The following is a 55089-nucleotide window of genomic DNA, read 5'->3' as shown; positions in this document are numbered from 1 at the left end:
GGAGCGGCGCTGGCAGCGCGTGCAGGCCTTCGCGGGCGCCGCGTCCCTGGAGCTGCGGCAGCGGCCCGGCGGGGTCAGCGACACCCCGGGCGGCCAGTGGCTGCGGGTGTGGCGCGCGGAGGCCGAGAAGGACGCGGGCGGCGCGGCCGTGCACGCGGAGTTCCTGGTGCAGCAGGCCTGGCGCACGTCGACGCCCGGGACGGATGAGTTCCGCATCATCCTGGAGGAGGCCAAGGCGGCCTGCGGCCAGGCGGCGCTGCTCTCCCCCGGCGACCCCGTTCCATACGTCATCGAGCTGTCGATCGCCCGCGGACTCGGCTACGAGCGCGCGGAGTTCGAGCAGCTGTGGCTGAAGATCCTGGACCGCGCGCCCGCGCACATGGGGGCGCATCTGGCGGCGCTGCACTACTGGTGCGAGAAGTGGCACGGCTCCCGCGCGGAGGCCTATTCCTTCGCCGAGGCCGCGGCGGCCCGCGCGCCCCGGGGCTCGCTGCTCTCCGCGCTCCCCCTCTTCGCGGTGTACGAGCACCTCCCCGAGGTCAACATGGTGCGGGGGTTCTACCAGAGCGAGGTCGTGACCAAGGCCGTCGAGGGCGCCCACTTCGCGGTCCACTCGGCCCGCCCCGACGACCCGATGCTGGCCCACGTCCGGCATCTGCTGGTGTTCTTCCTGGTCCGCGGCGAGCGCTGGGGCGAGGCGATGCACCAGCTGGTGCACGTCGACGGCCACGTGGGGGCGCTGCCCTGGACGCTGTCCGGGGACCCCGCGGCGGACTACGCGGTGTACCGCGCGCTCGCGGTGGGGGGCTACGAGGCCAACGGCGGCAGCCCGGCCACGCTGCCCCACTAGGCCTGGCCCCCGGGCAGCCGAGGAATTCCCGGCCGTCCCCAGGCGTTGACCAGCAAGCCGACACCTGCTCCAGGAGGACCCGATGATCTTCGGCCGCACCCCCGTGCTCCCGACTCCCGAGGAGGCCCTGAAGGGCCGCGAGACCCCCGAGTTCGAGGTCCCCTCCCGTCACACCGTCCTCGGCACCGCCCTCCAGGGCCCGTATCCCGAGGGCCTTGAGGTGGCGGACTTCGGGCTGGGCTGCTTCTGGGGCGCGGAGCGCAAGTTCTGGCGGACGCCGGGCGTCTGGACGACCCTGGTGGGCTACCAGGGCGGGTACACGAAGAACCCGTCCTATGACGAGGTCTGCTCCGGCCTGACCGGCCACACCGAGGTGGTCCGCGTCGTCTTCGACCCCTCCAAGGTCACGTACGCCGAGCTGCTGAAGGTCTTCTGGGAGTCGCACAACCCGACGCAGGGTTTCCGCCAGGGCAATGACGTGGGCACGCAGTACCGCTCGGCGGTCTACACCCACTCCCCCGTCCAGGAGGAGACGGCCGTCGCGTCCCGCGAGGCCTATCAGCAGGTCCTCACGGCCGCCGGTCTCGGTGAGATCACCACGACGGTGCTTCCCGCCGAGGACCGTGCCTTCTGGCCCGCCGAGCCGTACCACCAGCAGTACCTGGACAAGAACCCCGACGGGTACTGCGGCATCGGCGGCACCGGCGTCGAGCTGAGCAGCCCCTCCGAGACGAACTGGGGCCGTGCCTGCCCCACGGGCATCGCCCCGGCGCCGGAAGCCGCGCAGTAGCCCATGCCCTTCGCCCACGCCGCCGACGGCACCGCGCTCGCGTACGAGGTGCGCGGATCCGGTGAGCCGCTGCTCCTGCTGAGCGGGCAGTCCAACAGCCGGCGGTGGTGGGACCCCGTCGTGGCGGACTTCGCCGCCGCGTTCACCGTGGTGACGCCGGACTGGCGCGGCACCGGCGAGAGCGGCCGGCCGGACACCGACTCGTACAGCACGCGCGGGTTCGCCGACGACGTGGCGGCGGTGCTCGCGGACGCCGGGATCGAGCGGGCGCACGTGTACGGCACGTCGATGGGCGGCCGGGTCGCGCAGTGGCTCGCCGCCGACCGGCCGCACCTCGTGGACCGGCTCGTCCTGGGGTGTACGTCACCGGGGGCCCCGCACGGCGTGGAGCGGGGGCCCGAGGTGCGGCGGGCGCTCGCGCAGCCGGACCAGGAGGCGGCGGCGCGCGCCCTGCGGGAGCTGATGTACACACCCGCGTGGCTGGCCGCCCGGGAGGCGGAGGGGCGCACGGAGTTCGCCACCCTCGGCGACCCGTCGATGCCCGCCCACGCCCGGCGGCGTCATCTGCGGGCCAGCGCACGGCACGACGCGTGGGACGCGCTGCCGCAGATCAAGGCGCCGACGCTCGTGGTGCACGGCAGCGACGACGCCTTCAACCCCGCGGCCAACGCCCCGCTGCTCGCGGAGCGCGTCGCCGACGCCCGGCTGAGCTGGATCCCGGGCGCCCGGCACGCGTACTTCGAGGAGTTCGCGGACGTGGCCACGCCCTTGGTCCTCGCGTTCCTGCGCGGCCGGTGACGCGAGGGGCGGCCCGGGTACGAGCCGCCCCCCCCGGGGTCACGCGTCCCCGGATCCGTACGGCTTGGTGATGATCTCCAGCTTGTGGCCGTCGGGGTCGTCCCAGTAGACCCCGCGGCCGCCGTCGTTCGTGTTGATCTCGTTCTTCCGCGTGTGGTACGGGTCCGCCCAGTAGGTCAGGCCCCGCTCCTTGATGCGGCCGAAGATCTCGTCGAACTCCGCCTCCGAGACCAGGAACGCGTAGTGCTGCGGCACGACCGGGCCGCCGTCGCCCTCGTAGTAGTCGAGCGTGACGCCGTTGGGGATCTCCACGGGGATGAACGGGCCGTACTGGGGGCCGACTTCGAGCCCCAGGATGTCGGCGAGGAACTGCGCGGACGCCGTCTTGTCCTCGGCTTGGACGATGGTGTGGTTCAGCTCGATGCTCATCGTGCGGACCTCCTCCGGTGCCCGGCCGGGCCGCCTCGGCCCCGGCTCTCACGTCTGTCGTGCTGACACCCGGAACGCTACGGCCGGACCGCCGTCACCGGCATCCGTCACCGGCCCCGCCGTCGCTGCGCCATGCGTCCTAGTCCTCCGGAACCAGAGGGCCCTCGCCGTGAGAAGCCGGCCGCAAGCGGCACCATCCAGTCCGTCCGGCGTTTGAGGACGAGGCGCGAAGCGCCGACAAGGCGGTCCAAGGGCACGACCCAGTCAGATCGTGGCCGCGTCGATCACGAAGCGGTAGCGGACATCGCTCCTGAGGATCCGCTCGTAGGCCTCGTTGATCTGGTCGGCGCCGATCAGCTCGATCTCCGCGCCCAGGCCGTGCGCGGCGCAGAAGTCCAGCATCTCCTGGGTCTCGGCGATGCCGCCGATGGCCGAGCCCGCGAGGGTCTTGCGCTGGAGCATGAGCGAGAAGACGTTGAGGGACACGGGCTCCTCGGGGGCGCCCACGTTCACCAGGGCGCCGTCGGTCTTCAGCAGGCCCAGGTACTTGTCGAAGGGCAGCGGCGCCGACACCGTGGAGACGATCAGGTCGAAGGTGCCCGCGAGCTGCTCGAACGTGGCGTCGTCGCCGGTCGCGTAGTAGTGCTCGGCGCCGAGCCGGAGCCCGTCGTCCTTCTTGCGCAGGGTCTGCGAGAGGACGGTGACCTCGGCGCCCATGGCGTGCGCGATCTTCACGGCCATGTGGCCGAGGCCGCCGAGCCCGACGATCGCGACCTTCTTGCCGGGGCCCGCGTTCCAGTGCGCGAGCGGGGAGTACGTGGTGATGCCCGCGCACAGCAGCGGCGCGGCCACGTCCAGGGAGAGGCCGTCGGGGATGCGCAGCGTGAAGGCCTCGTCGACGACGATCTGCCGGGCGTAGCCGCCGTAGGTGGGCTCGCCGTTCCTGTCGAGCGCGTTGTACGTCTGGATGTTGCCCTGCGCGCAGTACTGCTCCAGGCCCGCGCGGCAGGAGTCGCACTCGCGGCAGGAGTCGACCATGCAGCCGACGCCGACCCGGTCGCCCACCGCGAACTTGGTGACGCCGGGGCCGACCTCCGCGACGACGCCCGCGATCTCGTGGCCCGGGACCATCGGGAAGATGCCCTCGCCCCAGCCGTCACGGGCCTGGTGAATGTCGGAGTGACAGATTCCGGCGTACTTGATGTCGATCAGTACGTCGTGCTCGCCGACGGGGCGGCGCGGGACGGTGGTGCGCTCCAGGGGCGCGGAGGCCGCGGGGGCGGCGAAGGCGGGGACGTCACGGGTCCCGGGGGTCCCGGTGGTGGTCTGGGGGGCTGTCTGTGCGGTCATGCTGTCGAGCCTGGCAGCGGCGGACGCGGTCACCCAGACCTCCGCTGAGCCTACGCACGGTGTGCGTACCACTGCTGGTATCAGGCTCGGGAGCGTACGCACAGCCGAGCCCCGGAATACTGGAAGGCATGGACGTGAACGCCGCCGCCCCCGAGGGCCTCGACCGCCGGGCCGAGCTGAGCGAGTTCCTGCGCACCCGCAGGGCCCGGCTCCAGCCGCAGGACGTCGGTCTGCCGAGCTACGGCAGGCACCGGCGGGTCCCGGGCCTGCGCCGCGAGGAGCTGGCCCAGCTCGCGGGCGTCTCGGTGGCGTACTACACGCGCCTGGAGCAGGGCAACGGACGCAACGTCTCGGCGGAGGTCCTCGACTCCGTCGCACGCGCCCTGCGGCTGAGCAGCGCGGAGCACGCGCACCTCACGCACCTCGCGAAGCCCACGGCGCACAGGAAGAGGCGGGCCGCGCCGACGCAGACGCTGCGGCCCGCGGTGCAGCAGCTGCTCGACGCGATGGAGACCGTCCCCGCGTACGTCGGCGGGCGCCGCTCCGACATCCTCGGCTGGAACCGCATGGCGACCGCCGTGTTCGGCGACTGGGGCGCGCTGCCGCGCGAGCGGCGGAACTGGGCCCGGCTCGTCTTCCTCGACGCGGACATGCGGGAACTGTTCGCGGACACATGGGACCAGAAGGCCTCCGACATGGTCAGCTTCCTGCGGATGGACGCGGGCTGCTATCCGAACGACCCGCAGCTCTCGGCGCTCGTCGGGGAGCTGTCCGTGAAGAGCGACACGTTCCGGCGGCTGTGGGCGGCGCACGACGTGCGGGAGAAGGGGCACGGGGTCAAGCAGCTGCGGCATCCGCTGGTCGGGGAGCTGACCCTGTCGTACGAGACGATGCGGCTCGCCGACGACGCGGAGCAGTCCCTGGTCACGTACCACGCCGAGCCCGGCTCCCCCTCCGCCGAGGCGCTCCGCCTCCTCGCCAGCTGGAGCGCGCAGTCCCCGGCGGGGGTGCGCTGACGCGGCCGCCGCCGGGGCCCGGGCCCGGGCCCGTCAGGGCTGGTACGGCGGGGCCGCGCCCCAGTTCCAGACGGGGACCGGCTGGTCGGCGGGGCGGGTCGCGTCGGGTCCCGAGAAGTAGACGGCCAGGCGCGTGCCCCACTCCAGATACGCCACGAACGCCGAGCGGAACTCCGCGTCGGCCGGCAGGCCCGCCTCGTCCGCCGCGTCCTGCATGAGGTTCACCCAGCGGCGCCGCTGCGGCTCGGTGATGCCCTTGCCGAAGTGCTTGGCGACCATGTGGGCGTGCGCGCCCGAGCCGTCGGGCCCGCCGTGGGCGCGGGAGTACGCCGACGGGCCGCCGAAGACCTCGGCGAGCCACTGCGCGACGTGTGCCGCGTGCTCGGGCGCGAGGCCCGCGAAGACCGGGGCGAGGAGGTCGTCCGCGAGGACCTTCTCGTAGAAGATCTCGGTGAGCCGGCCGAAGCTCTCCGCGCCGCCCGCCCACGCGTACAGCGTCGGCGTGGAGGCGCCGGAGCCGCGCACCGAGGTCGGCGTGTAGTGCCGCATCTCCTCGATGTTCTCGACGTACGGGCGGATGTACGCGAAGAAGTCCTCGAAGTGCTCCGACGACCTGAAGCCTTCCAGGTGGTCCTTCGTGGAGGTCCAGGTGATGCGCAGGATGAAGTGCTCGAAATCCTCCTCGCAGCGCGCGAGTTCGTAGTCGACGCACTGCGGCGCCGCGGCCAGCGGCACGGCTGCGTGCGTGTACGCGGACAGGAATTCGGCGGCGCGCTCGGCGGGCACGCGGTAGCGGATGTATTCGACGGTGTGGGCGGGGCTCGCGCTCATGGCGTGTCGGCTTCCTCTTCCGGGACGTCAAGGGCGGCGGCCGCGCCCCAGTCCCAGAGGGCCTGGAGCACCGGACCCAGCTCCCTGCCGTGCGGGGTGAGTCGATAGGTGACGGTGGGCGGCCAGCCGGGCGTGCGGGTACGCCGGACCACTCCGGCCTCGGTGAGCTGTGCCAGCCGCTCCGCAAGTACTTTGTCGGACAACTCGGGGAGCGCGGCGGCGAGTTCGCTGTACGCGTACACGTCACCCGCGAGCAGCTCGCGCACCACCAGGGTGGTCCAGCGGCCCCGCAGCGCCGCGAGCGTGACCTCGACGGGGCAGCCGGGGCTCGGTGCCGTGACCCGGGCACGCGGGTCGTCCGGAAGTCCTGGCCGGCCCCCGCGGACGCCCTGACCTGCCTGACTTACCGTTCGGTGAGCCACGAGGGCGCCTCCTACCGTTGCGTACATGACGAAGCCGAGCACCCCCATCCTGCCCCCGGGCCCTCTGCCGACGCGCGCCGAGGACGTGCCCGCCGCGTTCGCCGCGCGCTTCAACAGCGGCGACCCGGACGCGGTCCGCGCCCTGTACGAGCCGAGGGCCGCGTTCGTACCGGAGTCCGGCGTGCCGGTGCGCGGGGACGCCGCGATCGCCGCGCAGAACGCCCCGTTCCTGGCCCTCGGGCTGCCCCTCTCCGTCCGCACCCGGCAGGTGCACATCGCTGGTGACGGCGATATCGCGCTGCTCGTCGTGGACTGGGAGATCGGCGGCGAGGTGCGCGCGACGGCCACGGACGTAGCACGACGCGGCGCCGACGGATACTGGCGATATGTGATCGACAGTCCGTTCGGCGCCGCGCCTCAAGCGACTAGCGAGGAGTAACTAATTCACGTACTCGACGGCCGGGTTCACTTCCCGTAGTACGCGTTGTAGATCGACAGCGTCGACTTGTTGCCCTTCTTGTCGCTGACCTTGGCGTGGAAGGAGATGCCCTTGCCCGCGGCCGGGTTCTTCACCGAGATCTTGCCGTTCTTGACCTCGACGGGCTTCCAGTTGCTGCCGTAGTCGTAGCTGACCCAGACCGTCAGGGACTTGAGGTTGGCCCCGGCGGCCGCGCCCTGCACCGTCACCGGCACGGACTGCTTCTTGTCCGCGGGCGCCCGGCTGTCGAGGCCGACGGCCGCGTTGAAGCGCACGGTGGACACGGGCAGCTTGGTGACGGCCGTGGTCTTCTTCGAGCGGAACGTGAAGCTCGCGTCGATCCGCGTGGAGGCCGCGGCCACGGCCACGCTGCGCTTGACGGACGTCGACAGCTGGTACTGCGCCTCGCCCGCGGGCACCTTGAAGGCCTCACCGGTCAGCGGGTCGGTGTTCTCACCGAGCTGCGTGCCGTTGTGCTTCAGGGTGGTCTTCACCGAGGTGTAGCGGGAGCTGCCCGCGTGCGTCTGGCCGTCGGCGAACAGCGGCAGGGTGCCCGCGATCTCGTTGCCCTTGCGCGTGACACCGAACTCGCCGCCGACGCGCGGCCCGAAGACGGCCGTGTTGAACTTCTTCTCGTACGTCTTGCCCGCCGTGAAGGTCTGCGGCGCGCCGAGCGAGTAGCCGGCGTCGATGATCGGCCAGCCGTCGTCACCCACGCCCCCGTGCTGCTCGAAGTCCAGGCTCCACTTGACCTTGTCGGCCGTGGACACGTACAGGGTGCGCGTGCTCGGCGCCTTCTGCGGCACGCCGATCGCGACGCTCAGGTCGCTGCCGGGCAGGTAGCCGTACGCCGAGACCGCGGCCTTCTTGCCGCTCGACGAGGCGCCGAGGCCGACCTTCAGGGTCGCGAGGTCGGACTCCTTGTAGTGCTTGGAGTAGCCGGTGGCGAACTTCTTGACCTTGCCGCCCGACACGGCGGCGTACTCGGTCTTCTCGCCCTTGGTCCAGCGCGCGTCCCAGCTCTGGTGCAGCGAGTTGTCGGTGACGGACGGGCCGAGGTGCGCGGTGCGGAAGCCCGCGTACGAGTCGAGGATCCAGCCCGCGCCGTAGTCGACGGCGGTGTTCCTGATGTTGTACAGCGGCAGCGCGATCTCGGACTTCGCGTCGGCCGCGGGCACCGTGACGTCGACGGGCTTCGCCTTGCCGGCGTCCACCGTCACCGTGGTGTTCTTGGTGACGTCCAGCTTCGGCTGGACGACCCAGTCGATGCCCTTGGCGGCGTCCTGCGGGTCGACGAAGACGCTGCTGTCCAGGACGTAGGTGCCCTTGGGCACGCGCACCTTGGCGGTGCCCGACGGGTCGTGGACGGGGAAGTCCTGCTCCACGCCGAGCCCGGCGGTGCCGTACAGGGACGAGCTGTAGGCCGTGGCGGCCTGGCCGTCGCGGCCGACGTGCTTCACCGTCACGTCGTACGACTCGACCTCGCGGTTCACCGCGGCGGCCGTGCGCACGGAATGGCCGCCGCCGCTCGCGGTCACGTACGCGGAGTACGAGCCGTCGAGGGTGCCGCCCAGCTTGGTGTCGCTGGTCAGGTCGACCGACGCGGTGCCGCCCGCGGGGACGGTGACCTTCTTGGCGCCGAGCTTGAAGAACCCGGTGGGCGCCGGGTTGCCCTTGGGGTCGGCCGTCTTCAGGGACAGGTCGAGGGTGACCGCGCCGCTGCCGAGGTTCCGGTACGTGACCTTCTTGGCGACGGGCTTGTCGTCGGTGTGCGGCCACGCCTGGGTGCCGAAGCTCACCGACACCGGGTCGGCGATCACGGACTGCTTGATGGCGTTGTCCACGGCGATCCGGCCCGAGCCCTGCTGGAACGGCGTGTACTTGCCGGGCTTGGTGGACGCGGTGAGCGCGCCCTTCAGCTCGGCGTACTTCCAGCTCGGGTGCTGCTGCTTGAGCAGCGCGGCGGCGCCCGCGGCGTGCGGCGTCGCCATGGAGGTGCCGGAGATCGTCAGATAGCCCTCCGGCTTCTGCCCGACCTCCTTCTCGATCTCGCTGCCCGGGGCCGCGGCCGCCGTGATGTCCACACCCGGGGCGGTGACGTCGGGCTTGATGGCGCCGTCGCCGACGCGCGGGCCCTGGCTGGAGAACTCCGCCAGCTTGTCCTTGTCGTCGACCGCGCCGACCGTCAGGGCCGCGTCCGCGCTGCCCGGCGAGCCGACCGACGCGGGCGCCCCGTCGTTGCCCGCCGCGATCGCGAAGAGGATGCCCTTGTCCTCGGAGACCTTGTTGACCGCGGCCTCCAGCGGGTCCACGCCGGGCGTGTCGCCGCCGCCGAGGCTGAGGTTCACCACGTCGGCGCCCTCGGCGGCCGCCCACTCGATGCCCGCGATGATCCCGGAGTCGTCGCCGGAGCCCTCGTCGCCGAGGACCTTGCCGTTGAGGACCTTCGCGCCCGGGGCGACGCCCTTGTAGGCGCTGTTCTTCGTGCCGGTGCCGGCGGCGATGGACGCGACGTGCGTGCCGTGGCCGACGCGGTCCTTGCTGTCGGGCGACGGAGTGAAGTTCTTCTCCCCGACGACCTGTTCCTTGAGGTCGGGGTGGGTGGCGTCCACACCGGTGTCCAGGACGGCGATCTTCACACCCTTGCCGTCGTACCCGGCCTGCCAGGCCTTGGGGGCGCCGATCTGCTTGACGCTCTTGTCCAGGCTCGCCCGGCGGGTGCCGTCGAGCCAGACGCGGCTGATGCCGGACGCGGTGGTGCGGGCCGCGCCGCGCTCCGCGGTGAGCGCTTCCCAGAGCTTCGCGGCGTCGCGCTTCGGGGTCTGCACGGCGTCGGCGTTGAGCGTCTTCAGGGAGTGGCGGAGCTTGGTGCCGCCCGCGTCCCTGACGTCGGCCTTGGCCCCGGTGGCCGCGCCCTTGTAGGCGACGATGACCTTCAGGCCCTGCTTCTGGGACGCGCGGCTGCTCTTCTTGCTCAGCTCGGTGACGTCGAAGAGCCGCTGGTCGAGCTTGCCGTCGGCTATCAGCCGCTGGGCGTCGGCCGGTACGACCAGGGTGTGCCCGTCGGCGCGGCTGGTCCGCACGGGTATGTGCGCACGCCCCTCGGCGGGGTCGAACCCGGTGACGCGCCCCTTGGCGTCGACCGTCACGCGGTCCCCGGTGAGGAGCGTGATGTGGTGCTCGACCGGCGCCTTGACGCCGTAGTGCTCAGGTGCGGCGGAGCCGGGGTCCGCCTGGGCCGGGCTGGTCATGCCCGCGGCCAGGGCCACGGCCGCCGCCGCCGCGATGGTGGCCGCGGCCGCGCGGCGCGCGGTGACCGGTCGTCTCGCTTTCTTCACTTGTCTGAGCAAGTTTCCCCCTCGAAGGTGAAAGCTCTGAGTCACGCAGTATGTCGAGGAGGACGATATCCGTTCAACTATGAGACAGAAATGAATAGTTGAGGTTGTTGGCCGGTTCAACATGGTTCCGCAACGCGACGGACATGGAACGGGCGCACGCCCCGGGCACGGCACGGCCCCGCGCCCCGGACACGGGTCGGGCCCGCGCCCCGGGCACGGGTCGGGCCCGCGCCCCGCATACGCCGACGGGCCCGCACCCCGGGTGGGGTGCGGGCCCGTGCGGACGGACCGGAGCCGGTGGCCGGAGGGCTCGCGTCAGAGCGCGGAGCCCGCCTTCCACTGCGCCCAGCTCATGTTCCAGCCGTTGAGGCCGTTGTCCGGGGCGACCGTCTTGTCGCCGGTGTTGCGGACGTCCACGACGTCACCGGTGATCGAGTTCTCGAAGAACCAGGAGCCCGGCGTCGACTTGTCACCCGCGCCCTTGGCGTCCCGCAGGCCGATGCAGCCGTGGCTGGTGTTCGCGTTGCCGAAGATCGACGAGGAGCCCCAGTAGTTGCCGTGGATGAACGTGCCGGAGCTGGAGAGGCGCATGGCGTGCGGCACGTCCTTGATGTCGTACTCGCCCTTGCCGTCGCTGTCCGTGAAGCCCACGGTCGCGCCGTTCATCCGGGTCTCCTTGAACTTCTCGGAGATCACCATCTTGCCGTTGTACGTCTTGTTGTCCGGCGACCCCGCCGAGATCGGGATGGTCTTGACGACCTTCCCGTCCCGCATGATCTTCATCTGCTTGGTCTTGGCGTCCACGACGGACACCTGATTGCGCCCGATCTTGAACTGGACCGTCTTCTGCTGCACGCCGTACACCCCGTCGGCGCCCTCGACGCCGTCCAGGGCCAGCTTCAGCGTGACGGTGGTGTTGCCCTTCCAGTACTCCTGGGGGCGGAAGTCCAGGCGCTGGTTGCCGAACCAGTGGCCGACGATCTCCTGGCCGGAGGTGGAGGTCACCTTGACCCCGCTCTGCACGGCCTTCTTGTCGGTGATCGGCTTGTCGAAGTTGATCGACACCGGCATGCCGACGCCGACCGTGGAGCCGTCCTCGGGCGTGAAGCTGCCGATGAAGCTGTTGGCCTTCGAGACGGTCGTGAAGGAGGAGTTCTCGTGCGCCTTGCGGCCCTCGGAGTCCGCGGCGGTCACGTTGATCTTGTAGGTGGTGGCGCGCTCCAGCTGGCCGCTGGGCTTCCAGGTCTTCTTGTCCGCGGATATCTCACCGGCGACCGCGGCGCCGCCCTCGGCCTTCATCACCACCTTCGTGAGCGTGCCCTCGCTCACGGTGACCTTGGCGTCCTTGTTGATGCTCGCGTTGTCGGAGCCGTTCTTCGGCGCGATCGCGATCTTGGCGGCCGAGGTCTTCTCCGCGGCCGCCTCGTCGACCTGGCCCTGCGACTCCTTGCCGCCCGAGCCCTTCTTGTCACCGTCGTCACCGCTACAGGCGGAGAGCACGAGCACCCCGCCGACCAGGGCGGACACGGCCACCAGACCCCTGCGCCGCTTACTGTCCGTCATTACACGCATCTCCATCGTTGCCGAATCCCCACAAGACCCGGGGGTCCCGTAATCCCGCTTCAGGCCTAACGCAGTTCCCGGTCTGCCGCGTTCCATTTCCACCCGAGATGTGGGGAAGACCACGTCGGGCGGGACGGCCGGGACGGCCGCGTGGTCATGACACGGGAGAGCCCCGGGCGGCGGTCGCCGACCGGGGCTCTCCCTCGCTTCCGGTGCCGACCGGAGCGCGGTGCCGCGGGTGAGCCCTAGGGCTCCTCGCCGTCCTCACCGTCATCATGCTCGTCCGGGTCCCAGTCGGGCGAATCGGGGTCGTAGTCGATCACTTCACTGCTCCAGGACGCCTGGGTCAGCTCGATTCCGGGCAGCCCCTTGACCAGGTCGAAGGGGTCCACGAGGTAGGCGAGGGCCTCCGCGTCGTCCTCCTTGACGGTGGCTTCGGCGTGCGTGCGCTCGTCGTCGGGCAGGTGGGGGTCGTCCACGATGCGCTTCAGGGCGGTGGCGGTCAGTTCACCCGAGCCGTCCACCTCGACGAGCAATTCGGCACGCAGCCGTACAAACCGTGATGTTTCATTCACCTTCATGGGAGGGAGGGTACGGCCCATTCCGGGCGCGGCTTCCGCACGACCCGCGCCTTTCATTAGCATCGCCCCAGACGGCCAATTCGCCAGCTCCACAAGGGGGATCCGTTTCCCGTGACCGCACTACGCCCGCTGCTGACCGCGGCCGCCGCGGCGGCCCTGCTCAGCGCCCTGTGCTTCGTCCCGTCCGCGAAGGCGGCCCCGGCGCCCGAGGCGCCACGCCGCACCGCCACCGCGACGGCCACCGAGGACCGGCTCGCGGACACCGGCGGCGTCGACACCACGCCGTACGTGGTGGGCGGCACGGCGTTCCTGGGGCTCGGGGCGGGGTTCGTGGCGTATTCGGTACGCCGGGAGAGCGCGACGGACTGACGGCCCGAAGGGGCGCTGGGACCTGCGGCCACGGCTGGGCCCGGCGACCGCCTCCACGGTGGCCCCGGGACTACGGCCCCGCGGGCAGCCGCCTCACGCGGCGACCGCCCAGGCGTGGGGCCCGGCCGACCCCAGCTCGAACCAGAGCAGCTTGCCGTCGCGACCGAAGGGGTCGTCGTCCACGGGGTGGCCGCCCCACGCGTGCGCGTACCGGCAGACGAGGTAGAGCCCCCGCCCTTCCTCCCCCTCCGCGTCCGGGAGGACGGTCCTCCCCCACCCGAAGGGGGCCGGGACCCGGGGGTCGGTGTCCCACACGGTCACCCGGACGCCGCTGCCCACAAGACCCCGCACCCGAAGCGCCGCGGGGCCCGGACTGTGCCGGTACGCATTGGTGACCAACTCCGACGTCAGCAGCTCGGCGGTGTCGTTGAGGTGGGTGAGGCGGTGAGCGGTGAGGACGGTGCGGAGGGTGGCCCGGGCGATGCGGGGGGATCGGGGGTCGTGGGGGAGGTGGAGGGCGTAGGTCCACGTGGGGGTGGAGGTTGGTGGGGTCGGTGGGGTCGGCGGGGATACGGTGGCCATGAACGCCTCCTGGAGGTAAGGGAGTTGGTGATGGCCACCATAGGGCGCCACTATGTGATACTTCTCAATAACTGAGGCTGCTCGTTCGCATTACCCTCGTGTGGGTGACCCGAGGGTGCCGCTCAGAACGGAGTACGGAGCCGTGCCACCCCATACCGACCCCACGCTGCGCCAGCAGCGCCTAGGAACCGAGCTGCGCAAGCTCCGCGAGCAGGCCGGGCTCACCACGACCGCCGCGGCGGCCCAGCTGGGACTCAGGCAAGGGCAGATCAGCGGCATCGAGTCGGGCCGCTACGCCGTCAGCGCCGACCGGGTCCGCGCCTTCGCCCGCAGTTACCAGTGTGCCGACCATGCCCTCACCGACGCTCTGGCGGCCATGACCGGAGGCCGTCGGCGGGGCTGGTGGGACGAGTACCGCGAACAGCTGCCCGCCGGGCTGATCGACCTCGCCGAACTCGAACACCACGCGAGAGCGTTGCGCGTGGCGCTGGTCATCCACGTACCCGCTCTGCTCCAGACCACGGACCACGCACGCGCGCTGTTCAGCCAAGCGGTCCCGCCTCTGCGGCAGTACGAAATCGAGCACCGCGTGACACACCGCATCAAGAGGCAGGGCATCCTGCACCACGACAGCCCGCCGCCGTACAGCGCAGTCATCCATGAGGCCGCGCTGCGCATGGGCTACGGCGGCTCCGCCGTCGTCAGGCGCCAGCTCCAGCACATTCTGGACGTGAGCGAACTCAAGCACGTCACCGTGCGCGTCATCCCCTTCGGCAAGGGATGCTTTCCGGGGACAGGGCAGCCCGTCGATTACGTCATGGGGCCGGTTCCACAGCTCGACACAGTGCAGCTGGACACGCATCATGGCTGCGAATTTCTGGATGCGGCCGCACAGTTGGGCAAGTACCGATCGGTGATCGACCAGATGGAGGCCATCGCCCTCGGGCCCGCCGCATCGCGCGACCTGATCCACCACATCGCACAGCACGCCTGAGAGGCGGCCATGCCCAATCTCCAGTGGCAGAAATCCACGTTCAGCCCGGACGCCTCGAACTGCGTCTACGTCGCCGCGACAGCGACCCGCACCATCCACCTCCGCGAAAGCGACACCCCCGACACCATCCTCACCACCGGCCCCGCCCAGCTCGACGCCCTGATAACCCAGCTGAAGCGACAGTCACCGGCAGGAGACGACTCATGAACCCACTGAACTGGCAGAAGTCGACCTACAGCGCCGAGGGCGCCAACTGCCTCTACGTCGCCGCGACAGCGAACGGCACCATCCACCTCCGCGAAAGCGACACCCCGAAGGCCATCCTCACCACCGGCCCCCGCCAGCTCGGCGCGCTCATGACCCAGCTGAAGCGACGGGCACCGGCGAGGACTTCCTGACGGCGGGCGACGGCCCGGCTCCGGGCGGACCGGAGCCGGTGTCGAAGCCGTGATCAGGCCAGCGGCCCCGTGACCGCCTCTGCGGCGCCCACCAGCTCACCACCGCGTACGAACGTCTCCGCCGCCGCCAGGTCCGGCGCGAGGAAGCGGTCGGGGCCCGGCCCCTGAACACCCGCCTTGCGCACGGCCTCGATGACGGCGCGGCTCGCGGGCGCGGGGGTGAGGCCCTCGCGCAGCTCGATGGCGCGCGTGGCCGCGTACAGCTCGACGGCGAGGATCCGGGAGAGGTCGTCGACGGCCGTACGCAGCTTGCGCGCGGCCGACCAGCCCATGGAGACGTGGTCCTCCTGCATGGCGGAGGACGGGATGGAGTCGGCGGAGGCCGGGACGGCGAGCCGCTTCATCTCGCTGACCAGGGCCGCCTGCGTGTACTGGGCGATCATCAGGCCGGAGTCGACGCCGGCGTCGTCGGCGAGGAACGGCGGCAGGCCGTGCGAGCGGTTCTTGTCAAGGAGCCGGTCGGTGCGGCGCTCGGCGATGGAGCCGAGGTCGGCGGCGGCGACGGCGAGGAAGTCCAGGACGTAGGCGACGGGAGCGCCGTGGAAGTTGCCGTTCGACTCCACGCGCCCGTCGGGCAGGACGACCGGGTTGTCGACGGCGGCGGCCAGCTCGCGCTCGGCGACCGTGCGGGCGTGCGCGAGGGTGTCCCGGCCCGCGCCCGCGACCTGCGGGGCGCACCGCACCGAGTACGCGTCCTGGACGCGCGGCGCGTCGTCCTGGTGGTGCCCGGTCAGGCCCGAACCGGCGAGGACCGCCAGCATGTTGGCGGCGGCGGCCGCCTGCCCGGGGTGCGGGCGGATGGCGTGCAGCTCGGGCGCGAGGACCTTGTCCGTGCCGAGCAGGGCCTCCAGGGAGAGCGCGGCGGTGATGTCGGCTGACTTGTACAGGACGTCCAGGTCGGCCAGGGCCATCACCAGCATGCCGAGCATGCCGTCGGTGCCGTTGAGCAGCGCGAGGCCCTCCTTCTCGCGCAGCTCGACCGGGGTGATGCCGTGCTCGGCGAGCAGCTCGGCGGCGGGCCGCACCGTCCCGTCGGGGCCCTCCGCGTCGCCCTCGCCCATCAGGGTCAGGGCGCAGTGGCTGAGCGGGGCGAGGTCGCCGGAGCAGCCGAGGGAGCCGTACTCGTGGACGACCGGTGTGATGCCCGCGTTCAGGACGTCGGCCATGGTCTGCGCGACCTGCGGGCGCACTCCGGTGTGGCCGGAGCAGACCGTCTTCAGGCGCAGGAACATCAACGCGCGGACCACCTCGCGCTCGACGCGGGGGCCCATGCCCGCGGCGTGCGAGCGGACGATGTTCCGCTGGAGCTGCGCGCGCAGGTCGTGACCGATGTGCCGACTGGCGAGGGCGCCGAAGCCGGTCGAGACGCCGTAGACCGGCTCCGGTTTGGCGGCTAGGGCGTCGACGATCTCGCGGGCCGCGGTGAGGGCGACGACGGCGTCGTCACCCAGCTCGACTCGGGCGTTCCGGCGGGCGACGGCCACGACGTCCGCGGCGGTGGTGCCGGACGTCCCTACGACCACAGTCTGCATATCCATATTCAGGAGCGTACGCATTGAAACTCGCGCTGTCACTGGTGAACTCGGGACGGCTGCGCCGGGCTCGCCCCGCGCGGGGCTACCGCCCCCGGAAGCGCCGCCGCTCCCCCCGCGCGGGAGCCGCCGCCTCGTCCGCCAGGCGGACCACCGGGTCGTCCGCCCCCTCGCGCCCCGCGATCACCGGCTTCACCGCCCGCGCCCCCTTGGCCCGGTACTGCGCCGCGTCCGCGAGCCGGAACAGGCGGCGGGCCGACCGCACGGGCCCGATCGGGTCCCCGGTCGACGCGACCCCGCAGGCGACCCCCTCGCCCAGCTCCAACTCGTACGCCCGCAGGCACAGCTCGTCGGCGACCCGCACCACCTCGTCCGAGGAGGGGCCGACCGAGAGGAGGCAGAACTCGTCGCCGCCGAGCCGTGCCGCGAGGGCGCCGGGCAGCATCGCCCCGCACAGCGAGAGCAGCGAGCCGAACCGCTCCAGGAGCCGGTCGCCGACCGCGTGCCCGAAGCGGTCGTTGACCTGCTTCAGCCCGTTCACGTCGCAGACGACGAGGCTGACGACGACGCCCTCGGCGCGGTGCCGCTCCACGGCCTCGTCGAGGCGTACGTCGACCGCGCGCCGGTTGGCGAGGCCGGTGAGGGAGTCCGTGAAGGCCAGGCGGCGGGCCTCTTCGAGGCGCTCGGTCTGGGCGATCCCGGCGGCGACCACGGCCGCGAGGACGGTGGCGAAGTCCGCCTCGGCCCGGTCGAAGACCGGCGCGCCCACCGGCCGCGCCACGTACAGCTCGCCCCAGGCCCGCCCGCGGAGCACGATCGGGGCCACCACGCAGCAGCCGCGCCCGCGCCTGCGCAGCGCGGCGACCCGCTGGTGGCAGTAGCCCGCGCGCTCGCCGCCGCCGGGCCCCTGGGCCGTCTCCACCCAGGCGTGCGGCTCGCCGCCGCCCGCCCAGCGCTCGTGCAGGAACTCGGTGATCTCCGGGAACTCATGGACGGGATAGGCCTCGTCCTCGGGGAACTCCACCTCCCCCGCGGTCAGCTCGCCGACGTTCGCGAGGACGCGCAGGCGCCCGCGCTCGCGCTCCCACACGGACAGCGCGGCGAAGCTCCCGTCGAGGGCCCGCCGCGCGCCCTGGGCGGCTGCCCGCCAGGACCCGCGCGGGGTGTGCGCGGCGGCCATCCCCTGCGCGAGCGCCACGACAGCGCGCAACCGAACGTCGCTTCCCATCACTCCAGGTTACGGACATTCCACGCAAAGGGAGACGCGAGGCCGGACCGCCCCCGCCCGTGAGGCCGCAGCGCCCCGTGAGCGAGGCGGGGGCGCCCCGCGCGCGGCCCTACTCCCCGGGCCACTCCGGCTTCCGCTTCTCGTTGAACGCCGCCACGCCCTCCGCCCGGTCCCCCGAGAACGCCACCGCCCGCCAGGCCCCGTCCTCCACCTCCAGGCCCGTGCGCAGGTCGAGCCCGTGGCCGAGGCGCAGGGCGCGCTTGGCGGCGCGCAGGCCCACGGGCGAGTTCGCGGCCATGCGGGCGGCGAGCGCGAGGGCCTCGTCGCGGTCCTCGCCCGCGCCCGCGACCAGGTCGACGAGCCCGAGTTCCCTGGCCTCCGCCGCCTCCACCCGGCGCGCCGAGAAGATCAGCTCGGCGGCCCGCGCCGCGCCCACGCGCCGGGGCAGCAGCTGGGTGCCGCCACCGCCGGGGATCACGCCCACGGACACCTCGGGCAGGCCGACCACGGCCGTCGGGTCGGCGACGATGACGTCACAGGACAGCGCCAGCTCGAAGCCGCCGCCCAGGGCGTAGCCGTGCACGGCCGCGATGGTGGGCATCGGCAGGTCGAGCACCCCGGTGTACGCGGCCCGCGAGAGGGGCCGCTGGCGCAGCAGCTCCGCGTCGGTGAGGGAGTTGCGCTCCTTCAGGTCGGCGCCCACGCAGAACGCGCGCTCGTGCGTGGAGGTGAGGACCACCACGCGCACGTCCCGGTCCGCGCCGAGCGCCTCGCAGGCCTCGCTGATGGAGCGGGCCATGGCGCTCGACACGGCGTTCATCGCCTTGGGCCGGTCAAGCGCGAGCTCCGCCACGTGGCCGTGCCGGCGTACTCCTACGAACTCCCCGAACCGCTGCTCGCCCATGACCCCTCCAACTCCCGGTTAACGACCGTTACCCCGCGATCATGTCAGCAGGACCGCGCCTTGGGTACCCGTCGCCGGGCGGGCGTCAGCCCCTGCGGGTGAGCAGCCAGGGCTCGACGATGCCGAGGCCGCGGACCGGCCGCTGCCACATCGGCTGGAGCGCGAAGCGGTACGCGGGCGGCTCCTCGCCGTCCTTCTCGGCGCGCTCGGCGAGCGCGGCGGCCTCCGTCTCGGACGCGGGGGCCTCCCCGGTGCGGGTCAGCTCCTCGGCGAGCGCCCCGTCGACGAGCACGGCGTCCCGTGGCGCTATCGAGGTGAGGCGGCTCGCGAGGTTCACCGTGGTGCCGAACACGTCCCCCATGCGGGTCGTCACCGTGCCGAAGGCGATGCCGACGCGCAGCTCGGGCATGGTCTCGTCGTTCGCCATCGTCTCGATGAGCCGCAGCGCGATCTCGGCCGCGATCCCGGCGTCGTCGGCGGCGAAGAGGACCTCGTCGCCGAGGGTCTTGATGAGCCGTCCGCCGTGCGCGGCGACCAGGTCGGCGGCCGTCGTCTCGAACGCCTCGACCAGCTCGCCGAGTTCCTCCTCCTCCATGCGCCGCGTCAGGCGCGTGAAACCGACGAGGTCGGCGAAGCCGACGGCGAGCCGCCGGTCGACCATCTCCTCGTCGTCGGCCGCCTGCACGACCCGGCCCGTGGCCGCGGCGAGCTGACGCCGCCACACATAGATGAGGAACTCCTCCAGCTCGGGCAGCAGCAGCTCGACGAGCGGATACGTGACTTCCGTACGTGTCATGCCCGGCTCGGGCGGCTCGGTGAGGCCCTCCAGGAACGAGTCGATCTGCCACTCCGCGAGCCGCGCGGTGGTCTGCCCGGTGGACCGCGCCACCTGCACCGCCATCGCCTCGCTCAGCAGGCCCGCCTCGACGAGGCCCGCGAGGCGGCGAAGGGCGAGCACGTCGGCCTCGGTGAGGGCCTTGGCCTGGCCGATGTCGGGGAAGCCCATGGCCCGCCAGAAGCGGGACGCCAGCTCCATGGAGACGCCCGCGCTGCGGGCCGCCTGGAAGGGGGTGTAGCGCCGGTCGGCCCCGAGGATGAGCTGCTCCAGGCGGAGCGCCAGGGGGTCCTTGTCCTCGTCCGGGTCGTCCGGCCTGCCCGGGTTCGCCGTGCGGTCGAGGGCCGCCGCCAGGTCCGGCTCCGCCGGCCGGTAGGAGTCGTCCGGCTTGTCGTCCTGGGCGCCCGCCGCGCGGGGGTCACCGTCGGGGGCTGGGTGTGCGCCCTGGCCGGAGCCGGTGTCGTCGACGGTCACGCCTGCTGCCCTTCCGATCTGCCACGGTCAGATATCGACCGGCGCCAACTTTACGGCAGGTGTGCCCCAGCTCACTCCCGACTCGGCCCGCCTCCCGCGTGGGGCACCCCGCGAGGGCCCTCAGCCGGTGCCGCGCAGGTGGACGACGTCCCCCGCGCTCACGGGCTCCCGCACCCCCTCGGCCGTGGCGAGGACAAGGCGCCCGTCCCCGTCCACCGCCACCGCCTCACCGGAGACCGCGCGCCCCCCGGGCAGCTCCGCCCGCACCTCGCGTCCGAGGGTCGCGCACCCGGCCGCGTACGTCTCCTGGAGCCCGCACGCGGCCGGGTCGCCCCCGGCCCCGCGCCACTCGCCGTACCAGCGCTCCAGGCTGCGCAGCACCGCGCGCAGGAGCGGGTCGCGGTCGGTGCTCGCCGCGCCCGCGAGGGCGAGGGAGCCCGCGTGCGGCACGGGCAGCTCCGCAGCGCGCAGGCTGACGTTGAGGCCGATGCCGATGACGACGCCCCCGGCGCCCGCTCGCTCGGCGAGGATGCCGCCGGCCTTGCGCTCCTCCCCTTCGACGGTGACGAGCAGGTCGTTGGGCCACTTCAGGGCGGTGTCGACCCCGGCCGCCCGGGAGAGCCCGGTGGCGACGGCGACGCCGGTGAGCAGGGGCAGCCAGCCCCACCGCTCGACGGGCACCCCCTCCGGCTTGAGCAGGACGGAGAAGAACAGGCCCGAGCGCGCGGGCGCGGTCCAGCGCCGGTCGAGCCGGCCGCGCGCGGCGCTCTGCGCCTCGGCGACGAGCACGGCGCCCTCGGGCAGCTCGTCGGCGCGGGCGGCCAGGTCGCTGTTGGTGGAGCCGGTGGACTGCACCACGTCGAGCGAGCGGTAGAGCCCGCCCTCGCGGACGAGCGCGCGGCGCAGCGCGGCCGCGTCGAGGGGCGGGCGGTCCAGGTCGCTCCAGCGGTTCCCGGTGTTGTCTGGGTCATTCGACGGCGTCATGCAAGCCACCCTAGGTGTGGTAAACGCCGCACTGCACAGGCGTATCCGCGCCGATACGCTACGAGTCAGTAGCCAGCGTCGTAAGCCCCTCACCGTCCCCTTTGAGCAGGCAGGGAGCCGCGTCCCGATGTCCGAGCCGCACGAGCCCAAGCAGCCCTCCGCGCAGCCCCAGGAGCACCGTCAGACCCCGGCGCCCGCCGGGGGCGATCCCGGCGCCGACATCCACACGACCGCGGGGAAGCTGGCCGACCTGCGGCGCCGCATCGAGGAGGCGAACCACGCCGGTTCGGCCCGCGCGGTCGAGAAGCAGCACGCCAAGGGGAAGTTGACGGCGCGCGAGCGCATCGAGCTGCTGCTCGACGAGGGCTCGTTCGTGGAGCTGGACGAGTTCGCCCGGCACCGCTCCACCGACTTCGGCATGGAGCACAACCGCCCGTACGGGGACGGGGTGGTGACCGGCTACGGCACGGTCGACGGCCGCCCGGTCGCCGTCTTCTCGCAGGACTTCACGGTCCTCGGCGGCTCGCTCGGCGAGGTCTTCGGCCAGAAGATCATGAAGGTGATGGACTTCGCCCTGAAGACGGGCTGTCCGGTGATCGGGATCAACGACTCGGGCGGCGCCCGCATCCAGGAGGGCGTCATGGCCCTCGGGATGTACGGCGAGATCTTCCGCCGCAACACCCACGCGTCCGGCGTGATCCCGCAGATCAGCCTCGTCGTCGGCCCGTGCGCGGGCGGCGCGGTGTACTCCCCGGCGATCACCGACTTCACGGTGATGGTCGACCAGACCTCGCACATGTTCATCACGGGCCCGGACGTCATCAAGACCGTCACCGGCGAGGACGTCGGCTTCGAGGAGCTGGGCGGCGCCCGCACGCACAACGCGACCTCCGGCGTCGCGCACCACATGGCGGGCGACGAGAAGGACGCCATCGAGTACGTCAAGTCGCTGCTGTCGTACCTGCCGTCGAACAACCTCAGCGAACCCCCGGTCTTCGCCGAGGAGGCCGACCTGGAGGCGACCGACGAGGACCGCGAGCTGGACGTGCTCGTGCCCGACAGCGCCAACCAGCCGTACGACATGCACACGGTCGTCGAGCACGTCCTGGACGACGCGGACTTCTTCGAGACGCAGCCGCTGTTCGCGCCGAACATCCTCACCGGCTTCGGCCGCGTCGAGGGCCACCCGGTGGGCATCGTCGCCAACCAGCCGATGCAGTTCGCGGGCTGCCTCGACATCGACGCGAGCGAGAAGGCCGCGCGCTTCGTGCGCACCTGCGACGCCTTCAACGTGCCCGTGCTCACCTTCGTGGACGTCCCGGGCTTCCTGCCGGGCGTCGGCCAGGAGCACGAGGGCATCATCCGCCGCGGCGCCAAGCTGATCTACGCCTACGCGGAAGCCACGGTCCCGCTGATCACCGTGATCACGCGCAAGGCCTTCGGCGGCGCGTACGACGTGATGGGCTCCAAGCACCTGGGCGCGGACCTCAACCTGGCCTGGCCGACCGCGCAGATCGCGGTCATGGGCGCGCAGGGCGCGGTGAACATCCTGCACCGCCGCACGATCGCGGCGGCCGGGGACGAGGCGGCCCAGGAGGAGACCAGGGCACGGCTCATCCAGGAGTACGAGGACACGCTCCTGAACCCGTACACGGCCGCCGAGCGCGGTTACGTCGACGCGGTGATCATGCCGTCCGAGACCCGCTCGCACCTCGTGCGCGGCCTGCGTCAGCTGCGGACGAAGCGGGAATCCCTGCCTCCGAAGAAGCACGGCAACATCCCGCTGTAGCCGAGCCGCACACGTCCGTGACCCGACCCCCGAGGAGTCCCTTCGTGATCAAGGTCGTACGGGGCAACCCGACCCCCGAGGAGCTGGCCGCCGCCCTGGCGGTGGTCCAGGCGCGCGCCGCGGCGGCCGCGCACGCGCCGTCCGGCGCGCCCCGCACCCCGGACGCCTGGGCGGACCCGGCCCGCGTGGCCCGCGAGCGCCTGCCGCAGCCGGGCCCCGCGTCCTGGGGCCGCACGTACTGGCCCGTGTGACGCCCGCGGTGGGGGCGGCGGCCCCGCCCCCACCGCGGCGGTTCAGCGTCCGAGCACGGACCCGAACCGCTTGTTCTGGTACGTCAGGCCGAACGCCTTCTCACTGATCGCGTACGCCCCCGCGGTGCCGGCCCCGTCCTTCGTGCCGCGCAGGACCCAGGCGGAGCCGTCGTTCCACCGGGCGCCGGGGAACACGTCCTCGCCGGAGGCGGCGACGAGGACCTCGGCCCTGCCGTCGCCGTTCGTGTCCCGCGCCTGGACCGCGGAGCCGAAGCGGTCGTCGTCCTCGGCCACGCCCGGCACGCCCGGCGTGTCCTGGCCGAGGCTCTGCGCGCCCGCGCCCGTGAGGCCGGTGGCGGAGCCCTTGAGCACGTACACGGCGCCGGTGGCGTTCCTGCCGTCCAGGTCCTCGGCCGGGGCGCCCACCACGACGTCCGCGTAGCCGTCGCCGTCGACGTCGCCGACCGAGGCGCTCGTACCGAAGTCGTCGCCGTCCTCGCCCTCGTCCGGCACGCCGGGGCTGTCCTGGTCGAGCACGGTCGTGCCGCCGCTGCCGGGGCCGCGCCTGCCTCCGTAGGAGACGGCGACCGCGCCGCCGTTGGGGGCGAGCATGTCGGTGATCACGAGGTCCTCGTACCCGTCCTTGTCGACGTCTCCGGAGCCCTCGATGCCGACGACGGTCTCGGGCAGGGCGGTGGACGGCCTGGTGAACGTCACGCCGGTGCGGCCGCCCCGCCAGTAGAAGATCCGGCCGCGGATCTCGTCGGCCTCCATGTTCTCGGTCCCGGAGGCGACCAGGTCGTCGTCGCCGTCGCCGTCGTAGTCCCCCGCCTCCACCCGCTCGACGACGGGGAAGGTGTCGCCGCCGTGGAGGCTCAGGCGCTGCTGCTTCGGCGCCCGGGTCCGGGTGAAGCCGTCGCCGGACAGGCTGACCGCGCCCCAGTAGGAGCGCGTGGCGAGCTGCTGCTTGCCGTCGCCGTCGAAGTCGCCGACGGCCACGGACGCGCCGTAGTGCACATCGGTGCCGGGCTGCGGCGAGCCGAGGCTCAGACCGCCGTGCACGAGCCCGCCCCTGCCGCCCCACAGCACGGTCATGAGGCCGCGCTGCTCGTTCTCGCCCGACACCCCGACGACCAGGTCCGCGTACCCGTCGCCGTCCATGTCCCCGGTGTCGTACGCGGCGCCGAACCGGTCCCGCTCCTCCGGCACCCCCGGCACCTTCGCCGAGGCCTGGCTCACCAGCTGCTTGCGCCCGCCCGCGACCCCGTCCGCCGACCCGTACAGGACGGCGACGTGCCCGGCCTTCTTGACGCCGTTCACGGTCGCGTCGGGGGTGGCGAGGACCACGTCGCCGTAGCCGTCGCCGTCGAAGTCGGCGGCAGCCTTCGCGGCCGGTGCGGGCGCGGCGGCGGCCGTGCCCGCGAGCGGAACCACCAGGCCCCCGGTGGCCACGGCGGCCGTGGCCACCGCCAACAGGACCTTTGTGCGCGTAGCGCGCATATCAGAACGCTCCAATCCCAGAGAACCGACGCGTGGTTGACACCTGGACACCCTCCCGGGGTTGTACGGGTGAACGAAGGACCCGCGGAACTTAGGTACGCGTACTCAGGCGCGCCCCCGCCCCCGGCGCGCACCATCGGAGCCATGCTGTGGTCCGACCCGGAGAACGACCCGCCCAAGGACATGCGGGACATGCAGGCCAAGATGCGCCGCGCGGGCGTGCTCCTGGCGGTGGCCATGCTCCTCGCGATGCTGATCCTGGGGATCATCTGAGGCGGCGGGGCCCGGCTACGCTGGCCGCATGAGTGATCAGCCCACCCGCCGACTCGTCCTCGCCTCCCAGTCCCCCGCCCGTCTGGGCCTGCTGCGCCAGGCGGGGCTCGCCCCCGAGGTGATCGTCAGCGGCGTCGACGAGGACGCGGTCACCGCCCCCACCCCGGCCGAGCTGGCCCTGGCCCTGGCCCGGGCGAAGGCGTCGGTGGTCGCCGCGCGCCCGGACGTCAAGGGCGCCCTGGTCATCGGCTGCGACTCGGTCCTGGAGCTGGACGGCCGGGCCCTCGGCAAGCCCGCCGACGCCGAGGAGGCCACCGCCCGCTGGAAGTCCATGCGCGGCCGCGCGGGCGTCCTCCAGACCGGGCACTGCGTGTACGACACGGCATCGGGCCTGCACGTCGCCGCCACGGCCTCGACGGTGGTCCGCTTCGGCGAGCCGTCGGACGAGGAGATCGCGGCGTACGTGGCGAGCGGTGAACCCCTGCACGTGGCGGGCGCGTTCACGCTCGACGGCCGCTCCGCCCCGTTCATCGACGGCATCGAGGGCGACCACGGCAACGTCATCGGCCTCTCCCTGCCGCTCCTGCGCCGCCTCCTGGGCGAACTGGGCGTCGGCATCACCCAGTTGTGGGCCCGCTAGCGCGAGGCCTCACAAGGCGCCTCAGACGGCCTGGGGAGCCCCGTCGCCGGGCGGCGGGGCCTCCGCCTCGGCGCCCTGGTGCTCGTAGCGTTCGTAGGCCATCAGCGTCAGCACGATGAGGCCGAGCACCAGCATCATGAACGCGAACGCGAGCCAGCCCACCAGGCCGACCGCGAACGCGCCGAGCACCGCGTGCAGCACGGCCGCGCTGATCAGCACGGCGCGGCCGAAGCCGCCCGGCGCGCGGTCGCGCACGGCGACGCGCGCGAGCAGGAAGCCGCACAGCGCGAGGTGGAGCCCGAAGACGCCGCCCGCGATCCACGCCGAGACGCTCATGGCGTGCGGGTCGAGCCCGGCGAGGGACATGCCCTGCTCGTCGACGACGAGGCCCAGGAACCAGTTGAGGAACGCGATCCCGGCCGCCTCCGCACCCAGCACGACCGCGCCCGCCCACGCCACTGCTCTGCGCGCCACGGCGTACCACCCACTCTCCACCGACCGGTGTTACCGCTAGTACGTACGAGACATCGGGCACGCTACTAACGAGTAAACCGAGGGACAAGAGCCGAGGCGGAAGCAAAGATTCATTGGGCCATTCGTAGGGACTCCACAAAGAAAGCTCCCGCGCCGCAGCGCGCTCTCACAGAGACCTTGACCACACCGGAGGGCTACGCTGCCCGGAAGGGACCCTGCGTACCACGGTGCGACAAGGGATTTCGGGGGTCGAGCGCGCCTCGGATCACGCTCCGTGTGGGCAAGCTCACCAATGGGGACGGGTCGAAAGGCCGTGTCGGCAGTCCCTAAACTCGGCTTGTTTCAAGGAGGGAGCCATCGTGCGCAAGGTGCTCATCGCCAACCGTGGCGAAATCGCTGTCCGGGTCGCCCGGGCGTGCCGGGATGCGGGGATCGCGAGCGTCGCCGTCTACGCGGACCCCGACCGGGACGCGCTGCATGTGCGGGCCGCAGACGAGGCGTTCGCCCTCGGCGGTGACACTCCGGCGACCAGTTATCTCGACATGGCGAAGGTGCTCGCCGCCGCCAAGGACTCCGGGGCGGACGCCGTCCACCCCGGCTACGGCTTCCTCTCCGAGAACGCCGAGTTCGCCCAGGCCGTCCTGGACGCCGGCCTCATCTGGATCGGCCCGCCGCCGCAGGCGATCCGGGACCTGGGTGACAAGGTCGCCGCCCGGCACATCGCGCAGCGCGCGGGCGCCCCGCTGGTCGCGGGCACCCCGGACCCGGTCTCGGGCGCCGAGGAAGTCGTCGCGTTCGCCGAGGAGCACGGCCTGCCCATCGCCATCAAGGCGGCGTTCGGCGGCGGCGGCCGCGGCCTGAAGGTCGCCCGCACCCTCGAAGAGGTGCCGGAGCTGTACGACTCCGCGGTGCGCGAGGCCGTCGCCGCCTTCGGCCGCGGCGAGTGCTTCGTGGAGCGGTACCTGGACAAGCCGCGGCACGTCGAGACCCAGTGCCTCGCCGACAAGTTCGGCAACGTGGTGGTGGTCTCGACCCGTGACTGCTCGTTGCAGCGCCGCCACCAGAAGCTGGTGGAGGAGGCCCCGGCCCCCTTCCTCTCGGACGCCCAGCTGGAGGAGCTGTACAGCTCCTCGAAGGCGATCCTGAAGGAGGCCGGCTACGTCGGCGCGGGCACCGTGGAGTTCCTGGTCGGCGCCGACGGCACGATCTCCTTCCTGGAGGTCAACACGCGCCTCCAGGTGGAGCACCCGGTCACCGAGGAGGTCGCGGGGATCGACCTGGTCCGCGAGATGTTCCGCATCGCCGACGGCGAGGAACTCGGCTACGGCGACCCCGAACTGCGCGGCCATTCCTTCGAGTTCCGCATCAACGGCGAGGACCCCGGGCGCAACTTCCTGCCCGCGCCCGGCACCGTCACCAAGTTCGCGGGCCCGTCCGGCCCCGGCGTCCGCCTCGACGCGGGTGTCGAGTCCGGCTCGGTCATCGGCCCGGCCTGGGACTCGCTGCTCGCCAAGCTGATCGTCACCGGGCGCACCCGCAAGGAGGCCCTGGAGCGGGCCGCGCGCGCCCTCGCCGAGTTCGAGGTCGAGGGCATGGCCACCGCCATCCCGTTCCACCGCAAGGTGGTCACCGACCCGGCGTTCGCGCCCGAACTGACGGGCTCCGACGCGCCGTTCACGGTCTTCACCCGGTGGATCGAGACCGAGTTCGTCAACGACATCCCGCCGTTCGCCCCGGTGGGCGGCGACGCCGATGAGGAGGACGGCGACCGCGAGACGATCGTCGTCGAGGTCGGCGGCAAGCGCCTTGAGGTCTCCCTGCCGGCCGGCATGGGCATGTCCCTCGCGCGCACGGGCCTCTCGGCGGGCGCCAAGCCGAAGCGCCGCGCGGCGAAGAAGTCCGGGCCCGCGGCCTCCGGCGACACCCTGGCGTCCCCGATGCAGGGCACCATCGTCAAGGTCGCGGTCGAGGAGGGCCAGGAGGTCAAGGAGGGTGACCTCATCGTGGTCCTGGAGGCCATGAAGATGGAGCAGCCCCTGAACGCCCACCGCTCCGGCACCGTCAAGGGCCTTCAGGCCGAGGTGGGCGCGAGCCTCACCTCGGGCGCGGCCATCTGCGAGATCAAGGACTGACCTTCCCGGCGCGGGCCTTTCGGGCCCGCGCCACCGCCTGGCGCCCACCCGCCCCTTCCCGGGCCGGTGGGCGTTAGGCTTTCCGCCCGTCCGGCGACCGAGGAGGCCGTATGCGCGCCGATGCCCAGCGCAACCACCAGCGCCTCCTGAAAGAGGCCCGCTCCGCCTTCGCGGAGCACGGCACGGACACCTCCCTCGAAGACGTGGCCCGCCGCGCGGGCGTGGGCATCGGCACGCTGTACCGGCACTTCCCGAACCGCCACGCCGTCATGAGCGCCGTGTTCGAGGACGCGGTGAGCGACCTGCTGCGCCGCTCGCGGGAACTCCTGGGCGCCCCGCAGCCCTGCGCGGCCCTGGTGGAGTGGCTGCGGGCGCTGGTGACGCACGCGAGCGAGTACCGGGGGCTCGCCCGGGCGTTGATGTCGGTGATGTCGGTGTCGCGGGACGACAGCACCCCGCTGGGGCGGTGCAGCCGCCCCATGCGGGAGGCGGGCGCGGCCCTCCTCGCCCGTGCGCAGGCGGCGGGCGCGGTACGCGCGGGCGTGTCCATCGAGGACCTGCTCCAGCTGACGAACGCGATCGCCCTGGCCGCCGAGGAGTCCCCCGACGACCCGGAGCTTGCCGACCGCCTGCTCACCCTGACCCTGCGCGGCCTCAAGGCCCACCCTGCGGACCCGTCCGGCGGCTGAGGACGAGACGCGCAGCGCCCCGCCCCCGGGCCTACCGCCGGCGCAGGTCGGCCACCCGCGCCGACCTCTCCCCGGGCTGCTGGTCGCCCAGGACCGCCGCGCTGCGCAGCTGCGGCCCCTGGCCCCCGTGCCCCCGCCGCTGGCCGGGCAGCGGCACGTCCCTGCGGGGCTGGCGGCCCGTGGGGACGGAGTCAACTCCGGGGGCCTGACCGGGGCCCGCCGCTCCGCCCGCCACGGCGATCTGCACGCCCTGGTCCGCCAGGGCCTGGAGTTCCGTGGCCGCGCGGTCGTCGTGGGCGGGCGGTTCGTCGGTGACGAGCCGGGTGATGACGTCCGTCGGCACGGTCTGGAACATCGTGTCGGTGCCGAGTTTGGTGTGATCGGCGAGGACCACGACCTCGGCCGCCGCCTGGACGAGCGCGCGGTCCACGCTCGCGGACAGCATGTTCGATGTGGACAGGCCGCGCTCGGCGGTCAGGCCACTGCCGGACAGGAAGGCGCGCGAGACCCTCAGGCCCTGGAGCGACTGCTCCGCACCACTGCCCACGAGGGCGTAGTTGGAGCCGCGCAGGGTGCCGCCGGTCATGACGACTTCCACTCTGTTGGCGTGGGCCAGGGCCTGGGCCACGAGCAGGGAGTTGGTGACCACGGTCAGGCCGGGTACCCGCGCGAGCCGGCGGGCCAGCTCCTGCGTGGTCGTACCCGCCCCGACGACGACGGCCTCGCCCTCTTCGACGAGACCCGCCGCGAGATCGGCGATGGCCGTCTTCTCGGCGGACGCGAGATGCGATTTCTGCGGAAAGCCGGACTCCCGCGTGAATCCGCCCGGCAATACCGCACCGCCATGCCGGCGGTCGAGGAGTCCTTCTGCCTCCAGCGCGCGCACGTCCCGCCGTACGGTCACTTCGGAGGTCTGGACGACGCGGGCGAGCTCACGGAGCGACACAGCCCCGTTGGCCCGCACCATTTCGAGGATCAATTGGCGACGTTCTGCAGCGAACACGAAACTGACAGTAACCCCAACGACCGTCTGCTTTCAGCAGTTTGCGCCGAATTACAGAAGTTGTACGCACGACAGGGGTGGAAGTGGTATAGGGGTACTCCACGCGCCTATGCCGCCCGCATGGACGGCAACAGGCTGTGACCTGCGAAGAGTTGAATCCGGCCGCCGGAGGGATCAATTCCGGCGGCCGTGGACGGCACCCTGGGGCGGCGGGGGCGCCGGGGAGGCGCCAGGTTCAGGCCTCGGCGCTCGTCTTGCGGGTGTGCAGCTGCCGGGCCACCTCGGCGATCGACCCCGAAAGCGAGGGGTACACGGTGAAGGCGTTGGCGATCTGCTCCACCGTCAGATTGTTGTCGACCGCGATCGAGATGGGGTGGATCAGTTCCGAAGCGCGCGGCGCGACGACCACGCCGCCGACCACGATGCCCGTGCCGGGGCGGCAGAAGATCTTGACGAAGCCGTCCCGGATGCCCTGCATCTTCGCGCGCGGGTTGCGCAGGAGCGGCAGCTTGACCACCCGGGCGTCGATCTTCTCCGCGTCGACGTCGGCCTGGGTGTAACCGACGGTGGCGATCTCGGGGTCGGTGAAGACGTTCGACGAGACGGTCTTCAGGTTCAGCGGCGTCACCGCGTCGCCCAGGAAGTGGTACATCGCGATGCGGCCCTGCATGGCGGCCACCGAGGCCAGGGCGAAGATGCCCGTGACGTCACCGGCGGCGTACACGCCCGGGGCGGAGGTGCGCGAGACGCGGTCGGTCCAGATGTGCCCGGAGTCCTTCAGCTTGACCCCGGCCTCCTCCAGGCCCATGCCGCTGCTGTTGGGGATGGCGCCGACGGCCATCAGGCAGTGCGTGCCGGAGATGACGCGCCCGTCGGCGAGGGTGACCTCCACGCGGTCGCCCACGCGCTTGGCGGAGGCGGCGCGGGTACGGCCCATCACGTTCATCCCGCGGCGCCGGAAGACGTCCTCCAGGACGGCGGCGGCGTCCGGGTCCTCGCCCGGCAGCACGCGGTCGCGCGACGACACGAGCGTCACCTTGGACCCGAGCGCCTGATAGGCACCGGCGAACTCGGCGCCGGTGACGCCGGAGCCGACCACGATCAGCTCCTCGGGCAGCTCGTCGAGGTCGTACACCTGCGTCCAGTTGAGGATGCGCTCGCCGTCCGGCTGCGCGTCCGGCAGCTCGCGCGGGTGGCCGCCGGTGGCGAGCAGGACGGCGTCGGCGGTGAGCCGCTCCTCGGTCCCGTCGGCCGCGCGCACGACGACCGTGCGCGAGCCGTCCATGGCCTGCTGGCCCTCCAGGCGCCCGCGGCCGCGCAGCACGCGCGCGCCCGCCCGCGTCACGGACGCGGTGATGTCGTGGGACTGCGCGAGCGCGAGCCGCTTCACGCGCCGGTTGACCTTGCCGAGGTCCACGCCCACGACCCGGGCGGCCTGGTCGATGTGCGGCGTGTCGTCCTCGACGATGATCCCCAGCTCTTCGTACGAGGAGTCGAAGGTGGTCATCACCTCGGCCGTGGCGATCAGGGTCTTCGACGGCACGCAGTCGGTGAGCACCGACGCCCCGCCCAGACCGTCGCAGTCGACGACGGTCACCTCCGCGCCGAGCTGGGCCGCGACCAGCGCCGCCTCGTATCCGCCGGGTCCGCCACCAATGATCACGATCCGAGTCACGTACCCCATTCTCCCGCACGGCCGGAGCGGCGAGCGAGCGGGGGCGGATCCGGCCCGTCCGGCGCGCGCGGGGCAGGCCCGGGGCAGGAGCGGAGCGCCGGCGAGGAGCCCGGCCCCAGAACGGCAACTGCGTAGGGCGCCCACGCCGGAAGGTCGTACCCTCGACCACATGTCGCTCTACGCCGCGTACGCCGGCAATCTCGACGCGCGGCTCATGACGCGCCGCGCCCCGCACTCGCCGCTGCGCGCGACCGGCTGGCTGAACGGCTGGCGGCTGACGTTCGGCGGCGAGCACATGGGCTGGGAGGGCGCACTCGCCACGATCGTGGAGGCCCCGCGCTCCCAGGTCTTCGTCGCCCTGTACGACGTGGCGCCGATGGACGAGGACTCCATGGACCGCTGGGAGGGCGTCGGCCTCGACATCTACCGGCGCATGCGGGTGCGGATCCACACCCTGGAGGGCGAGGAGCCCGCGTGGGTCTACGTCCTGAACGGCTACGAGGGCGGCCTGCCGTCGGCGCGCTACCTCGGGGAACTCGCCGACGCCGCCGAGTCCGCGGGCGCCCCCCACGACTATGTGATGGAGCTGCGCAAGCGCCCCTGCTGACCGCTGAGGCAGCAGCCGGGCGATCAGCTCGTCGGAAACGACAAAGCAACGATCCCATTCCCGTGAGCCTCGTCATCTACGCGCGTAGGGCGTGACCGGCTACCCTCGTCGGCGTGAACGCTTCAGTTATTCCGGACGACATCCACGGCGACCCGTACGCCGCCGCCGACGCCGCCGCCACGCGCCTGCGTGAGCTGACGGGCGCCGAGACCCACGACGTCGCCCTCGTGATGGGCTCCGGCTGGGCACCGGCCGTCGACGCGCTCGGCGCCCCCGAGGCCGAGTTCCCGGTCACCGAGCTGCCCGGCTTCCCGCCGCCCGCCGTCGCGGGCCACGGCGGCAAGATCCGCTCCGTCAAGGTCGGCGACAAGCGCCTCCTGGTCTTCCTCGGCCGCACGCACTACTACGAGGGCCGCGGTGTCGCCGCCGTCGCGCACGGCGTGCGCACCGCCGTCGCCGCGGGCTGCAAGACCATCGTGCTCACCAACGGCTGCGGCGGCCTGCGCGAGGGCATGCGCCCGGGCCAGCCGGTCCTGATCAGCGATCACCTCAACCTCACGGCGACCTCCCCGATCGTCGGCGCGAACTTCGTGGACCTCACGGACCTGTACTCGCCGCGCCTGCGCGCGCTGTGCAAGGAGGTCGACCCCACCCTCGAAGAGGGCGTGTACGCGCAGTTCCCCGGCCCGCACTACGAGACGCCCGCCGAGATCCGCATGGCCCGCACCATCGGGGCGGACCTCGTCGGCATGTCGACGGTCCTGGAGGCCATCGCGGCGCGCGAGGCCGGGGCCGAGGTGCTCGGCATCTCCCTGGTCACCAACCTGGCCGCGGGCATGACCGGCGAGCCGCTGAACCACGAGGAGGTCCTCCAGGCGGGCCGCGACTCGGCGACCCGCATGGGCGAGCTGCTCGGCAAGGTCCTCGGCCGCCTCTGACCGCCCCGCCCCAAGCCGTACGACCCCCTTCACGGAGAGGCTGACCACACGTGCAGGACCACCAGGAGCACGACGTACTCATCTCCCGGGCCCAGGCGTGGCTCGACGAGGACCCGGACGCGGAGACCCGCGAGGAGCTGGCGAAGCTCGTCGCGGGGGCGGACGATGCGGACGTCCTGGCCGACCTCGCGGCCCGCTTCGCCGGCACGCTCCAGTTCGGCACGGCCGGGCTGCGCGGCGAGCTGGGCGCGGGCCCGATGCGGATGAACCGCTCCGTGGTGATCCGCGCGGCCGCGGGACTGGCCGCGTACCTGAAGGGCAAGGGCCACTCCGAGGGCACTGCGGGCCTGGTCGTCATCGGCTACGACGCCCGCTACAAGTCGGCGGACTTCGCGCGGGACACGGCGGCCGTGATGACCGGGGCGGGGCTGCGCGCCGCCGTCCTGCCCCGGCCGCTGCCCACGCCGGTCCTGGCCTTCGCCATACGGCACCTGGGCGCCGTCGCGGGCGTGGAGGTCACGGCCAGCCACAACCCGCCGCGCGACAACGGCTACAAGGTCTACCTCGGCGACGGCTCGCAGATCGTGCCGCCCGCCGACGGCGAGATCGCGGCGGAGATCGCCGCGGTGGCGAGCCTGCACGACGTGGCCCGCCCGGAGTCCGGCTGGGAGGTCCTCGGCGAGGAGGTCCTGGAGGCCTATCTGGCCCGCACGGACGCGGTCCTGGCCCAGGGCTCGGCCCGGGCCGCCCGGACCGTCTACACGGCCATGCACGGCGTCGGCAAGGACACGCTCCTCGCCGCCTTCGCGCGGGCCGGCTTCCCCGAGCCGGTGCTCGTGGCCGCGCAGGCCGAGGCGGACCCGGACTTCCCGACGGTGGCGTTCCCGAACCCGGAGGAGCCGGGCGCGATGGACCTGGCGTTCGCCACGGCCCGCGAGGCACGCCCCGACCTGGTGATCGCCAACGACCCGGACGCGGACCGCTGCGCGGTGGCCGTGCCCACCGACGCCGGGCGGACCGCGTGGCGCATGCTGCGCGGCGACGAGGTGGGCGCGCTGCTCGCGGCCCATCTGGTGCGGCGCGGCGCACAGGGCGTCTTCGCCGAGTCGATCGTGTCCTCGTCGCTGCTCGGCCGGATCGCCGAGAAGGCGGGCCTCGGCTACGAGGAGACCCTCACGGGCTTCAAGTGGATCGCCCGCGTCGAGGGCCTGCGGTACGGCTACGAGGAAGCGCTCGGCTACTGCGTCGACCCCGAGGGCGTCCGCGACAAGGACGGCATCACGGCGGCGCTCCTGATCACCGAGCTGGCCTCGGAGCTGAAGGAGGAGGGCCGCACGCTGCTCGACCTCCTCGACGACCTGGCGGTGGAGCACGGCCTGCACGCCACCGACCAGCTGTCGGTGCGCGTGGAGGACCTGTCGCTGATCGCGGACGCGATGCGGCGCCTGCGCGAGCAGCCGCCGGTGAGCCTCGCCGGGCTCGCGGTGACGCGCGCGGAGGACCTGACCGAGGGCTCGGCGCAGCTGCCGCCCACGGACGGCCTGCGCTACACCCTCGAAGGCGCGCGCGTGATCGTGCGCCCCAGCGGCACCGAGCCCAAGCTGAAGTGCTACCTGGAGGTCGTGGTGCCGGTCGCGGACCGGTCGGGCCTGCCGGCGGCGCACACGCGGGCCGCGGAGCTGCTCGACGCCCTGAAGCGGGACTTCGCCGCGGCAGCCGGAATCTGAGCCCCGGGCCGCCACCCGTACGGGTGGTTCCGCGCGGCAACTGACGCAGCGTGCAGGTGCGCTGCCGGTCACCCCAGGAAGGGTCCGACCGGTAGCGCACCTTCTCGTTCGTCACGCTCGGGAGCCGCAGTGCCGTACGGACCCCTCGCCCGCCTCTCCGCCGACACGCCGTTCCGCGTCCCCTCCTCGCGCCGCTCCCGTCCCGCCGCGCGACCGCAGCGGGGCCGCCGCGCGCGGGCGGGCGACGCACTGCGGCACGCGGCACCCGCGCTCCTGGCGTATGCCGCGGTGCGCGTCCTCGGCCTCCTCGTGTTCGCCTTCTGGGCGCGCCGCGAGCACCGCGGTGTCTGGCACCTGCTCGCCGAGTCCTGGGACTGCGACTGGTACCTGAAGATCGCCGGGCAGGGTTACGCGGACACGCTCGGCCACGCCTTCGACTCGAACAACCTGGCGTTCTTCCCGCTGTACCCGCTGCTGATCCGGGCGGGCGAGCAGCTGGCGCCCGCGCCGCGCGGGGCGGTGGGCCTGGCGATCGCGTTCGCGGCCTCGTTCCTCGCGGCGTGGGGGATCTTCAAGGTCGGCGACCGGCTGCACGGGCGGCGGGCCGGGGTGCTGCTCGTGGTGCTGTGGGCGTGCCTCCCGGTGTCGCTCGTGCAGTGGATGGGCTACACGGAGTCCCTGTTCACGGCGTTCGTGGCGTGGTCCCTGTACGCGGTCCTCACCGGGCGCTGGGTGTCGGCGGGGGCCCTTGCCGCGCTCGCGGGCCTGACGCGGCCGACGGGGATCGCGCTCGCCGCCGCGGTGAGCGTGACGGCGGTGCTCGCGCTGCGCCGCCGCTTCTCGGCGGCCGCGCTCGCGGGCGCGGTCCTCGCGCCCCTCGGCTGGCTCGCGTATGTCGGCTGGGTGGGGGTCAGGCTCGGCCGCTGGGACGGCTACTTCGCGGTGCAGAAGTGGTGGCACAACGAGTGGGACGGCGGGGTCGGCACCCTGCGCTGGGTGAAGAGCCTGTTCCTCGTGGAGCGGCCGCAGCTGTTCCTGGTGATGGTGACGCTGGTGCTGTTCGGCGCGCTCGTGCTGTTCGCGATGTCGGTGGCGGGGCGCGAACAGCCGCTGCCGCTGCTCGTGTTCACGGGCCTGCTGCTCGCGATCGTGCTCGGTTCCCGCGGGGTGTACTTCCCCCGGGCGCGGTTCCTGATGCCGGGCTTTCCGCTGCTGCTCCCGGTGGCGCTTGCGCTCGCCCGGGCCCGGGCGCGGGTGGTGGTGCCGGTGCTCACCGGCGCGGCCCTGACGTCGGCGGCCTTCGGCGGGCACATGCTGCTCGTGTGGCTCGGCCCGCCGTGAGGCGCGCGGGCGGCGGGTGCGCCGGGGTGCGCCCGCGCTTGGGTGCACACTGCATCCCGGCCTCGGCCGTGTGGAATCCGGTCCCGTTCCCGGGAAGTCGGCACCCGCCCGGCGCGCGGGGCACCGCGGGAAGACAACGATGCCTCACTATGGAAGCGCTGTCCGGCGGCTCCCCGGCCCCCCAGTGGGAGCCGGCGGCTCGGGCGCCCCGCCACCCCCCCTTGCGAGGCGCCTCCCGGCCGGACACGGCAGTGGCCGTGTCCGGCCCCCATCCGTCCCTGCGGGCTCAGCCGGTCGCGAGCAGCACGGCCAGGACGACCGCTCCCGCCAGGCTCGGGCCGAGGATCTCGTACGCCCAGCGCACCTGCGGCTCGCCCTGCGCGTCGGCCGCGCCCTCGCGGCGCTCGGCGATCTCCCGCAGGTCGTCCATGGCCTGGTCGCCGGGCGCGCGCGTGTTGTCGTGCGCGGTGCCGGGGCGGACCAGGCTCGCGGACGGGTCGTCCGACGCGACCTGCCGCGCGTGCCGCTGCGCGGCCCTCTTGCGGCCGCGCAGGGACACCGGGATCGCCCAGAGCTGGTACTTGGTGCCGTCCTGCGTGAAGACCTCGTTCGAGTATCCGGAGCGGAGCCCCGAGACCGTGCCCCACGGCAGGACGATCGTGCGGAAGGGGTTGCGCACCCGCAGCCGGTCCTCGCTCGCGTACACGGCGGGCCGCACGGTGTAGGCGACGACGAGCGGCACCGCGAGGAGCAGCCCGGCGAGGGCCACCCAGGGGGTGCGCCCCTCGCCCCGGATCAGCGCGTCGACGCCCAGCCAGGCACCGATCGCGAGCAGCAGGACACCGCCCGCGATGGCCGCGTGCGACCGGTAGACGCGGTCCTTGTACGCGGGAGTGGGCTCCGCCGGGGTGGGCTGCGGGTCGCTCGTCATACGGCTGATTCTGCCTGACGCGCCGACGGCCGCCGCGCGCGGCGGGGGTATGGCGATTGGTCCAGACCTAGTACCGTCGAGAGTTGTCATGTACGCCTAACCATCGCCCGGCGACGCGACGGCCCGGCGCGCACGGCCTCCCACACACCCCCCGTACGCACCCCGAGGAGACACCCGCAACGAACACCCCGAGGAGAGTCATGACCCCCACCGGAAGAGGCACCCGGACAGCACCGGGACTCTTACGAAGAGCGGCCGCAGCCCTGCACGGCAGGACCGCCGTGCTGCTCGCCGCCCTGCTGCTCCCCGCGGCCCTGCTCACCGCCCTCTCCGCGGCCCCGGCCATCGCCGCCGGCACCCTCACCGCGAGCTTCACCACCGAGGGCAGCGGTTCGTCCTGGCAGGGCAAGTACGTCGTCCGCAACAGCGGATCCGCCGCGTCCACCGACTGGACCATCGAGTTCGACCTGCCGCCGGGCGTCACCGTCAGCGGCCACACCCACGGCGAGGCGACCGTCTCGGGCAGCCACGTCACCGTGAAGAACGCGTACTACAACGGCCGCGTCCCGGCGGGCGGCAGCACCGAGCCGTACAGCTACCAGTTCACCGCGCGGGGCCCGATCGGCACGCCCACGGGCTGCACGGTCAACGGCGACAAATGCGACGGCACGCCGGACAAGCCCCCCACCGCGCCCGGCACCCCGACCGTCACCACCGCCACCTCCCGCACGATCTCCCTGACCTGGCCCCCGGCCGGCGCGGGCGACTACCCGGTCACGACGTACGAGGTCCTCAGCGGCACCGGCGTGGTCGCGACCTCCACGACGAACAGCGCGACCGTCACCGAGCTGACCCCCGCCACCCGCTACTCCTTCACCGTCCGGGCCAAGGACCGGCGCGGCAACACCAGCCCGCAGAGCCCGCCGGTCAGCGCGACGACCGTGGACCCGTCGACCGACCCGACCCCGCCGACCGCGCCCGGCAATCTGCGCGCCACCGGCAAGACCCAGGTCTCGGCGTCCCTGTCCTGGGAGAAGTCCACGGACAACGTGGCCGTGGCCGCGTACGACGTCTACCGCGGCAAGGACCTGGCGAAGACGCTCCCCGCGTCGGCGACCACCGCGACCGTCGAGGGCCTGACCCCCGCCACCGCCTACACCTTCACCGTCAAGGCGCGTGACACCGCCGACAACGCCTCGCCCGCCTCCAACGCCGTGAACGTCACCACGGACGACGCGGCAGGGCCCGGCAACCACCTCACGGTCGGCTACTTCGCCCAGTGGGGCATCTACGGCCGCCAGCACTTCGTGAAGAACCTGGACACCTCGGGCCACGCGGCCAAGCTCGACGTCATCAACTACGCCTTCGAGAACGTCGACCCGGTCAACCACACCTGCCTGGCCGGGGTCGTCAAGGGCGTCTCCGGCAACCCGCAGGACCCGGACGAGGGCACCGGCGCGGGCGACGCCGAGGCCGACTACGGCCGCGCCTTCTCCGCCGCGCAGTCGGTGGACGGGGTCGCGGACGACGGCTGGGGCAAGCTGCGCGGCAACTTCAACCAGCTCAAGAAGCTCAAGGCCAAGCACCCGCACCTGAAGGTCGTCGTGTCGCTCGGCGGCTGGACGTTCTCGAAGTTCTTCGCCGACGCGGCGGCCACGCCCGCGTCCCGGGAGAAGTTCGTGAAGTCCTGCGTCGACACCTGGATCAAGGGCAACCTGCCCGTCTACAACGGCGCGGGCGGCCCCGGCACCGGCGCCGGCGTCTTCGACGGCATCGACATCGACTGGGAGTGGCCGGGCTCGGAGGGCCACCCGGGCAACCACTTCAGCGCGGCCGACAAGGACAACCTGACCGCCCTGCTCGCCGAGTTCCGCAAGCAGCTCGACGCCACCGGCGGCAGCCACAAGCTCCTGACCGCGTTCACCCCCGCCGACCCGGCGAAGATCGAGGCGGGCTGGGACATCAAGAAGATCTTCGAGTGCCTGGACTTCGCCAACGTCCAGGGCTACGACTTCCACGGCGCGGGCAGCGACAACTCCTGGGAGCCCAAGCGCACCGGCCACCAGGCCAATCTGTACCGCGACGCCCAGGACCCCTACTCCTTCGACTTCAGCATGGAAAAGGCGATCAAGACCTATCTGGACGCCGGGGTGAACCCGCGCAAGCTCACCATCGGCTTCCCCTTCTACGGCCGCGGCTGGAAGGAGGTCGCCGACGGCGGCGCCAAGGGCGAGTGGCAGTCGGCGAACGGCGCGGCCCCCGGCCAGTTCCCGGAGGAGGCGGGCACCAGGGGCTACCACAACCTGATCAACAGCGTCCCGAACATGACCGTCCACCACGACGAGCAGTCCGTCTCCACCTACGGCTACACCGGCAACAACGGCCAGTGGTGGAGCTTCGACGACACCTGGTCGATCGGCAAGAAGACCGCGTGGATCAAGTCGAAGGGCCTGCTCGGCGGCATGGTCTGGGAGATGTCGGGCGACACCCCGACCGGCACCCTCATGACCGCCCTGGACAACGGTCTGAAGTGACCGCCCTCACACCGCATTGAAGTTCGTACCGCGAACTAATATTGTTCGCGGTACGAACTACATGCGCGGCGCACCCGCCGCGCACGACGGACACGGGGAGTGGACACCATGGGCAAGACGGTCGCGGTCATCGGCGGAGGCTACGGAGGATCGGCGGTCGCCAAGGCGCTCGACGAGGAGACCGACGTCGTCCTCATCGAACCGAAGGACGCCTTCGTGCACGCCGCGGGATCCCTGCGCGCGCTCGTGCGCCCGGAGTGGGCGGGCAACATCTTCTTCCCGTACGACGGGCTGCTGCGCCGCGGCCGGGTCGTGAGGGAGTACGCGGCATCCGTGGACGCGGGCGGTGTCACGCTGGCGTCCGGCGCCCGCGTCGAGGCCGACCACATCGTGCTCGCGACCGGCTCGGGCTACCCGTACCCGGCCAAGACCGACACCGACACCGCCGACGAGGCCCTGGGGCGGCTGCGCGCCACGCACGAGGAGCTGGCGGGCGCCGACCGGGTCCTCCTGGTGGGCGCGGGCCCGGTCGGCCTGGAGCTGGCGGGCGAGATCAAGGCCGTGTGGCCCGGCAAGCACGTGACCCTCGTCGACCCGGGCGCGGAGCTGCTCCCCGGCTTCGACCCCGCCCTGCGCGCCGATCTGCGCGGGCAACTGGACGGCCTGGGCGTGGAGCTGCGCCTTGCCACGCGCCTGACCGAGGAGCCGCCCGCCGAACCGGGCCGGGCGAAGACGTTCACGGTGGCAACGACCGGCGGCGAGGGTGCCGAGCTGACGGCGGACATCTGGTTCCGCTGCTACGGCGTGCGCGCCCACTCCGGCTACCTGAGCGACGGCCGCCTCACCACGCCCACCCCCGAGGGCCGGGTGCGGGTCACGGAGTCCCTCACCGTCGAGGGCCACGACCACGTCTACGCCCTGGGCGACCTGACGGACCTCCCCGAGGCGAAGATGGCGGGCCACGCCATGCAGCACGCGGACGTGGTGGCACGGAACATCCTGGCGCGGGTGCGCGGCGAGGAGCCCACCGCCACCTACCGCCCCTCCCCCGTCCCAGCGGTCCTGCTCCCCCTCGGCCCCTCAGGCGGCGTGGGCCAGCTCCCGTCGGACGACGGCACGGGCGCGAACGTGCTGCCCGCGCAGTCGGTGGCCGAGTACAAGGGCAGGACCCTGTTCACCGAGCGCTTCGCGGAGCTGTTCGGCACCGGGGCCTGACCGGAACCGTCCGGTCCCGCGACCCGGCCCGCAGACGGAGGCAGGCGGCGCGGCGGCCCCGCTCAGGCGGAGGCCGCCGCCACGCCGTCCTCGCCCGTGTCCCCGAAGACCACGGGCACCTCGTTGGTGAGCACGAGCCTGCCGAGCAGCCCGGCGAGCTGCGCCCGCTCGGCCTCGCTGAACCCGGCCGGCAGCTCGTCCATGCGTCGGCAGGTGGCGGCGTAGAACTCCTCCACGAGGGCGCTCCCCTCGGTGGTGAGCGCCACGCGGATGGCCCGCCCGTCGACCGGGTCGGGCTCGCGGCGCACGAGCCCGCGCCGCACGGTCCGGTCGACGAGCCCCGTGAGGCTCGACTTGGCGAGCCCCAGGACCGCGCCCAGCTCACTCATCCCGTACGGCTGCGCCATCAGCACGCAGAGCAGCTGGCCCTGCTGGGAGGTGATCCCGTACGCGCGGCTCGACTCGGCGTACACGGCGTTCACCAGGAACGCCCCCCGCACCAGCGCGGTGGCGACCCCCATGGGCTCATCGACGGCTTTCCCCATGACGCAAGCCTATGCGCCCCGGGAGGGGGTGGACCCGGGGGTGGACCTAGGGTGGGGCCGGTGGCCCCACCGTGCGGGAACCTGCCCCTGTACAGGCCGCTACGCGCGTAGATATGCTCCCCTCGTGACTATGCCGACGACGACATCACCCCCAGGGGCAGCCGGGGCGGCCGCGCCCGCCGGCACCCCCTTCGCCGACGTCACGACGTCGGCCGCCACGCTGCACCGCTTCCTGCACGGCCTGCCCGGCGTGGACGCGGTCGGCCTCGAAGCCCGCGCCGCCGCCCTCGGGACGCGGTCGATCAAGGCCTCGGCCAAGGCGTACGCCATCGACCTGGCCATCTCCATGATCGACCTGACGACCCTCGAGGGCGCCGACACCGCCGGCAAGGTCCGCGCGCTCGGCGCCAAGGCCGTCCACCCGGACCCGACGGACCGCTCGACGCCGCGCACCGCCGCCGTCTGCGTCTACCCGGACATGGTGGCCACCGCGAAGGAGGCCGTCGCGGGCACGGACGTGAAGGTCGCGTCGGTCGCGACCGCGTTCCCCGCGGGCCGCGCCGCCCTCGGCGTGAAGCTCGCGGACGTCCGCGACGCCGTCGCCGCGGGCGCCGACGAGATCGACATGGTCATCGACCGCGGCGCGTTCCTCTCCGGCGACTACCTGAAGGTGTACGAGGAGATCGTCGCCGTCAAGGAAGCCTGCGGGCAGGCCCGCCTGAAGGTCATCTTCGAGACCGGCGAGCTGTCGACGTACGACAACATCCGCCGCGCGAGCTGGCTCGGCATGATCGCGGGCGCGGACTTCATCAAGACCTCCACCGGCAAGGTCGGGGTCAACGCCACGCCCGCCAACACCCTGCTGATGCTGGAGGCCGTCCGCGACTTCCGCGCGCAGACCGGCGTGCAGATCGGCGTGAAGCCCGCGGGCGGCATCCGCACCTCGAAGGACGCCGTCAAGTTCCTGGTCCTGGTGAACGAGACCGCGGGCGCGGACTGGCTGGACAACCACTGGTTCCGCTTCGGCGCCTCCAGCCTGCTCAACGACCTGCTGATGCAGCGCCAGAAGCTGGCCACCGGACGTTACTCCGGCCCTGACTACGTGACGGTGGACTGATCACCATGGCATCTGTATTCGAGTACGCACCGGCCCCCGAGTCCCGCTCGGTCGTCGACATCGCCCCCTCCTACGGCCTGTTCATCGACGGCGAGTTCACCGACGCGGCCGACGGCAAGGTCTTCAAGACCCTCTCGCCGTCCACCGAAGAGGTCCTGTCCGAGGTCGCGCAGGCCGGCGAGGCGGACGTCGACCGCGCGGTGAAGGCCGCCCGCAAGGCCTTCGAGAAGTGGTCGGCGCTGCCCGGCGCGGAGCGCGCGAAGTACCTCTTCCGCATCGCCCGCGTCATCCAGGAGCGCAGCCGCGAGCTGGCCGTCCTGGAGACCCTCGACAACGGCAAGCCGATCAAGGAGACCCGCGACGCGGACCTCCCCCTGGTCGCCGCGCACTTCTTCTACTACGCGGGCTGGGCCGACAAGCTCGACCACGCCGGCTACGGCGCGAACCCCCGCCCGCTCGGCGTCGCGGGCCAGGTCATCCCCTGGAACTTCCCGCTCCTGATGCTGGCCTGGAAGATCGCCCCGGCCCTCGCGGCCGGCAACACGGTGGTCCTGAAGCCCGCCGAGACGACCCCCCTGTCCGCCCTGTTCTTCGCGGACATCTGCCGCCAGGCGGGCCTGCCCAAGGGCGTCGTCAACATCCTTCCCGGGTACGGCGACACGGGCGCGGCCCTCGTCGCGCACCCCGACGTGAACAAGGTCGCCTTCACCGGCTCCACGGCCGTCGGCAAGGAGATCGCCCGCACGGTCGCGGGCACGGACAAGAAGCTCACCCTGGAGCTGGGCGGCAAGGGCGCGAACATCGTCTTCGACGACGCCCCGATCGACCAGGCCGTCGAGGGCATCGTCACGGGCATCTTCTTCAACCAGGGCCAGGTCTGCTGCGCGGGCTCGCGCCTGCTCGTCCAGGAGTCGATCCAGGAAGAGCTGCTCGACAGCCTCAAGCGCAGGATCTCGACCCTCCGCCTGGGCGACCCGCTCGACAAGAACACCGACATCGGCGCGATCAACTCCGCCGAGCAGCTGGCCCGCGTCAGCGCGCTCGCCGACCAGGGCGAGGCGGAGGGCGCCGAGCGCTGGTCCCCGGCCTGCGAACTCCCCTCCTCGGGCTACTGGTTCGCCCCGACGCTCTTCACCGGCGTCACCCAGGCGCACACCATCGCCCGCGACGAGATCTTCGGCCCGGTCCTGTCCGTCCTCACCTTCCGCACGCCGGACGAGGCCGTCGCCAAGGCGAACAACACGCAGTACGGCCTGTCCGCGGGCATCTGGACGGAGAAGGGCTCGCGCATCCTCGCGGTCGCGAACAAGCTCCGCGCCGGGGTCGTCTGGGCCAACACGTTCAACAAGTTCGACCCGACCTCGCCCTTCGGCGGCTACAAGGAGTCGGGCTTCGGCCGCGAGGGCGGCCGCCACGGCCTGGAGGCATACCTCGATGTCTGACGCACGTCTCAGTGTCTTCAAGACCTACAAGCTGTACGTCGGGGGCAAGTTCCCCCGCTCCGAGAGCGGCCGGGTGTACGAAGTGACGGACTCGAAGGGCACCTGGCTGGCCAACGCCCCGCAGTCGTCCCGCAAGGACGCGCGGGACGCGGTCGTGGCGGCACGCAAGGCCTTCGGCGGCTGGTCGAACGCGACGGCGTACCTGCGCGGCCAGATCCTCTACCGCGTGGCCGAGATGCTCGAGGGCCGCCGCGAGCAGTTCGTGCGCGAGGTCGCCGACGCGGAGGGCCTGTCGAAGGCCAAGGCCGCCGCGGTGGTCGACGCGGCGATCGACCGCTGGGTCTGGTACGCGGGCTGGACCGACAAGATCGCCCAGATCGCGGGCGGGGCCAACCCGGTCGCGGGCCCGTTCCTCAACCTCTCGACCCCCGAGCCGACGGGTGTCGTCGCGGTGGTCGCGCCCCAGGAGTCGTCCTTCCTGGGCCTGGTGTCCGTGCTCGCCCCGGTGATCGCCACGGGCAACACGGCGGTCGTCATCGCCTCCGAGAAGGCCCCGCTGCCCGCCCTGTCCCTGGGCGAGGTGCTCGCCACGTCCGACGTCCCCGGCGGCGTGGTCAACATCCTCTCCGGCCGGACGGCGGAGCTGGCGGCCCCGCTGGCCGCCCACCAGGACGTGAACGCCATCGATCTGACGGGCACCACCGCGGACCTCGCGAAGGACCTGGAGGTCGCGGCGGCCGACAACCTGAAGCGCGTACGGCGTCCACAGGCTGTGGACAAGGACTTCACCGCGTCCCCTGGCACGGAGCGCCTCACCGCGTTCCTGGAGACCAAGACCGTCTGGCACCCCACGGGCTCGCTCGGCGCGTCCGGCTCGTCGTACTGACACCCCACGCCCCGCGAACGCCGGACGGACCTGTTCCCGGTCCGTCCGGCGTTCGCCGTCGAGGGGCGGCGACGGGGAGCCGTCACCCGGGCAGCAGCCCCGCCACCGTCCCCGTCACGGGCAGGTCGCCCAGCGCCCCGCCCTGCGTCAGCGGGCCCGTCGCCATCGCCGTGCTCACCGGCTGGAAGTCGGCTACCTGCGTGCCCACCCCGTTGTCGAGCGGATCCACGCCCGTCCCCGCGAGCGGGTCGAGCTTCAGCCGCTTCGCCGGCGCGAGCGCGGGACCCAGGGCGGCGGAGGCCGCCTGCACGTCCAGGCCTCCCAGACCACCGGCCTGCGAGGTGACGGGCGGCGGCACGGCCTCCGCGGCACTCGCCCCGGCCACGCCGACACCGAGGGCGGCCCCCGCCGCGGACACCGTGAGCCCCGCCCGCAGCAGCGCCCGCGCGGGGGCGGAGGACGAGGCCGACGCGGCGTTCCCCGCCGCGGATCGAAGGGGGTTTCGCGCCATCTGGACCATGTGGACCACCTAACGAACTCTCCGTGCGTAATCGTGCGCGCACGCAGCGTAGTCGCACAGGGACATTCCCACCAAAGCCCGCCCCGCCGGGGCCGCGTCCGGAGGGAATGCGACACACTGGTCTCTCGTGAGTTCCCATGTTCCGGAACTCACGCTCAAGAACTGCCTCTGACCTGCGAAAATACCCTTGAAGCCTCCAGATCCCGTGCACACATGTGCGCACGGAATATCGGGGGACCCAGGATCCGAAGATGTTACGCAGCGGCACATCGCTCCGGCGGTGGCACAAGGACCAGCGGCAGCAGAGGTGGCCTTCGCGGTGCACCGGAGCCCGGACGCGGCCGGTTCCGGGCTGTGCACGACAGACCGACCGCCGTGAGACTGTCGCCAACCCGTACGGGCCAACCGTCGCGTCCCGTACGCCCCTGGCACAGGCGGGAGGACACGTGAGTCACCGATCGCGCCGCGTCCTGGCAACGGGTGCCGTGCCGGCCGCCGCCACGAGCGCGGTGGTCACAGGAGCGCCGCCCGCGCAGGCGGCCACCACGGCACACTGCCCCACGTCCACAACCATCGTCATCCTGCCGACCGGGCAGGGGTACTGGTTTCCCATCCTGATGCTGTCCGCTGCCGCCTGCGGCTTCGTCGACAACGGCGCCCCCTACCGCTTCACCATCGACAAGGCGACAACAACCGTATACATCGCAGGGAATCCCTCGACGTACGTCGTCGAGAACCTCAAGACGGAGCACACACACGCAGTGGTACGAACTGCCGGTCTCCTCTATGCCTACGGCTGCCACCCCTGAGCGCTTTCCCGCACCGGGAGCGGCCCGGGAGCTGGGTGAGAGGCAGTTCACCCACCTCCCGCGGGGCTCGGCCGCACGCTGGAACGGAGGTCGACTTGTCGCACGGCCAGCGGTTCCCGGCTTCCTCGCCGAGCGGGTGTTGCTGAGTCTGGCCGACGGCTGGGTGGCTGTACGGCCGCCGTCACATTGCCTTGTTTCGCCAGTAGGCGAGGTCGCGTTGAAGGCCCGACAGGTGCAGGTCGTCTTCGCCCAGTGCTCGCGCCATGTGCTCCAGCAATTGTTCGGTCACGGCGGCGGCCCCGGCAGCATCCCCTGCTCGACCGCGGGCAGCAGCAAGGTTGTGCCAGACATCGATGATGCCGGGATGGAACTCTCCCAGAACCCGGATCTTGTCGGCCAGCAGGGAGGCGAAAGCCTCCGCGGCGCCCAAGTCGTCCCCCGCCTCCCCCTGGTACATGGCGTGGCTGTTACGGGTGTTGAAGGTGCTGGGGTGGTCCTGGCCCAACACCTGGATCTGATCGGCCAGCAGGGCGGAGAGGGCCTCCGCGGCCCCCGATGCGTCCCCTGCCTTCCCTTGGTAGAAGGCGAGGTCGTGCCGGGTGCTGAGGACGTCGGGATGGTCCGCACCCAGCACCCGGGTCCAGTCAGGCAGCATGGCGGAGAGGGCCTGCGCGGCTCCGGCCGCGTCCCCGGCCTCCGCCTGCCACTTGGCGAGACTGCGACGGCTACAGAGAGTGATGCGATGGTCCTCACCCAGGACCCGGATCGTGTCGGCCAGCAGGCTGGCCAAAGCCTCCGCAGCGCTCAAGGCGTCCCCCGCCTCCCCCTGGTAGATAGCAAGGTTATGCCGGGTGGCGAGGGTGTCGGGATGGTCCGCACCCTGCACGCGGGTCCGGTCGGACAGCAGGACGGAGAGGGCCTGCACGGCTCCGGCCGCGTCTCCCGCCCGCCCCCGCCAAGTAGCAAGGTGGTAACGAGTAGTGAGAGTGTTGGGATGATCCTCGCCCAGCACTCGCACCATGCGTCCCAGCAGGTCGGCGCAGACCGCTGCGGCGCCGGCCTCATCCCCTGTCTCCCCCCACCAGGTGGCGAACTCACCCTGGACAACAAGGGTGTGGGGATGGTCCCTGCCGCACACTCGCACCATGCGTCCGAACAGGTCAGAGAGGGCCTGTGCGGCTCCGTCCACATCTCCCGTCTTTCCTTGCCAGGTGGCAAGGGCACCTCGGACCGTGAGGGTGGTGGGGTGGTCAGGGCGGAGACGGCGGCCGAGAGTTTCGGCAAGGTGCTGGTAGTAATCACGGGCGGCGCCTACCTGGCCGGAATCGCCGAGGCTGTCGCCGTAGCGATGCAGCACCTCATGCGGGCGCGGCCGGTACAGGAAATCCTCGGCGCATTGAGCGAGAGAGGCGGTGTTGGCACGCAGGGCCTGGGCGAGGCCGGTGTCGCATTCGGCCTCGGACCAGGCGGCCAGCAGGGCGTCGGCGGCGACACGCGCGGTCCGGTGCTGCCGACGGCGGGTGAGGGTGTCGCGGGTGGCTCGCTGGATGAGCTGATGAACGCGGACGGCCTGGTGCGGGATGGTAGGGGTGTGGTCGACGAGGCTGAGGCGGTGCAGGGCCCGCAGGGCGCCGATCGCTTCCTCAAAGTGGACAGGAGTGGAAGCCCACCTCACCACCGGCCACCGCTTCCAGCGCCGTGATCGTCCAGGGCCAGTGCGGTGTTTGGCGAGGTAGGCAAGCGTCGGTGCGCTGGTCAGGACATCCTGGGGAATGCCGTTGGCGTCGAGCAGGGATGCCAGCTGGAGCATGGGGCGGGCCAGGCCGACAGGGCGCAGGGTGTCGGCGCGCTCGATAGACAGGGACCAGGCCGCGGCCAGCGGCAGGGCCTGGTCGTCGGGCAGGACGTCGGGGGCGAGCGCGGCGAGGGTGGTGGTGCGATCGGCGAGCAGAGCGCGGTACCCGGCCACGGATTCGGCGGTGTCGATGAGGTAGGCGGCGGCCTGGGCGAGGGCCAGGGGCAGACGGCCGAGGTCGTCGGCCAGCGCGCTCAGCTGGTTGGCGGGTTCGTCGTGTTCGGTCAGGGCGGTGGTGAGATAGGTGAAGGCCTCGTCGTCGGTGAACAGGCCGACCTGGATGGTGTGGCGGCCGTCGGCGGCCAGAGCAGCGTCCCGGCGGCGGGTGGTGACCAGAGTGCGGCCGTGAGGGCTGGTCGGCGGCCACAGGCCTTTGAGGTCGTCGGGGTCGGCGACGTCGTCCAAGACGATCAGCCACCGGCACGGCTTCGCCGCGGCCTTGGGGGTGAGCCAGGTGAGGAAGGACCGGGCGGCCTGTTCCGGGTCATTGGGGTCGGCCCGGCACAGCTCGATCCCGGCCTGGGCGTAGCGGGTCACGAGGGAGGAGCGGTCGCTCGCGGCGATCCACACCAGGACATCCAGGCGGCCCGTGGCGCTGGTGTCGCTCCAGGCGGCGCGAGCGTAGTCGGCGGCGAGCTGGGTCTTGCCGACCCCTCCCATGCCCGTCAGCAACTGGGTGAGGACCGTGGTGCCGCCTCCGTCGGCCGTGGCGCGCAGACGGTGGGACTCAACGCGGTGCTGGAAGGACCCCGCGGCGGGCGGGATGACACCGACCTGGTGCGGCCAGGGCGCCGGTTCCTGGGGCGGGCGCTGCTGCACCGTCAGGCTGTGGACGTAACCGGTGATGGCCGTTGCGCCGCCGGTGGCGGTCGCGTCCCCGGTACGGGACACGCGGACCGGGCCCAGGATCCCTTGGCCGGTTCCCGGGGCCGGGCTGCGGTAACCGGTCACAGCCGACCCGCCGCCCAAGGCCGTGGCGTGGCCGGTGTCCGCCGCGGTCACCGGCGGCTCGGGCTCCTCGCCCTGCGGCGTACGCGACGTTCCTCTCGCCATGGGCCCGAGCCCCTAGTTCGTGTAGTCGATGCCGGAAACGGAGTTCTCGCCGCTGGCCTCTCCCGTCCGCTGGGCGGTCGCCCGCCCGCGCCCCCGGCCGCCGGGCCGCTTGATGCCGCTGACGCCCCCACGGTGGGCCTTCCCTGTCCGAACGGCCCGGTCCGTCGGCCCGGCAGGCGGCGGGTGCTGGAACACAGCCCAGAGCAGGGCCACGATACCGACCGCGCCCTGAATGGAGGCCCCGGCCAGCTCCCCCGCACCCGGGCTGTTGAGCAGCCAGACCAACGGCGTCGAAACGATGCCCACCGCCGCCAGCACCATGACCGCGATCCTCCACCCCCGCGTCATGCCAACCCCCTGCACACGTCTCTGACGGGCCGCCAGACCAGCATCCCGCCACTTCGTACGGGCTCGCCACCTCGCCGTCAGCGCATACGCCACCAGCGGTATCCGATCCAGCACAACGCACGTAGGGCAGACTCCGAACTCCTCCTGCAGCACAGCGAGTGTGCCGATCGACTCCTAGATCGAGGGGAGCACCTCGTGCGGAGTAGCCGACATTCCATGGATCTCAGTGAATCCAGCGAGATAGGGGACGCCGCGACCGGCTCATCAACGAGTTGGCCCCGCAGCGCAGCAAACTGCCCATCACGAGCCTGTCCAGGCCACCCCCACGGTCAGCGTCCGCCAGATGCCCACCACCCTGCGGACGCCGCGGGGCCGGCGGCACCACCCGCTGGAACAACCCCCACAGGACTTCCGGCGCCAACCGTTCGACAAGCGCAGCAGTCATCAACCCAGACTGCTGCAAGATCACACCAACTGAAATGGCGTCTAGCCGGTACATCGTCATCCTCGCGGACCGGGCCTACCAGGGCGCCGGCTCAACCGTCCGCACGCCGTACTACCGCCACCGCGAACAACCCCACCACTACCAGCAGTTCAACCGATACCACGCTCGCCTCCGCGCCCCGGCGAACGCGCCTTCGCCTAGTTGAAAACCTGGCGAATCCTGCGACGAACCCGATGTTCCACCCGCCGCATCGGCACCACCGTCCAAGCTATCCACACGCTGATGACCTGCGACTATTCAGGATGAAAGAGGCTCAGTGGCCGTCGATACAGCACTCCAGCGGACGTGACCCGCCCCTTGATCTCTGTTGGTCGTGAGGGAATCTCCCCACACAGAGGAATGAGCCATTCCTTGTCCGGATCCGGCCTGCAACGACCAGAGTCGATCAGGCTTCGCAGTCGAGTAGATAGAATTGACGCTGACCAGTCGTGCTGAATTCACAGGGGGTATGGGCATGAATCGTGCCCGAGCGAGACACATGGCTGCAGCAACCGCCATGGTTACGTTGGGCGGCCTGTTAGGGGCGGCTCCTGTCGCGGCTCAAGAAGGGTCTGCCTCAGGTGCCCTTTCCGCCAGTCAGGTTGATAACCTGTCACGCCTGACAGAGACCTACTTGCAGACGCGCGCCAGCATGGTGACAGCCCATCCGCCTACTCTTCGAGCGGCACGCGTGGCTGCCACCTCTCCCATGGCTAACCGGCTTGAAAGCGAGTTCGATCAGCTCACCGCCAAGGGGAAGACGTACAAAGAAGTGGACGGCGGTTACACCAAGGCCGTTGTCGACGTCACCGTTACGGATACGTCGCTGAACGGGAACACTGCGACTCTCCAGATCACCGAAGACACCCGTCTCTACATGCCGTTTACGGCTGAAGAGATCGCTGAAGGGGCTCCCGAATACGAGGAGATGTCACTTCCTCATAAGGTGACCTTCACGCAGAGCGCTGACGGTGCGTGGTTGCTCGCCTCGGACAAGGCGGACACAGGAAACGGCCCCACGCCCAGTACGCAAGTGTCGGAGCCTACAACGGGTGACGACGCGGCGGACGAGGCCGGCGGCGTCCCCGAAGAAGATGAGGGCGACAAGGAGGCGCCGGCTTCCACGGACGAGCTGCCCGGTGGAGATGCTGGGGACGGAAAGCCTAATAACGTCGATGACAGTGAACAGGCGCTGTTCGGGTACAACTACAGCGCAATGGTGAAGTATGCCAACAAGCACTGGAAGAACCACAACGGTCATTTTCGCACCTATGGAAATGACTGCACCAACTTCATCTCCCAAGCAATGGATGCTGGCGGCTGGGGCGCCAAGGGCGGATCATTGCTCCAGCGCCGGAGCAACAAATACTGGTTCTACGGTCCGTTCAAGTTCACGACCAGCTACACGTGGGCTGGCGCCGAGAACTGGTATTGGTTCGCGATTAAGCATTCCAAGCGGACCAAATTCCGCAACAACGTCTACAAGCTCGTCAGTTCCGACGTGCTCCAGGTTGACTTCGACCGCAATAACAACGTCAATCACACGATGATTGTCACCAAGAAGTACCGTGGGACTCCGTACCTGACGTATCACACCAGTGACACGCACAACAAGAGCTTCAAGAAGATACTGGCCGACCATCCGAGGGCATGGTGGTACCCGCACCGCACCTGACATCATGTGCGCACCGCAGACCGCCTAAAGGGGGAGCAGCCGTATGTACCGGCGATACTTCGTGGCCGCAGCTTTGGTGGCGGTAGGGCTCTTGTCCGGGTGCAGCTCCGACGACGAAGAACCCGCTCGTTCCGATGGCTCGCGTAGCACTCAGGTCGACGACGCACGTCGAGCTCGGAGCGCTGTCGAGTCCTATGTGAAGGCACTGAACTCTCGTGACGCTGATGGGCTGATCAAGGTCGGCGGAGTTCCTGACGACTCCCGTTCTCGGCGCGAAGCTCGCCAGATCCTTGCCGACAAGGGAGGCCGGGGCCTGTCCATCAAGGATGTTCAGGTCGACTTCGACATGGGATCGAAAGTCGGGTCCGCGAAGCTCATGGCAAAGGACAAGTCCGGCAAGGACATGCGTGACACCTTTACGGTGATGCGCGAGGACAGCACGTGGCAACTCGTCGTCTTCACCGACCGGCCGGGGTCGTCCGGCAAGCAGACAGCGTCAACCGAGACGCCAAGCCGTTGAGCTGAGGGCGCGTCACGGCAAGTTAAACAGGGCAGGGAGCATGTCCGCTCCCTGCCCTGAACTCTGGCGGTCAGCCCAGCGGGTTCGGCTTGATCGTGATGCGGTCCGTGTCGAAGTGAGACTGCCGCCAGCCCGTACGGGCCAACCGCCGCGCCCCGCTTCCGGGCTGCCTCCCTGCCGGAGCGGACCACCGAGGCACCGCGCCAGCGCACCTGTACGGGTATCAGCTCGCCTATGACGTGATCCCCTGCCTGGGCTGGGGAACTGACAGCCCGACGGCCTGCCACACCGGCGACAACCACTCCTGTCAGCAGCCCGAACACCTGCGGCTCTCCGAGGGGCGGCCGGACGTGCGCGCGACATCGCCGCCGCAATACGCGCGAGGCTCGCGCTCCGGGAGTCCGACGTTGAGATCACCCGCCGGATCAGGGCGGCCGCAGCTGCGGGCAGGCCCCTGAGCCTGTGGTGACAGCCCTCCCTCCTCACACAACCGCGATTGGAGCGCGAACACCGTGCTGCAGGTCGGTGTTCAGGTGGTCGCTGCTATTGGTGGCTCGTCAGGATGACGCCGCGGTAACTGCCGGATTTACTACGGCGGGGCCCCTACCGTGGTCATCGCGACCTGCTGCGGACTCTCCGGCCGCCGTAGGCGAGGTGCACGCACTTGCTGCGACAGTGCCAGACGAGCGGGACGGGCGTGACGATCGAACCAGTGGCCAGACGCGAGAGCGGGGGCGCGCTCCGCCTGCCGCGCGCCCAGGTCGTGCCACTGTCCGTCCCGCCCGCGTCGTACACCGCGGTGGTCGAGCGGTACCCCACCGGCGCGGTCATCGCGCAGTCCTCCGCGCGGATCTACCGGATCTCGCTGACGACATGGGGATGGATGCTCGCCGGTGAGGCGGCACCGACCGGCCCGTCCCGCCGGACCGCGAAGCCGCCCGTCTTCCCCGTCGCCGCGATCGACGACCCGGCGCTTCCGGAAGTGCTGGCCGAACTGGCGGCGGCACGGGCTGACGAGAGGGACGCCGACACCGTCAACCGCGAGCTTTCCATTGGGGAGTCGCAGCGCGCGACACCGATCGCCAGGACTACGGTGGCCCGGCCATCGTGCCCACCTTGTGACAGCTGCTCCACCTCGCGCGAAACGCCATGCACCACCAGGTAGCGGGGCAGGAGGGCGAGAACATCACGTACCCGGAGGCGACGGCGGGGATCGGGATCTAGGAGTCCAAGGCCGCGTCCCTCAGGCGACGCCGTGACCGGGACGCAGCAGTCGACGCGGAAGTACTGCGGCGTACGTGCGACCGGTGAGGGTGAGCTGTGCCGTACGAACAACGGTCGCATCTCCGAGAAGCCTCACGTCGGCCGTCTGCGGGAGGCCGAGGAAGTGGTCGACGCCCGGCTCGGTGCCCTTTGGCGACCATCCGGGCGCCGTGTCGGATGCCCGATAGAGATCTCCCCGCAGGAAGCGCGACGGCCCGCTCCTCGCCAGGGGCGGGCCGTGTGATGCCGTAGCTCGCGACGGGCCGCTGGATAGTCCTCGGTGAGCTTTGGGGAAGCAACGCTCAGAAGATCCGACGGATGCACTCATTCGCTGTGCAGTGCCGGAGCCCAGGGACGAACATGTCCCCATGCCCGAGGCGATGTGGATCAAGTTGATTGGCACACTGCCCAGTTTCTTCTGGGCGACCTTCGCCACCATCGTCTATCTGACGTTACGAGGGACGATCATCCAGAAATTGGTCCCGAGGGTCACTGCACTGCGGGCTCTCGGAATCGAGGTGGAGATGGCCGGTCAACTACTCGACGAAGCTGCCGAGGACAGCGATACCCCCGTGACTCCTAGTGCGAAGCGTGGAGTCCTGAACAGACTTGACCACGCGGCTGCCACATTGAAGGACGGCAGGATCCTCTGGATTGACGACCACCCCGAGAACAACAGTGCCTTGATCAGTCTCTTCCGCTCCCTGGACATGGTCGTAGACACGGCTCGTTCGACCAGAGAGGGGCTGGCCTCGCTGCGCCGTGGCTCCTACGACATCCTCCTCAGCGACATAGATCGTGACGGAGACCCTCAGGCGGGGATCCACATGCTGCGCGAGTTGGAGAGGAGGGAGATCGATCTCCCCGTCGTGGTGCACTCGGTGAACTTCAACTCTGAACTCGGAGTGGATCGTCGCATCTTTGCTGCAACCCATCGTCCAGTTGAAATTGTGCACTACGTAATCGATCTGATGGAACGAGTCAGGTTCGGGTCACCGGAGTTCTGAGGTCGGTAGAGCAACTTTACGCCGCAACTACTGCTGAACGTGACCCCACCGAGCCCTGCCCCCCCGGCAGGGTGAGCGGTTCAGTGAGGTGAGGATCATTCCCGCTTGCTTGGGTGTACCTGCTGCTTGGACGCAGCAGGCAAGGTCGAATACGTCCAGAGCAACAGCCCACTTGTAGCGACCCATAGCTTCTCCGCTACCTCGCGCACTTCGCCCACCAACATATTCTGCGACTGGCCCGACTTCCGGTGCCGCGAGTACAGGGCTGCGATCTGCTGAGGTCGCTCACCAGCAACGCTAAACTAATCAATCGCCAGGATGCTGCGAACGAGGAGATTCCGACGTTCTATCTGACGGTTGATCTCGTCGAGGAAGTCCGTCGCCTTCATCTTGTGCTGCTCGTCAAGGTCCAGGTGTACGGAGACGATCACCTTTTTATCGCCCGGCGGAATAAACCTCCTGCCGCCTCAGCTACAGGCGACTTTCCTCGGCTCCAGGAGAGGGCGCGAGCGAACATCGCAGCCAGATACTCGCCCTCATTGGCACACCTCATCAGGCGCTCTCGCGGCTCGGGGTGCAGCCGGGCTGTCCTCGCTGCCCTCGAGCGTGTATCCGCCAGAGAAGCCGCAAGAGCAGCGGCGGCGTCGCAGCCCGTGGCCGCTGAGACGCTGGATGTAACACCCCGGCCACTCAGCGTCTGGCGCACGCGCAGAACGACGGGGGGAGTGCCCTTCGTCACGGCCACGTCCTCGTGTCCCACGACGCCGAAGGACGCGTAAGCGCGCTCGTGGCGGAGGCGCCAGCATCCCTAGCGGGCAGAGCCGATTCATGTCACCGTCACCCAGATGGGGATAATGCCTCGCGGGCGCCACTAGAAGCCGTGCCATCAGGGCTTGGGACGGCAGTGACCCGAGACCACCGACTGCTGCTCCTGCTGGCTTCGTGGGGGGGGGGGGGGGGGGGGGGGAGAGCCAAAAAAAAAAAAAAAAAAAAAAAACCAACCCAAACCGAACAAACCAAAAAAACCCACCACCTCCGGC

51 protein-coding genes and 2 pseudogenes (1 of these 53 only partly in view) are annotated in these 55089 nt (G+C 71.4%); 30 read left to right on the top strand and 23 right to left on the bottom strand.

The features are described from left to right. The 3 genes from AC07GB_RS33500 to AC07GB_RS33490 all read left to right on the top strand — a co-directional run. Positions 1-850, top strand: partial view of a hypothetical protein gene (locus AC07GB_RS33500; protein ID WP_478852142.1) — the 3' portion only. 269 nt of this gene lie to the left of the window's left edge; 850 of the gene's 1119 nt are visible here — the last part of the coding sequence; its start codon lies off the left edge, out of view; its stop codon occupies positions 848-850. Positions 851-932: 82 nt separating this feature from the next. Beyond that, positions 933-1640: a peptide-methionine (S)-S-oxide reductase MsrA gene (msrA, locus tag AC07GB_RS33495; protein ID WP_478852140.1), complete on the top strand. Its 708-nt coding sequence runs from the start codon at positions 933-935 to the stop codon at positions 1638-1640. Positions 1641-1643: 3 nt separating this feature from the next. Beyond that, positions 1644-2438: an alpha/beta fold hydrolase gene (locus AC07GB_RS33490; RefSeq protein WP_478852138.1), complete on the top strand. Its 795-nt coding sequence runs from the start codon at positions 1644-1646 to the stop codon at positions 2436-2438. Positions 2439-2477: 39 nt separating this feature from the next. Here AC07GB_RS33490 and AC07GB_RS33485 read toward each other — a convergent pair whose 3' ends face one another. Together AC07GB_RS33485 and AC07GB_RS33480 are read right to left on the bottom strand one after the other, a co-directional pair. Next, positions 2478-2867, bottom strand: a complete 390-nt coding sequence (locus AC07GB_RS33485; RefSeq protein ID WP_478852136.1) for a VOC family protein — start codon at positions 2865-2867, stop codon at positions 2478-2480. A gap of 264 nt (positions 2868-3131) precedes the next feature. Continuing rightward, positions 3132-4217 (bottom strand): NAD(P)-dependent alcohol dehydrogenase, encoded by a 1086-nt coding sequence (locus tag AC07GB_RS33480; RefSeq protein WP_478852134.1) that lies wholly within the window; start codon positions 4215-4217, stop codon positions 3132-3134. A 128-nt stretch (positions 4218-4345) separates the two neighbouring features. Between AC07GB_RS33480 and AC07GB_RS33475 the strand changes: the two genes are divergently transcribed. Beyond that, the gene (locus tag AC07GB_RS33475) at positions 4346-5233 is read left to right on the top strand and encodes a helix-turn-helix domain-containing protein (protein ID WP_478852132.1); all 888 of its coding nucleotides are present in this window, start codon (positions 4346-4348) and stop codon (positions 5231-5233) included. A 33-nt stretch (positions 5234-5266) separates the two neighbouring features. Here AC07GB_RS33475 and AC07GB_RS33470 read toward each other — a convergent pair whose 3' ends face one another. Together AC07GB_RS33470 and AC07GB_RS33465 are read right to left on the bottom strand one after the other, a co-directional pair. Further along, complete coding sequence (locus tag AC07GB_RS33470; RefSeq protein WP_478852131.1) at positions 5267-6064, bottom strand: globin domain-containing protein; 798 nt, start codon at positions 6062-6064, stop codon at positions 5267-5269. Then, the gene (locus AC07GB_RS33465; protein ID WP_478852129.1) at positions 6061-6486 is read right to left on the bottom strand and encodes a winged helix-turn-helix transcriptional regulator; all 426 of its coding nucleotides are present in this window, start codon (positions 6484-6486) and stop codon (positions 6061-6063) included. The genes AC07GB_RS33470 and AC07GB_RS33465 overlap by 4 nt, the downstream gene beginning before the upstream one ends. A gap of 25 nt (positions 6487-6511) precedes the next feature. Here AC07GB_RS33465 and AC07GB_RS33460 point away from each other — a divergent pair, with 25 nt between their 5' ends. Further along, positions 6512-6925 (top strand): YybH family protein, encoded by a 414-nt coding sequence (locus tag AC07GB_RS33460; protein WP_478852127.1) that lies wholly within the window; start codon positions 6512-6514, stop codon positions 6923-6925. A gap of 26 nt (positions 6926-6951) precedes the next feature. Here the strand turns inward: AC07GB_RS33460 and AC07GB_RS33455 are convergent, their stop codons facing one another. The 3 genes from AC07GB_RS33455 to AC07GB_RS33445 form a co-directional block, all read right to left on the bottom strand. After that, a complete protein-coding gene (locus AC07GB_RS33455) occupies positions 6952-10215 on the bottom strand; it encodes a S8 family peptidase (RefSeq protein WP_478852196.1) in 3264 nt (1087 codons plus the stop codon). Between the two features lie 402 nt (positions 10216-10617). Next, positions 10618-11865, bottom strand: coding sequence for a L,D-transpeptidase (locus tag AC07GB_RS33450; RefSeq protein ID WP_478852125.1), 1248 nt, complete (start codon positions 11863-11865; stop codon positions 10618-10620). A gap of 245 nt (positions 11866-12110) precedes the next feature. Then, positions 12111-12446: a hypothetical protein gene (locus AC07GB_RS33445; protein ID WP_478852123.1), complete on the bottom strand. Its 336-nt coding sequence runs from the start codon at positions 12444-12446 to the stop codon at positions 12111-12113. A 111-nt stretch (positions 12447-12557) separates the two neighbouring features. Between AC07GB_RS33445 and AC07GB_RS33440 the strand changes: the two genes are divergently transcribed. Next, complete coding sequence (locus AC07GB_RS33440) at positions 12558-12815, top strand: tat (twin-arginine translocation) pathway signal sequence (protein ID WP_478852121.1); 258 nt, start codon at positions 12558-12560, stop codon at positions 12813-12815. Between the two features lie 93 nt (positions 12816-12908). Here AC07GB_RS33440 and AC07GB_RS33435 read toward each other — a convergent pair whose 3' ends face one another. Beyond that, positions 12909-13397, bottom strand: coding sequence for an ATP-binding protein (locus tag AC07GB_RS33435; RefSeq protein WP_478852119.1), 489 nt, complete (start codon positions 13395-13397; stop codon positions 12909-12911). A 142-nt stretch (positions 13398-13539) separates the two neighbouring features. Between AC07GB_RS33435 and AC07GB_RS33430 the strand changes: the two genes are divergently transcribed. From AC07GB_RS33430 to AC07GB_RS33420, 3 genes are read left to right on the top strand one after another with little or no spacing between them, the layout of a single operon-like run. Continuing rightward, entirely contained in the window at positions 13540-14391 is an 852-nt protein-coding gene (locus tag AC07GB_RS33430) for a DUF5753 domain-containing protein (RefSeq protein WP_478852117.1), read from the top strand. 9 nt (positions 14392-14400) lie between these two features. After that, on the top strand, positions 14401-14598 hold the full coding sequence (locus AC07GB_RS33425) for a DUF397 domain-containing protein (RefSeq protein WP_478852115.1): 198 nt from the start codon (positions 14401-14403) through the stop codon (positions 14596-14598). Next, a complete protein-coding gene (locus tag AC07GB_RS33420; protein WP_478852113.1) occupies positions 14595-14789 on the top strand; it encodes a DUF397 domain-containing protein in 195 nt (64 codons plus the stop codon). The genes AC07GB_RS33425 and AC07GB_RS33420 overlap by 4 nt, the downstream gene beginning before the upstream one ends. A 53-nt stretch (positions 14790-14842) precedes the next feature. Here the strand turns inward: AC07GB_RS33420 and hutH are convergent, their stop codons facing one another. The 5 genes from hutH to AC07GB_RS33395 all read right to left on the bottom strand — a co-directional run bounded on the left by hutH (position 14843) and on the right by AC07GB_RS33395 (position 20806). Further along, on the bottom strand, positions 14843-16381 hold the full coding sequence (gene hutH / locus AC07GB_RS33415) for a histidine ammonia-lyase (protein WP_478852194.1): 1539 nt from the start codon (positions 16379-16381) through the stop codon (positions 14843-14845). 85 nt (positions 16382-16466) lie between these two features. After that, positions 16467-17609, bottom strand: coding sequence for a GGDEF domain-containing protein (locus tag AC07GB_RS33410; RefSeq protein ID WP_478852111.1), 1143 nt, complete (start codon positions 17607-17609; stop codon positions 16467-16469). 109 nt (positions 17610-17718) lie between these two features. Next, complete coding sequence (locus tag AC07GB_RS33405; protein ID WP_478852109.1) at positions 17719-18513, bottom strand: enoyl-CoA hydratase/isomerase family protein; 795 nt, start codon at positions 18511-18513, stop codon at positions 17719-17721. 85 nt (positions 18514-18598) lie between these two features. Then, positions 18599-19822: an adenylate/guanylate cyclase domain-containing protein gene (locus tag AC07GB_RS33400; protein ID WP_478852107.1), complete on the bottom strand. Its 1224-nt coding sequence runs from the start codon at positions 19820-19822 to the stop codon at positions 18599-18601. 120 nt (positions 19823-19942) lie between these two features. Next, the gene (locus tag AC07GB_RS33395) at positions 19943-20806 is read right to left on the bottom strand and encodes a biotin--[acetyl-CoA-carboxylase] ligase (protein WP_478852105.1); all 864 of its coding nucleotides are present in this window, start codon (positions 20804-20806) and stop codon (positions 19943-19945) included. A 127-nt stretch (positions 20807-20933) separates the two neighbouring features. Here AC07GB_RS33395 and AC07GB_RS33390 point away from each other — a divergent pair, with 127 nt between their 5' ends. Together AC07GB_RS33390 and AC07GB_RS33385 are read left to right on the top strand one after the other, a co-directional pair. Then, positions 20934-22595 (top strand): acyl-CoA carboxylase subunit beta, encoded by a 1662-nt coding sequence (locus tag AC07GB_RS33390; protein WP_478852103.1) that lies wholly within the window; start codon positions 20934-20936, stop codon positions 22593-22595. Between the two features lie 44 nt (positions 22596-22639). Continuing rightward, positions 22640-22846 (top strand): acyl-CoA carboxylase epsilon subunit, encoded by a 207-nt coding sequence (locus AC07GB_RS33385; RefSeq protein ID WP_478852101.1) that lies wholly within the window; start codon positions 22640-22642, stop codon positions 22844-22846. Positions 22847-22888: 42 nt separating this feature from the next. Here the strand turns inward: AC07GB_RS33385 and AC07GB_RS33380 are convergent, their stop codons facing one another. Then, on the bottom strand, positions 22889-24346 hold the full coding sequence (locus tag AC07GB_RS33380; RefSeq protein WP_478852099.1) for an FG-GAP and VCBS repeat-containing protein: 1458 nt from the start codon (positions 24344-24346) through the stop codon (positions 22889-22891). A gap of 144 nt (positions 24347-24490) precedes the next feature. On the opposite strand from AC07GB_RS33380, the gene mmpB reads away from it, so the two are divergent. Then, on the top strand, positions 24491-24619 hold the full coding sequence (mmpB, locus tag AC07GB_RS33375; protein WP_361831922.1) for a morphogenic membrane protein MmpB: 129 nt from the start codon (positions 24491-24493) through the stop codon (positions 24617-24619). A 28-nt stretch (positions 24620-24647) separates the two neighbouring features. Next, the gene (locus AC07GB_RS33370) at positions 24648-25259 is read left to right on the top strand and encodes a nucleoside triphosphate pyrophosphatase (protein WP_478852097.1); all 612 of its coding nucleotides are present in this window, start codon (positions 24648-24650) and stop codon (positions 25257-25259) included. A gap of 21 nt (positions 25260-25280) precedes the next feature. Here AC07GB_RS33370 and AC07GB_RS33365 read toward each other — a convergent pair whose 3' ends face one another. Further along, a complete protein-coding gene (locus tag AC07GB_RS33365) occupies positions 25281-25733 on the bottom strand; it encodes a hypothetical protein (protein WP_478852095.1) in 453 nt (150 codons plus the stop codon). A gap of 359 nt (positions 25734-26092) precedes the next feature. On the opposite strand from AC07GB_RS33365, the gene AC07GB_RS33360 reads away from it, so the two are divergent. Further along, positions 26093-27865: an acetyl/propionyl/methylcrotonyl-CoA carboxylase subunit alpha gene (locus AC07GB_RS33360; protein WP_478852093.1), complete on the top strand. Its 1773-nt coding sequence runs from the start codon at positions 26093-26095 to the stop codon at positions 27863-27865. Between the two features lie 110 nt (positions 27866-27975). Further along, positions 27976-28554 (top strand): TetR/AcrR family transcriptional regulator, encoded by a 579-nt coding sequence (locus tag AC07GB_RS33355; protein ID WP_478852091.1) that lies wholly within the window; start codon positions 27976-27978, stop codon positions 28552-28554. A gap of 31 nt (positions 28555-28585) precedes the next feature. On the opposite strand, the gene AC07GB_RS33350 is transcribed toward AC07GB_RS33355, so the two are convergent. Next, positions 28586-29557 (bottom strand): DeoR/GlpR family DNA-binding transcription regulator, encoded by a 972-nt coding sequence (locus tag AC07GB_RS33350; RefSeq protein ID WP_478852089.1) that lies wholly within the window; start codon positions 29555-29557, stop codon positions 28586-28588. Between the two features lie 235 nt (positions 29558-29792). After that, complete coding sequence (locus AC07GB_RS33345) at positions 29793-31241, bottom strand: NAD(P)H-quinone dehydrogenase (RefSeq protein WP_478852087.1); 1449 nt, start codon at positions 31239-31241, stop codon at positions 29793-29795. Between the two features lie 160 nt (positions 31242-31401). On the opposite strand from AC07GB_RS33345, the gene AC07GB_RS33340 reads away from it, so the two are divergent. The 4 genes from AC07GB_RS33340 (at position 31402) to AC07GB_RS33325 (ending at position 35845) form a co-directional block, all read left to right on the top strand. After that, positions 31402-31839 (top strand): gamma-glutamylcyclotransferase family protein, encoded by a 438-nt coding sequence (locus tag AC07GB_RS33340; RefSeq protein WP_138961494.1) that lies wholly within the window; start codon positions 31402-31404, stop codon positions 31837-31839. 113 nt (positions 31840-31952) lie between these two features. Next, positions 31953-32777: a purine-nucleoside phosphorylase gene (locus AC07GB_RS33335; protein ID WP_478852085.1), complete on the top strand. Its 825-nt coding sequence runs from the start codon at positions 31953-31955 to the stop codon at positions 32775-32777. A 50-nt stretch (positions 32778-32827) separates the two neighbouring features. After that, positions 32828-34504: a phospho-sugar mutase gene (locus tag AC07GB_RS33330; RefSeq protein WP_478852083.1), complete on the top strand. Its 1677-nt coding sequence runs from the start codon at positions 32828-32830 to the stop codon at positions 34502-34504. Positions 34505-34633: 129 nt separating this feature from the next. Next, the gene (locus AC07GB_RS33325; protein ID WP_478852081.1) at positions 34634-35845 is read left to right on the top strand and encodes a hypothetical protein; all 1212 of its coding nucleotides are present in this window, start codon (positions 34634-34636) and stop codon (positions 35843-35845) included. Positions 35846-36131: 286 nt separating this feature from the next. Here the strand turns inward: AC07GB_RS33325 and AC07GB_RS33320 are convergent, their stop codons facing one another. Beyond that, positions 36132-36776, bottom strand: coding sequence for a PH domain-containing protein (locus AC07GB_RS33320; protein WP_478852079.1), 645 nt, complete (start codon positions 36774-36776; stop codon positions 36132-36134). A 200-nt stretch (positions 36777-36976) separates the two neighbouring features. Here AC07GB_RS33320 and AC07GB_RS33315 point away from each other — a divergent pair, with 200 nt between their 5' ends. Beyond that, positions 36977-39310: a glycosyl hydrolase family 18 protein gene (locus AC07GB_RS33315; RefSeq protein WP_478852077.1), complete on the top strand. Its 2334-nt coding sequence runs from the start codon at positions 36977-36979 to the stop codon at positions 39308-39310. A 108-nt stretch (positions 39311-39418) separates the two neighbouring features. After that, entirely contained in the window at positions 39419-40525 is a 1107-nt protein-coding gene (locus tag AC07GB_RS33310) for an NAD(P)/FAD-dependent oxidoreductase (RefSeq protein ID WP_478852075.1), read from the top strand. Positions 40526-40587: 62 nt separating this feature from the next. Here AC07GB_RS33310 and AC07GB_RS33305 read toward each other — a convergent pair whose 3' ends face one another. Then, a complete protein-coding gene (locus AC07GB_RS33305) occupies positions 40588-41046 on the bottom strand; it encodes a MarR family winged helix-turn-helix transcriptional regulator (RefSeq protein ID WP_478852192.1) in 459 nt (152 codons plus the stop codon). Positions 41047-41194: 148 nt separating this feature from the next. On the opposite strand from AC07GB_RS33305, the gene deoC reads away from it, so the two are divergent. Genes deoC through AC07GB_RS33290 form a run of 3 tightly spaced genes read left to right on the top strand, consistent with a single transcriptional unit; the run spans position 41195 to position 44515 of the window. Continuing rightward, positions 41195-42187 (top strand): deoxyribose-phosphate aldolase, encoded by a 993-nt coding sequence (gene deoC, locus AC07GB_RS33300; protein ID WP_478852073.1) that lies wholly within the window; start codon positions 41195-41197, stop codon positions 42185-42187. Positions 42188-42192: 5 nt separating this feature from the next. Further along, complete coding sequence (locus AC07GB_RS33295) at positions 42193-43629, top strand: aldehyde dehydrogenase family protein (RefSeq protein WP_478852071.1); 1437 nt, start codon at positions 42193-42195, stop codon at positions 43627-43629. Beyond that, positions 43622-44515, top strand: a complete 894-nt coding sequence (locus AC07GB_RS33290; RefSeq protein WP_478852069.1) for an aldehyde dehydrogenase family protein — start codon at positions 43622-43624, stop codon at positions 44513-44515. The genes AC07GB_RS33295 and AC07GB_RS33290 overlap by 8 nt, the downstream gene beginning before the upstream one ends. Before the next feature lie 82 nt (positions 44516-44597). Here AC07GB_RS33290 and AC07GB_RS33285 read toward each other — a convergent pair whose 3' ends face one another. Beyond that, entirely contained in the window at positions 44598-45026 is a 429-nt protein-coding gene (locus tag AC07GB_RS33285) for a hypothetical protein (protein ID WP_478852067.1), read from the bottom strand. A gap of 455 nt (positions 45027-45481) precedes the next feature. Between AC07GB_RS33285 and AC07GB_RS33280 the strand changes: the two genes are divergently transcribed. Beyond that, on the top strand, positions 45482-45844 hold the full coding sequence (locus tag AC07GB_RS33280) for a hypothetical protein (protein ID WP_478852066.1): 363 nt from the start codon (positions 45482-45484) through the stop codon (positions 45842-45844). Between the two features lie 181 nt (positions 45845-46025). Here the strand turns inward: AC07GB_RS33280 and AC07GB_RS33275 are convergent, their stop codons facing one another. The 3 genes and pseudogenes from AC07GB_RS33275 to AC07GB_RS33265 all read right to left on the bottom strand — a co-directional run. Continuing rightward, on the bottom strand, positions 46026-48701 hold the full coding sequence (locus tag AC07GB_RS33275) for an NB-ARC domain-containing protein (protein WP_478852064.1): 2676 nt from the start codon (positions 48699-48701) through the stop codon (positions 46026-46028). Between the two features lie 63 nt (positions 48702-48764). Beyond that, positions 48765-49073, bottom strand: coding sequence for a hypothetical protein (locus AC07GB_RS33270; RefSeq protein WP_478852062.1), 309 nt, complete (start codon positions 49071-49073; stop codon positions 48765-48767). 352 nt (positions 49074-49425) lie between these two features. Then, positions 49426-49545: pseudogene (locus AC07GB_RS33265) on the bottom strand (IS5/IS1182 family transposase); the annotation flags it as partial. Between the two features lie 52 nt (positions 49546-49597). Between AC07GB_RS33265 and AC07GB_RS33260 the strand changes: the two are divergent. The 5 genes and pseudogenes from AC07GB_RS33260 to AC07GB_RS33240 form a co-directional block, all read left to right on the top strand. Continuing rightward, a pseudogene (locus AC07GB_RS33260) lies at positions 49598-49851 on the top strand (transposase family protein); the annotation flags it as partial. A 232-nt stretch (positions 49852-50083) separates the two neighbouring features. Beyond that, the gene (locus tag AC07GB_RS33255; RefSeq protein WP_478852060.1) at positions 50084-51259 is read left to right on the top strand and encodes an amidase domain-containing protein; all 1176 of its coding nucleotides are present in this window, start codon (positions 50084-50086) and stop codon (positions 51257-51259) included. Positions 51260-51455: 196 nt separating this feature from the next. Further along, complete coding sequence (locus AC07GB_RS33250) at positions 51456-51779, top strand: hypothetical protein (RefSeq protein ID WP_478852058.1); 324 nt, start codon at positions 51456-51458, stop codon at positions 51777-51779. A gap of 712 nt (positions 51780-52491) precedes the next feature. Further along, on the top strand, positions 52492-52944 hold the full coding sequence (locus AC07GB_RS33245) for a hypothetical protein (protein WP_478852056.1): 453 nt from the start codon (positions 52492-52494) through the stop codon (positions 52942-52944). A gap of 466 nt (positions 52945-53410) precedes the next feature. Then, the gene (locus tag AC07GB_RS33240; RefSeq protein WP_478852054.1) at positions 53411-54049 is read left to right on the top strand and encodes a response regulator; all 639 of its coding nucleotides are present in this window, start codon (positions 53411-53413) and stop codon (positions 54047-54049) included. Positions 54050-55089 lie beyond the last annotated feature (1040 nt).

This window comes from Streptomyces sp. NPDC045778 (assembly GCF_056431945.1).
Note: the sequence above shows the minus strand (reverse complement) of the source record. Positions and strands in the feature narration are given on the sequence as shown.

Excerpts from the sequence above, each read along its gene's own strand:
- AC07GB_RS33295 (WP_478852071.1), top strand. The coding sequence starts at position 42,193 with ATGGCATCTGTATTCGAGTACGCACCGGCCCCCGAGTCCCGCTCGGTC.
- AC07GB_RS33455 (WP_478852196.1), bottom strand. The coding sequence starts at position 10,215 with ATGACCAGCCCGGCCCAGGCGGACCCCGGCTCCGCCGCACCTGAGCAC.
- AC07GB_RS33445 (WP_478852123.1), bottom strand. The coding sequence starts at position 12,446 with ATGAAGGTGAATGAAACATCACGGTTTGTACGGCTGCGTGCCGAATTG.
- AC07GB_RS33425 (WP_478852115.1), top strand. The coding sequence starts at position 14,401 with ATGCCCAATCTCCAGTGGCAGAAATCCACGTTCAGCCCGGACGCCTCG.
- AC07GB_RS33270 (WP_478852062.1), bottom strand. The coding sequence starts at position 49,073 with ATGGTGCTGGCGGCGGTGGGCATCGTTTCGACGCCGTTGGTCTGGCTG.
- AC07GB_RS33490 (WP_478852138.1), top strand. The coding sequence starts at position 1,644 with ATGCCCTTCGCCCACGCCGCCGACGGCACCGCGCTCGCGTACGAGGTG.
- AC07GB_RS33355 (WP_478852091.1), top strand. The coding sequence starts at position 27,976 with ATGCGCGCCGATGCCCAGCGCAACCACCAGCGCCTCCTGAAAGAGGCC.
- AC07GB_RS33320 (WP_478852079.1), bottom strand. The coding sequence starts at position 36,776 with ATGACGAGCGACCCGCAGCCCACCCCGGCGGAGCCCACTCCCGCGTAC.
- AC07GB_RS33405 (WP_478852109.1), bottom strand. The coding sequence starts at position 18,513 with ATGGGCGAGCAGCGGTTCGGGGAGTTCGTAGGAGTACGCCGGCACGGC.
- AC07GB_RS33485 (WP_478852136.1), bottom strand. The coding sequence starts at position 2,867 with ATGAGCATCGAGCTGAACCACACCATCGTCCAAGCCGAGGACAAGACG.
- AC07GB_RS33285 (WP_478852067.1), bottom strand. The coding sequence starts at position 45,026 with ATGGCGCGAAACCCCCTTCGATCCGCGGCGGGGAACGCCGCGTCGGCC.
- AC07GB_RS33240 (WP_478852054.1), top strand. The coding sequence starts at position 53,411 with ATGCCCGAGGCGATGTGGATCAAGTTGATTGGCACACTGCCCAGTTTC.
- msrA (WP_478852140.1), top strand. The coding sequence starts at position 933 with ATGATCTTCGGCCGCACCCCCGTGCTCCCGACTCCCGAGGAGGCCCTG.
- AC07GB_RS33470 (WP_478852131.1), bottom strand. The coding sequence starts at position 6,064 with ATGAGCGCGAGCCCCGCCCACACCGTCGAATACATCCGCTACCGCGTG.
- AC07GB_RS33305 (WP_478852192.1), bottom strand. The coding sequence starts at position 41,046 with ATGGGGGTCGCCACCGCGCTGGTGCGGGGGGCGTTCCTGGTGAACGCC.
- AC07GB_RS33255 (WP_478852060.1), top strand. The coding sequence starts at position 50,084 with ATGGCTGCAGCAACCGCCATGGTTACGTTGGGCGGCCTGTTAGGGGCG.
- AC07GB_RS33310 (WP_478852075.1), top strand. The coding sequence starts at position 39,419 with ATGGGCAAGACGGTCGCGGTCATCGGCGGAGGCTACGGAGGATCGGCG.
- mmpB (WP_361831922.1), top strand. The coding sequence starts at position 24,491 with ATGCTGTGGTCCGACCCGGAGAACGACCCGCCCAAGGACATGCGGGAC.
- AC07GB_RS33380 (WP_478852099.1), bottom strand. The coding sequence starts at position 24,346 with ATGCGCGCTACGCGCACAAAGGTCCTGTTGGCGGTGGCCACGGCCGCC.
- AC07GB_RS33480 (WP_478852134.1), bottom strand. The coding sequence starts at position 4,217 with ATGACCGCACAGACAGCCCCCCAGACCACCACCGGGACCCCCGGGACC.
- hutH (WP_478852194.1), bottom strand. The coding sequence starts at position 16,381 with ATGCAGACTGTGGTCGTAGGGACGTCCGGCACCACCGCCGCGGACGTC.
- AC07GB_RS33340 (WP_138961494.1), top strand. The coding sequence starts at position 31,402 with ATGTCGCTCTACGCCGCGTACGCCGGCAATCTCGACGCGCGGCTCATG.
- AC07GB_RS33370 (WP_478852097.1), top strand. The coding sequence starts at position 24,648 with ATGAGTGATCAGCCCACCCGCCGACTCGTCCTCGCCTCCCAGTCCCCC.
- AC07GB_RS33395 (WP_478852105.1), bottom strand. The coding sequence starts at position 20,806 with ATGACGCCGTCGAATGACCCAGACAACACCGGGAACCGCTGGAGCGAC.
- AC07GB_RS33345 (WP_478852087.1), bottom strand. The coding sequence starts at position 31,241 with ATGGGGTACGTGACTCGGATCGTGATCATTGGTGGCGGACCCGGCGGA.
- AC07GB_RS33315 (WP_478852077.1), top strand. The coding sequence starts at position 36,977 with ATGACCCCCACCGGAAGAGGCACCCGGACAGCACCGGGACTCTTACGA.
- AC07GB_RS33290 (WP_478852069.1), top strand. The coding sequence starts at position 43,622 with ATGTCTGACGCACGTCTCAGTGTCTTCAAGACCTACAAGCTGTACGTC.
- AC07GB_RS33420 (WP_478852113.1), top strand. The coding sequence starts at position 14,595 with ATGAACCCACTGAACTGGCAGAAGTCGACCTACAGCGCCGAGGGCGCC.
- AC07GB_RS33460 (WP_478852127.1), top strand. The coding sequence starts at position 6,512 with ATGACGAAGCCGAGCACCCCCATCCTGCCCCCGGGCCCTCTGCCGACG.
- AC07GB_RS33390 (WP_478852103.1), top strand. The coding sequence starts at position 20,934 with ATGTCCGAGCCGCACGAGCCCAAGCAGCCCTCCGCGCAGCCCCAGGAG.
- AC07GB_RS33475 (WP_478852132.1), top strand. The coding sequence starts at position 4,346 with ATGGACGTGAACGCCGCCGCCCCCGAGGGCCTCGACCGCCGGGCCGAG.
- AC07GB_RS33435 (WP_478852119.1), bottom strand. The coding sequence starts at position 13,397 with ATGGCCACCGTATCCCCGCCGACCCCACCGACCCCACCAACCTCCACC.
- AC07GB_RS33410 (WP_478852111.1), bottom strand. The coding sequence starts at position 17,609 with ATGGGAAGCGACGTTCGGTTGCGCGCTGTCGTGGCGCTCGCGCAGGGG.
- AC07GB_RS33450 (WP_478852125.1), bottom strand. The coding sequence starts at position 11,865 with ATGACGGACAGTAAGCGGCGCAGGGGTCTGGTGGCCGTGTCCGCCCTG.